This is a genomic window from Streptomyces sp. CA-251387, from assembly GCF_050936625.1.
GTDB lineage: Bacteria > Actinomycetota > Actinomycetes > Streptomycetales > Streptomycetaceae > Streptomyces.
In genome coordinates this window covers 2,278,843-2,334,489 of the sequence record NZ_JBNJMJ010000001.1, presented here as the reverse complement: position 1 = coordinate 2,334,489, position 55,647 = coordinate 2,278,843, and the positions used below count along the sequence as shown (strand labels likewise).

At 71.5% G+C, this 55,647-nt stretch carries 54 protein-coding genes and 1 pseudogene (2 of these 55 cut by a window edge); 30 read left to right on the top strand and 25 right to left on the bottom strand.

Annotated elements, in window-relative coordinates; genetic code table 11:
* On the bottom strand, positions 1-731 hold the 5' end (the start) of the coding sequence (locus tag ACQEV2_RS10390; RefSeq protein WP_433038902.1) for an FdhF/YdeP family oxidoreductase. 1,549 nt of this gene lie to the left of the window's left edge; 731 of the gene's 2,280 nt are visible here — the first part of the coding sequence; its start codon is at positions 729-731; its stop codon lies beyond the left edge, outside the window.
* Positions 732-914: 183 nt separating this feature from the next.
* Here ACQEV2_RS10390 and polA point away from each other — a divergent pair, with 183 nt between their 5' ends.
* A complete protein-coding gene (gene polA / locus ACQEV2_RS10385) occupies positions 915-3,641 on the top strand; it encodes a DNA polymerase I (RefSeq protein WP_433038900.1) in 2,727 nt (908 codons plus the stop codon).
* Between the two features lie 338 nt (positions 3,642-3,979).
* Positions 3,980-4,390: a hypothetical protein gene (locus tag ACQEV2_RS10380; RefSeq protein WP_433038898.1), complete on the top strand. Its 411-nt coding sequence runs from the start codon at positions 3,980-3,982 to the stop codon at positions 4,388-4,390.
* Here ACQEV2_RS10380 and ACQEV2_RS10375 read toward each other — a convergent pair.
* Positions 4,287-5,165 carry a DUF4184 family protein gene (locus tag ACQEV2_RS10375; protein ID WP_433038896.1) on the bottom strand — a complete coding sequence of 293 codons (879 nt, stop codon included), beginning with the start codon at positions 5,163-5,165 and terminating at the stop codon, positions 4,287-4,289. The two genes, ACQEV2_RS10380 and ACQEV2_RS10375, sit on opposite strands and share 104 nt — an antisense overlap.
* Before the next feature lie 367 nt (positions 5,166-5,532).
* Between ACQEV2_RS10375 and ACQEV2_RS10370 the strand changes: the two genes are divergently transcribed.
* From ACQEV2_RS10370 to ACQEV2_RS10360, 3 genes are all read left to right on the top strand, one after another.
* Positions 5,533-7,269: a lytic transglycosylase domain-containing protein gene (locus tag ACQEV2_RS10370; protein WP_433038894.1), complete on the top strand. Its 1,737-nt coding sequence runs from the start codon at positions 5,533-5,535 to the stop codon at positions 7,267-7,269.
* Positions 7,270-7,421: 152 nt separating this feature from the next.
* The gene (locus ACQEV2_RS10365) at positions 7,422-7,556 is read left to right on the top strand and encodes an SPW_0924 family protein (protein ID WP_433038892.1); all 135 of its coding nucleotides are present in this window, start codon (positions 7,422-7,424) and stop codon (positions 7,554-7,556) included.
* Between the two features lie 31 nt (positions 7,557-7,587).
* Positions 7,588-8,580, top strand: coding sequence for a DUF3068 domain-containing protein (locus tag ACQEV2_RS10360; RefSeq protein ID WP_433038890.1), 993 nt, complete (start codon positions 7,588-7,590; stop codon positions 8,578-8,580).
* Here the strand turns inward: ACQEV2_RS10360 and hrpB are convergent.
* The gene (gene hrpB, locus ACQEV2_RS10355; protein ID WP_433038888.1) at positions 8,570-11,080 is read right to left on the bottom strand and encodes an ATP-dependent helicase HrpB; all 2,511 of its coding nucleotides are present in this window, start codon (positions 11,078-11,080) and stop codon (positions 8,570-8,572) included. The two genes, ACQEV2_RS10360 and hrpB, sit on opposite strands and share 11 nt — an antisense overlap.
* A gap of 4 nt (positions 11,081-11,084) precedes the next feature.
* Entirely contained in the window at positions 11,085-11,945 is an 861-nt protein-coding gene (locus ACQEV2_RS10350; RefSeq protein ID WP_433038886.1) for a class I SAM-dependent methyltransferase, read from the bottom strand.
* 317 nt (positions 11,946-12,262) lie between these two features.
* On the opposite strand from ACQEV2_RS10350, the gene rpsA reads away from it, so the two are divergent.
* The 4 genes from rpsA (at position 12,263) to ACQEV2_RS10330 (ending at position 16,061) form a co-directional block, all read left to right on the top strand.
* Positions 12,263-13,759, top strand: a complete 1,497-nt coding sequence (rpsA, locus tag ACQEV2_RS10345; protein WP_398821374.1) for a 30S ribosomal protein S1 — start codon at positions 12,263-12,265, stop codon at positions 13,757-13,759.
* 240 nt (positions 13,760-13,999) lie between these two features.
* Positions 14,000-14,938: a PAC2 family protein gene (locus ACQEV2_RS10340; RefSeq protein ID WP_433038884.1), complete on the top strand. Its 939-nt coding sequence runs from the start codon at positions 14,000-14,002 to the stop codon at positions 14,936-14,938.
* Between the two features lie 56 nt (positions 14,939-14,994).
* Positions 14,995-15,630, top strand: coding sequence for a dephospho-CoA kinase (gene coaE, locus ACQEV2_RS10335; RefSeq protein ID WP_433038882.1), 636 nt, complete (start codon positions 14,995-14,997; stop codon positions 15,628-15,630).
* A 50-nt stretch (positions 15,631-15,680) separates the two neighbouring features.
* Complete coding sequence (locus ACQEV2_RS10330; RefSeq protein WP_433038880.1) at positions 15,681-16,061, top strand: tetratricopeptide repeat protein; 381 nt, start codon at positions 15,681-15,683, stop codon at positions 16,059-16,061.
* A 145-nt stretch (positions 16,062-16,206) separates the two neighbouring features.
* Here ACQEV2_RS10330 and ACQEV2_RS10325 read toward each other — a convergent pair whose 3' ends face one another.
* Entirely contained in the window at positions 16,207-16,500 is a 294-nt protein-coding gene (locus ACQEV2_RS10325; RefSeq protein ID WP_433038878.1) for a DUF6343 family protein, read from the bottom strand.
* 55 nt (positions 16,501-16,555) lie between these two features.
* Here ACQEV2_RS10325 and ACQEV2_RS10320 point away from each other — a divergent pair, with 55 nt between their 5' ends.
* Together ACQEV2_RS10320 and ACQEV2_RS10315 are read left to right on the top strand one after the other, a co-directional pair.
* A complete protein-coding gene (locus tag ACQEV2_RS10320) occupies positions 16,556-17,488 on the top strand; it encodes an acyltransferase domain-containing protein (RefSeq protein WP_433038876.1) in 933 nt (310 codons plus the stop codon).
* A 66-nt stretch (positions 17,489-17,554) separates the two neighbouring features.
* On the top strand, positions 17,555-18,001 hold the full coding sequence (locus ACQEV2_RS10315) for a DoxX family protein (protein ID WP_433038874.1): 447 nt from the start codon (positions 17,555-17,557) through the stop codon (positions 17,999-18,001).
* A 106-nt stretch (positions 18,002-18,107) separates the two neighbouring features.
* Here the strand turns inward: ACQEV2_RS10315 and ACQEV2_RS10310 are convergent, their stop codons facing one another.
* The gene (locus tag ACQEV2_RS10310) at positions 18,108-18,638 is read right to left on the bottom strand and encodes an RNA-binding S4 domain-containing protein (protein ID WP_433038872.1); all 531 of its coding nucleotides are present in this window, start codon (positions 18,636-18,638) and stop codon (positions 18,108-18,110) included.
* A gap of 121 nt (positions 18,639-18,759) precedes the next feature.
* On the opposite strand from ACQEV2_RS10310, the gene ACQEV2_RS10305 reads away from it, so the two are divergent.
* On the top strand, positions 18,760-19,500 hold the full coding sequence (locus ACQEV2_RS10305) for a uracil-DNA glycosylase (RefSeq protein ID WP_433038870.1): 741 nt from the start codon (positions 18,760-18,762) through the stop codon (positions 19,498-19,500).
* 37 nt (positions 19,501-19,537) lie between these two features.
* On the top strand, positions 19,538-20,203 hold the full coding sequence (locus tag ACQEV2_RS10300; RefSeq protein WP_433038868.1) for a maltokinase N-terminal cap-like domain-containing protein: 666 nt from the start codon (positions 19,538-19,540) through the stop codon (positions 20,201-20,203).
* A 27-nt stretch (positions 20,204-20,230) separates the two neighbouring features.
* On the opposite strand, the gene ACQEV2_RS10295 is transcribed toward ACQEV2_RS10300, so the two are convergent.
* Entirely contained in the window at positions 20,231-20,905 is a 675-nt protein-coding gene (locus ACQEV2_RS10295; protein ID WP_433038866.1) for a GntR family transcriptional regulator, read from the bottom strand.
* 150 nt (positions 20,906-21,055) lie between these two features.
* Here ACQEV2_RS10295 and ACQEV2_RS10290 point away from each other — a divergent pair, with 150 nt between their 5' ends.
* Together ACQEV2_RS10290 and ACQEV2_RS10285 are read left to right on the top strand one after the other, a co-directional pair.
* On the top strand, positions 21,056-22,564 hold the full coding sequence (locus ACQEV2_RS10290; RefSeq protein ID WP_433038864.1) for an NCS1 family nucleobase:cation symporter-1: 1,509 nt from the start codon (positions 21,056-21,058) through the stop codon (positions 22,562-22,564).
* Between the two features lie 5 nt (positions 22,565-22,569).
* On the top strand, positions 22,570-23,292 hold the full coding sequence (locus ACQEV2_RS10285; RefSeq protein WP_433038862.1) for an aspartate/glutamate racemase family protein: 723 nt from the start codon (positions 22,570-22,572) through the stop codon (positions 23,290-23,292).
* A gap of 145 nt (positions 23,293-23,437) precedes the next feature.
* Here ACQEV2_RS10285 and ACQEV2_RS10280 read toward each other — a convergent pair.
* The 4 genes and pseudogenes from ACQEV2_RS10280 to ACQEV2_RS10265 form a co-directional block, all read right to left on the bottom strand.
* Positions 23,438-23,881: pseudogene (locus ACQEV2_RS10280) on the bottom strand (N-acetyltransferase family protein); the annotation flags it as partial.
* A complete protein-coding gene (locus tag ACQEV2_RS10275) occupies positions 23,878-24,294 on the bottom strand; it encodes a RidA family protein (protein WP_433038860.1) in 417 nt (138 codons plus the stop codon). The gene ACQEV2_RS10275 and the pseudogene ACQEV2_RS10280, both read right to left, overlap by 4 nt.
* Positions 24,295-24,358: 64 nt before the next feature.
* Positions 24,359-24,619 carry a hypothetical protein gene (locus ACQEV2_RS10270; protein WP_433038858.1) on the bottom strand — a complete coding sequence of 87 codons (261 nt, stop codon included), beginning with the start codon at positions 24,617-24,619 and terminating at the stop codon, positions 24,359-24,361.
* Between the two features lie 65 nt (positions 24,620-24,684).
* Positions 24,685-25,257: a hypothetical protein gene (locus ACQEV2_RS10265; RefSeq protein WP_433038856.1), complete on the bottom strand. Its 573-nt coding sequence runs from the start codon at positions 25,255-25,257 to the stop codon at positions 24,685-24,687.
* Between the two features lie 376 nt (positions 25,258-25,633).
* Between ACQEV2_RS10265 and ACQEV2_RS10260 the strand changes: the two genes are divergently transcribed.
* Positions 25,634-26,494 (top strand): thermonuclease family protein, encoded by an 861-nt coding sequence (locus ACQEV2_RS10260; protein WP_433038854.1) that lies wholly within the window; start codon positions 25,634-25,636, stop codon positions 26,492-26,494.
* Between the two features lie 183 nt (positions 26,495-26,677).
* Entirely contained in the window at positions 26,678-28,555 is a 1,878-nt protein-coding gene (locus tag ACQEV2_RS10255) for an FUSC family protein (protein WP_433038852.1), read from the top strand.
* A 40-nt stretch (positions 28,556-28,595) separates the two neighbouring features.
* Here ACQEV2_RS10255 and ACQEV2_RS10250 read toward each other — a convergent pair whose 3' ends face one another.
* Positions 28,596-29,579, bottom strand: a complete 984-nt coding sequence (locus tag ACQEV2_RS10250) for an endonuclease/exonuclease/phosphatase family protein (protein WP_433038850.1) — start codon at positions 29,577-29,579, stop codon at positions 28,596-28,598.
* Positions 29,580-29,716: 137 nt separating this feature from the next.
* Between ACQEV2_RS10250 and ACQEV2_RS10245 the strand changes: the two genes are divergently transcribed.
* The 5 genes from ACQEV2_RS10245 to ACQEV2_RS10225 all read left to right on the top strand — a co-directional run bounded on the left by ACQEV2_RS10245 (position 29,717) and on the right by ACQEV2_RS10225 (position 33,734).
* A complete protein-coding gene (locus ACQEV2_RS10245; RefSeq protein WP_433038848.1) occupies positions 29,717-31,069 on the top strand; it encodes an amidohydrolase in 1,353 nt (450 codons plus the stop codon).
* A 118-nt stretch (positions 31,070-31,187) separates the two neighbouring features.
* Entirely contained in the window at positions 31,188-31,403 is a 216-nt protein-coding gene (locus ACQEV2_RS10240) for a hypothetical protein (RefSeq protein WP_433038846.1), read from the top strand.
* Between the two features lie 23 nt (positions 31,404-31,426).
* Entirely contained in the window at positions 31,427-32,626 is a 1,200-nt protein-coding gene (locus ACQEV2_RS10235) for a cytochrome P450 family protein (protein WP_433038844.1), read from the top strand.
* A 78-nt stretch (positions 32,627-32,704) separates the two neighbouring features.
* A complete protein-coding gene (locus tag ACQEV2_RS10230) occupies positions 32,705-33,394 on the top strand; it encodes a DUF899 domain-containing protein (protein WP_433038842.1) in 690 nt (229 codons plus the stop codon).
* A gap of 154 nt (positions 33,395-33,548) precedes the next feature.
* Positions 33,549-33,734, top strand: coding sequence for a hypothetical protein (locus tag ACQEV2_RS10225; protein ID WP_433038840.1), 186 nt, complete (start codon positions 33,549-33,551; stop codon positions 33,732-33,734).
* A 71-nt stretch (positions 33,735-33,805) separates the two neighbouring features.
* On the opposite strand, the gene ACQEV2_RS10220 is transcribed toward ACQEV2_RS10225, so the two are convergent.
* The 3 genes from ACQEV2_RS10220 to ACQEV2_RS10210 all read right to left on the bottom strand — a co-directional run bounded on the left by ACQEV2_RS10220 (position 33,806) and on the right by ACQEV2_RS10210 (position 37,134).
* Positions 33,806-35,668 (bottom strand): ABC transporter ATP-binding protein, encoded by a 1,863-nt coding sequence (locus ACQEV2_RS10220; protein WP_433054330.1) that lies wholly within the window; start codon positions 35,666-35,668, stop codon positions 33,806-33,808.
* A gap of 390 nt (positions 35,669-36,058) precedes the next feature.
* Positions 36,059-36,493: a hypothetical protein gene (locus ACQEV2_RS10215; protein WP_433038838.1), complete on the bottom strand. Its 435-nt coding sequence runs from the start codon at positions 36,491-36,493 to the stop codon at positions 36,059-36,061.
* The gene (locus ACQEV2_RS10210) at positions 36,484-37,134 is read right to left on the bottom strand and encodes an ATP-binding protein (protein ID WP_433038836.1); all 651 of its coding nucleotides are present in this window, start codon (positions 37,132-37,134) and stop codon (positions 36,484-36,486) included. Before ACQEV2_RS10210 ends, ACQEV2_RS10215 begins: the two co-directional genes overlap by 10 nt.
* A gap of 314 nt (positions 37,135-37,448) precedes the next feature.
* On the opposite strand from ACQEV2_RS10210, the gene ACQEV2_RS10205 reads away from it, so the two are divergent.
* The 3 genes from ACQEV2_RS10205 (at position 37,449) to ACQEV2_RS10195 (ending at position 39,493) form a co-directional block, all read left to right on the top strand.
* Complete coding sequence (locus ACQEV2_RS10205; RefSeq protein WP_433038834.1) at positions 37,449-38,309, top strand: helix-turn-helix domain-containing protein; 861 nt, start codon at positions 37,449-37,451, stop codon at positions 38,307-38,309.
* Entirely contained in the window at positions 38,310-38,564 is a 255-nt protein-coding gene (locus tag ACQEV2_RS10200; RefSeq protein WP_433038832.1) for a DUF397 domain-containing protein, read from the top strand.
* 110 nt (positions 38,565-38,674) lie between these two features.
* Positions 38,675-39,493 carry an SAM-dependent methyltransferase gene (locus tag ACQEV2_RS10195; RefSeq protein WP_433038830.1) on the top strand — a complete coding sequence of 273 codons (819 nt, stop codon included), beginning with the start codon at positions 38,675-38,677 and terminating at the stop codon, positions 39,491-39,493.
* 72 nt (positions 39,494-39,565) lie between these two features.
* On the opposite strand, the gene ACQEV2_RS10190 is transcribed toward ACQEV2_RS10195, so the two are convergent.
* From ACQEV2_RS10190 to ACQEV2_RS10175, 4 genes are all read right to left on the bottom strand, one after another.
* The gene (locus tag ACQEV2_RS10190; RefSeq protein ID WP_433038828.1) at positions 39,566-40,270 is read right to left on the bottom strand and encodes a protein-tyrosine phosphatase family protein; all 705 of its coding nucleotides are present in this window, start codon (positions 40,268-40,270) and stop codon (positions 39,566-39,568) included.
* A gap of 131 nt (positions 40,271-40,401) precedes the next feature.
* On the bottom strand, positions 40,402-41,325 hold the full coding sequence (locus ACQEV2_RS10185) for a hypothetical protein (protein WP_433038826.1): 924 nt from the start codon (positions 41,323-41,325) through the stop codon (positions 40,402-40,404).
* Complete coding sequence (locus ACQEV2_RS10180) at positions 41,322-43,982, bottom strand: PEP/pyruvate-binding domain-containing protein (protein WP_433038824.1); 2,661 nt, start codon at positions 43,980-43,982, stop codon at positions 41,322-41,324. Before ACQEV2_RS10180 ends, ACQEV2_RS10185 begins: the two co-directional genes overlap by 4 nt.
* Positions 43,983-44,458: 476 nt before the next feature.
* Positions 44,459-45,994 carry a PLP-dependent aminotransferase family protein gene (locus ACQEV2_RS10175; RefSeq protein ID WP_433038822.1) on the bottom strand — a complete coding sequence of 512 codons (1,536 nt, stop codon included), beginning with the start codon at positions 45,992-45,994 and terminating at the stop codon, positions 44,459-44,461.
* Between the two features lie 47 nt (positions 45,995-46,041).
* Here ACQEV2_RS10175 and ACQEV2_RS10170 point away from each other — a divergent pair, with 47 nt between their 5' ends.
* Positions 46,042-46,596: a carboxymuconolactone decarboxylase family protein gene (locus ACQEV2_RS10170; protein ID WP_433038820.1), complete on the top strand. Its 555-nt coding sequence runs from the start codon at positions 46,042-46,044 to the stop codon at positions 46,594-46,596.
* A gap of 99 nt (positions 46,597-46,695) precedes the next feature.
* On the opposite strand, the gene ACQEV2_RS10165 is transcribed toward ACQEV2_RS10170, so the two are convergent.
* The 3 genes from ACQEV2_RS10165 to ACQEV2_RS10155 form a co-directional block, all read right to left on the bottom strand.
* Positions 46,696-48,183, bottom strand: a complete 1,488-nt coding sequence (locus ACQEV2_RS10165) for a glutamate synthase subunit beta (protein ID WP_433038819.1) — start codon at positions 48,181-48,183, stop codon at positions 46,696-46,698.
* Between the two features lie 260 nt (positions 48,184-48,443).
* Positions 48,444-48,923: a DUF1772 domain-containing protein gene (locus ACQEV2_RS10160; protein WP_433038817.1), complete on the bottom strand. Its 480-nt coding sequence runs from the start codon at positions 48,921-48,923 to the stop codon at positions 48,444-48,446.
* Between the two features lie 252 nt (positions 48,924-49,175).
* Positions 49,176-49,871, bottom strand: a complete 696-nt coding sequence (locus tag ACQEV2_RS10155; RefSeq protein ID WP_433038815.1) for a DUF2293 domain-containing protein — start codon at positions 49,869-49,871, stop codon at positions 49,176-49,178.
* Between the two features lie 278 nt (positions 49,872-50,149).
* Between ACQEV2_RS10155 and ACQEV2_RS10150 the strand changes: the two genes are divergently transcribed.
* The 3 genes from ACQEV2_RS10150 (at position 50,150) to ACQEV2_RS10140 (ending at position 51,825) form a co-directional block, all read left to right on the top strand.
* On the top strand, positions 50,150-50,791 hold the full coding sequence (locus tag ACQEV2_RS10150; protein WP_433038813.1) for a uridine kinase: 642 nt from the start codon (positions 50,150-50,152) through the stop codon (positions 50,789-50,791).
* Between the two features lie 47 nt (positions 50,792-50,838).
* Complete coding sequence (locus ACQEV2_RS10145) at positions 50,839-51,252, top strand: PPOX class F420-dependent oxidoreductase (protein ID WP_433038811.1); 414 nt, start codon at positions 50,839-50,841, stop codon at positions 51,250-51,252.
* 135 nt (positions 51,253-51,387) lie between these two features.
* A complete protein-coding gene (locus tag ACQEV2_RS10140; protein WP_433038809.1) occupies positions 51,388-51,825 on the top strand; it encodes a CBS domain-containing protein in 438 nt (145 codons plus the stop codon).
* 90 nt (positions 51,826-51,915) lie between these two features.
* Here ACQEV2_RS10140 and ACQEV2_RS10135 read toward each other — a convergent pair whose 3' ends face one another.
* Positions 51,916-53,043: a magnesium and cobalt transport protein CorA gene (locus ACQEV2_RS10135; protein WP_433038807.1), complete on the bottom strand. Its 1,128-nt coding sequence runs from the start codon at positions 53,041-53,043 to the stop codon at positions 51,916-51,918.
* Positions 53,044-53,304: 261 nt separating this feature from the next.
* On the opposite strand from ACQEV2_RS10135, the gene ACQEV2_RS10130 reads away from it, so the two are divergent.
* Positions 53,305-54,099 (top strand): methyltransferase, encoded by a 795-nt coding sequence (locus tag ACQEV2_RS10130; RefSeq protein ID WP_433038805.1) that lies wholly within the window; start codon positions 53,305-53,307, stop codon positions 54,097-54,099.
* An 8-nt stretch (positions 54,100-54,107) separates the two neighbouring features.
* On the opposite strand, the gene ACQEV2_RS10125 is transcribed toward ACQEV2_RS10130, so the two are convergent.
* Positions 54,108-55,202 (bottom strand): carbohydrate kinase family protein, encoded by a 1,095-nt coding sequence (locus ACQEV2_RS10125; RefSeq protein WP_433038803.1) that lies wholly within the window; start codon positions 55,200-55,202, stop codon positions 54,108-54,110.
* A gap of 7 nt (positions 55,203-55,209) precedes the next feature.
* A protein-coding gene (locus tag ACQEV2_RS10120) for a pseudouridine-5'-phosphate glycosidase (RefSeq protein WP_433038801.1) crosses the window boundary here: on the bottom strand, positions 55,210-55,647 show its end. The gene runs 471 nt beyond the window's last position; only the last 438 of its 909 coding nucleotides appear in the window; the start codon falls outside the window, past its right edge — the gene reads right to left on this strand; the stop codon is at positions 55,210-55,212.

Below are 55,647 nucleotides of genomic sequence, written 5' to 3'. Positions count from 1 at the left end.
TTCTCCAGGGCGGAGAGCATGCGCGGGTGGTTCGTGCCGGGGTTCTGCCCGGCGACGATGATCAGGTCCGCCTTGTAGAGGTCCTCCAGCAGGACGCTGCCCTTGCCGATGCCGATGGTCTCGTTCAGAGCCGACCCGGACGACTCGTGGCACATGTTCGAGCAGTCCGGCAGGTTGTTGGTGCCCAGTTCGCGCGCGAAGAGCTGGTAGAGGAACGCGGCCTCGTTGCTGGTGCGCCCGGAGGTGTAGAAGACTGCCTCGTCGGGAGAGCCGAGGGCGGTGATCTCCTCGGCGACGATGTCGAAGGCGCGCTCCCAGGTGACCGGCTCGTAGTGCGAGCCCCCTTCGGGGAGGTACATGGGGTGGGTGAGCCGCCCCTGCTGCCCCAGCCAGTAGCCGCTGCGGGTCGCGAGGTCGGCGACGGAATGCGCGTCGAAGAACTCGGGGGTGACCCGGCGCAGGGTCGCCTCCTCGGCCACCGCCTTCGCGCCGTTCTCACAGAACTCCGCCTTGTGCCGGTGGTCCGGCTCCGGCCACGCGCACCCCGGGCAGTCGAAGCCGTCCTTCTGGTTCACCCGCAGCAACGTCAGCGCGGTGCGCTTCACGCCCATCTGCTGCTGGGCGATGCGCAAGGTGTGCCCGATGGCCGGCAGCCCCGCAGCCGCGTGCTTCGGCTCGGCGACCTGCGGCGCGTCCTGAACCGGATCACCCTTGGGCGGCTTGGTGGCCATCGCGCACTCCTCTTTGTGTACACGTGTGAGGTACATCTCCGATCCTCGCACGCGGGACGGACAACGAGGGGGGCGGGCCGGGGAGGGGGGATCGACCCGCCCGGCAGGGTGCCCGGCGGTGCCGGACCGTCCGGAACCCCCGATGGGGACCGACTGTCAGTGGGGCGTGGCAGGATCGGGGGCGTGGCAGAGACAGCATCGAAGCAGACCGACACCAACCCCGGCGGCAGCCGGCCCCGCCTGATGCTCATGGACGGGCACTCGCTGGCGTACCGCGCCTTCTTCGCGCTGCCCGCGGAGAACTTCACGACGGCGACGGGCCAGCCGACGAACGCGATCTACGGCTTCGCGTCGATGCTCGCCAACACGCTGCGTGACGAGGCGCCCACCCACTTCGCCGTGGCCTTCGACGTGTCCCGCAAGACGTGGCGCTCCGAGGAGTTCACGGAGTACAAGGCGAACCGCTCCAAGACCCCGGACGAGTTCAAGGGCCAGGTCGAGCTGATCGGCGAGCTGCTCGACGCGATGCACGTCTCGCGGTTCGCGATCGACGGCTTCGAGGCCGACGACGTGATCGCCACCCTCGCCACCCAGGCCGAGGCCGACGGCTTCGAGGTGCTGATCGTCACCGGCGACCGCGACTCCTTCCAGCTGGTCAGCGAGCACACCACGGTGCTGTACCCGACGAAGGGCGTCTCCGAGCTGACCCGGTTCACCCCGGAGAAGGTCTTCGAGAAGTACGGATTGACCCCCGCCCAGTACCCCGACTTCGCGGCCCTGCGCGGCGACCCCTCCGACAACCTGCCGGGCATCCCGGGCGTCGGCGAGAAGACGGCCGCGAAGTGGATCAACCAGTTCGGATCCTTCGCGCAGCTGGTCGAGCGCGTCGACGAGGTCAAGGGCAAGGCCGGCCAGAACCTCCGCGACCACCTGGAGGCAGTCAAGCTCAACCGCCGGCTGACCGAGCTCGAGCGCAACGTCGAGCTGCCCAAGACCGTCGCCGACGTCGCGCGCGTGCCGTACGACCGCAAGGCCGTCGCGATGATCCTGGACACCCTGGAGATCCGTAACCCCTCCCTGCGTGAGCGGCTCTTCGGCGTCGACCCCGGGGCCGAGGAGGCCGAGGCCACCCCGATCTCGACCGACGGCGTGGAGCTGGACGGCTCGGTGCTCGGCACCGGCGAGCTGGCCCCCTGGCTCGCCGAGCACGGCGGCGAACTCCTCGGTGTCGCCACGGTCGACGCCTGGGCGCTGGGCACCGGCTCGGTCGCCGAGGTCGCGCTCGCCGCGGCCGGGGGAGCGGCGGCCTGGTTCGACCCGTCACAGCTGGACGAGGCCGACGAGAAGGCGTTCGCGGCCTGGCTGTCGGAGGCCGACAAGCCCAAGGTCTTCCACAACGCCAAGGGCGCGATGCGGGTCTTCGCCGAGCACGGCTGGAGCATCGAAGGCGTGCGCATGGACACCGCGCTCGCCGCCTACCTGGTCAAGCCGGGCCGCCGCTCCTTCGACCTGGACGCGCTGTCCCTGGAGTACCTCCACCGCGAGCTGGCCCCGGCCGCCGCGGCCGACGGCCAGCTGGCCTTCGGCACGGACGACGGCGCCGAGGCCGAGGCGCTGATGATCCAGGCGCGTGCGGTCCTCGACCTGGGCGAGGCCTTCGAGAGCCGCCTTGAGGAGGTCGGCGCCGCCGATCTCCTCCGCGACATGGAGCTGCCGACCTCCGCCCTGCTGGCCCGGATGGAGCGGCACGGCATCGCGGCCGACCGGGCCCACCTGGAGGCCATGGAGCAGATGTTCGCGGGCGCCGTGCAGCAGGCCGTGAAGGAGGCGCACGCGGCGGCCGGGCACGAGTTCAACCTGGGCTCGCCCAAGCAGCTCCAGGAGGTCCTCTTCGGCGAACTCGCCCTGCCCAAGACGAAGAAGACGAAGACGGGCTACACCACGGACGCCGACGCCCTGGCCTGGCTCGCCACTCAGACCGACAACGAACTGCCGGTCATCATGCTCCGCCACCGCGAACAGGCGAAGCTGCGCGTCACCGTCGAGGGCCTGATCAAGACGATCGCGACGGACGGCCGTATCCACACGACCTTCAACCAGACGGTCGCGGCGACGGGCCGCCTGTCCTCCACGGACCCGAACCTGCAGAACATCCCGGTCCGCACGGACGAGGGCAGGGCGATCCGCCGGGGCTTCGTGGTCGGCGAGGGATTCGAGTCCCTGATGACCGCCGACTACAGCCAGATCGAACTGCGCGTGATGGCCCACCTGTCCGAGGACGAGGGCCTGATCGAGGCGTTCACCTCGGGCGAGGACCTGCACACCACGGCCGCCTCGCAGGTGTTCGCGGTGGAACCCGCCGCGGTGGACGCCGAGATGCGCCGCAAGATCAAGGCGATGTCCTACGGCCTCGCCTACGGCCTGTCGGCCTTCGGCCTCTCCCAGCAGCTGAACATCGACGCGGGCGAGGCCCGCGCCCTGATGGACGCCTACTTCGAGCGCTTCGGCGGCGTACGGGACTATCTGCGCCGCGCCGTCGACGAGGCTCGGGCGACGGGCTACACGGCGACCCTCTTCGGCCGCCGCCGCTACCTCCCCGACCTCAACAGCGACAACCGCCAGCGCCGCGAGGCGGCCGAGCGCATGGCCCTCAACGCCCCCATCCAGGGCACGGCGGCGGACATCGTCAAGATCGCCATGCTCAAGGTCGACCAGGCCCTGCGCGAGGCGAACCTCACCTCCCGCATGCTCCTCCAGGTCCACGACGAAATCGTCCTGGAAATCGCCCCCGGCGAACGCGAGGCCGCGGAGGAACTGGTCCGCCGAGAAATGTCCAACGCCGTCCACCTCAGGGTTCCCCTGGGCGTCTCGGTGGGCCTGGGCCCGGACTGGGAATCGGCCGCGCATTAGCAACTCCAGCGGCTGGGCCGTTTGGGAGCTGAGTGCCGAGTTTGCCTTTGGCCAACCCGGCACTCAGCGGAGGCCTGACAGGTGGGTGCCAGGCAGGCGCGGGGGAACTGCAGTTCCCTCAGGGGCGCCGGGAACTGCGCGACCAGCCCCAGATGCCCCGCAGTCCCAAAACCACAGCAACCAGGCAGACGCTCGGGCACTCAGCCCCCACCACCCGCAGCCCCGAAAACCACCCACCGGCACATGCAGGGGCCCCGGCCCCACCCACGGAGGGCCCGTCACTCGCTCGGCCCCCGCAAAAGCGCCCCCGACACCCCTTGCCCGTAAGGATGGCGGGCATGGGTATACGCACGCTCCATCCCGGGACAGCCCCGGCACAGGCGAACGTGAGCACCGAAGACGCCCTCTCCACAGCGCCGCCCTCGGTCCCGCCCTTCGCCGAAGGCGCCGGCACCGCCCGCCTCCCCGCCGATCTGATGAGCACCCTGCAGCACACGGCGAGAACCCTCCGGCACCGCCTCGCCCACCGGGCGCACGGCTTGGCCGAACTCACCCGCGGCTATCTGGCCCTCGCCCTCACCGCGCTCCCACGACCCCGCCCCGTGCGCACCGTCACCGTGTTCGCCGTCGGCGCCACGGGCCCCGTCACCGAGCCGCGGGCCGGCTCGACTCCCGACCGGCTCCAGCCCCACCCGCATCCGCATCCGAATCCGCACCATCGGAGCCCCGGACCGGACGCCACACCCTGACCCCCACGGCATACAGCAGCAGCCCCAGCACGAGCCCCGCGCCCGCCCCGAAGCACAGCGTCGGAATCAGCTCCCAGTACTCGGCGGTCGACCCCCAGTACGCCCACCACCGCGAGGCCCGCTGCACAGCCGCCACGGCAGCGAGCCCGCCGATCACCGCCAGCGCCCACCACCGGTCCCGTACCGAAAGCACCGGAACCCCCACCGGCGCGGCCGCGGGGGCCCGCCGTAGCGCCACGGCCACGAACGCGGCGATGACGACCGCCGCCACCGCCGAACCGCCGTACTGCAGATACCAGTACAGCGGCGACCCGGCGATCTCCTCGCCCAGTACGGGAAACACCCGCATCCCCCAGCGGTCGAGATGCGTGAACGCGTCCCACACGACATGCGTCAGCGCCCCGAGCGCGGCCGAGACGTACCACCGCATCGCGAGCGACGGCCGTACACGCGCGCGTGGCGCCCCGCAGCGCAGCAGCGTGGCCACCCGCGCCTGGCGCCGCAGCGGCAGCAGCGCCACCAGGGGTTCGCGCAGCAGGAGCCACAGGCCCACCAGAGCCCAGGCGATGACCACGTCGACGGTGAACACGCCCGCGAACGAGTGCGTGACATCGCCGAACTCCATCGCCCCGGACAGGACACTCGCCGCGTAATAGGTCATGTCGGGAGCGAAGGAACCCGCCACCAGGGCGGCCGGTACCAGGGCGCCCCGGCCGGTTCCGTCGGTGCGTACGGCGGGCAGTACGGCCGCCGCATGGCTCAGCGTGAACGGCAAAAGGGCTCCTTGCGCGGGGTGTTGACGGGACCGGTGGCGCCGGTCGTCGGCCAAGCCAGGGACGAAGCCGGCACGGAAGCCGGTACGCAAGCCAGTATGAGGGACGTCGGACAGGCGGATCGCACACGGCCAACTGGTAAAAATCGGGCACCAACGGGTGCCGGTGCAAAGGAAGTTGTCGTAGGGTCGCCTGGGTCACCGCGCCGCGGCGCGCGGTCGGACAAGCGAACCACGCGAACAGCGCATGAAAATGCGCCGCGGGGGCAACTGTCGCGGCGAGTCGATCGTCACAACAGGGGCGGGCTCATCGTGCCGAGCCCGGCAGACAGAGACGGGCGCTCGGGCGTCCACGGGAGGGGTTCACTCTATGGCGGCGCAATTCGGCAGGCTGCGCAAGGGGGCGGTGAACACCACGGTGGCCGCGGTCGTGGTCGCGGCACTGGCCGCGTCCCAGGCTCCGGGAGTGACGACCGACGACGCCGGCAGAAGGGTCACCACCGGAACCCAGCCCTCACCGGACACGCCCGCCGAGGACAGCGCGACCGGCAACTCGCCGTACTACACGGACCTGCCTCCGCTCAACAGCCCCAGCCCCTCGCCCACGGCCGACGGCCCCGTCAACCCGGGCGCCGGCGAGGCGGGCATCCCCGCGACCGTGCTCGACGCCTACAAGAAGGCCGAGGCCGCGCTCCGGGAGGCCAAGCCCGGCTGCAACCTGCCCTGGGAACTCCTCGCCGCCATCGGCAAGGTCGAGTCCGGTCAGGCCCGCGGGGGACGCGTCGACGCGAACGGCAACACGCTCTCCCCGATCCTCGGCCCGCAGCTCAACGGCAACGGCTTCGCGAGCATCAGCGACACCGACGGCGGCGCCTACGACGGCGACAGCGCGTACGACCGTGCCGTCGGCCCCATGCAGTTCATCCCGTCCACCTGGGCGTGGGCCGGCCGCGACGGCAACGGCGACGGCGAGAAGAACCCCAACAACATCTACGACGCCGCGCTCGCCGCCGCCCACTACCTGTGCCGCTACGGCTGGGACCTGTCCACCCAGGGCGACCTCGACCGCGCGATCCTCAGCTACAACAACTCGCAGGACTACCTCAACCTCGTCCTGTCGTGGCTGGAGTACTACCGCAAGGGCACCCACGAGATCCCCGACGGCACCGGCACCCTCCCGTCCGGCCGCAGCGACGACAACGCCGGGGCCAGTCCCTCGCCGTCGCCCACCCCGCCCAAGACGCCGACGACGCCCAGCAGCCCCGCCAAGCCCGGCGGCAACGGCGGCGGCTCCACGAGCCCCAAGCCGACTCCGCCCACCACGACCCCGCCGAGCACCACCCCTCCGACCCCCACCGACACGGTGCACCACCTGGAGGACGCGGGCACGGCGAAGCTCACCGCGATGGCGGGCGACACCTTCACCGAGAAAATCAGTGCCCGCGCCGAGACCAGGGCCGGCAAGGGCGTCGCCAAGGTCCGGATCCGCTTCACGATCATCGGCGCCACCGACGCCGCCTTCAGCGCCGGCGAGAAGTACGCCACCGCCCTCACCAACAGCGCCGGCGAGGCAGTGGCGCCGGCGCTCAAGGCGGGGGAGAACACGGGCGAGTTCGTCGTCCGCGCCACCGTCGTCGGCCGTACGATCACCGGCCTCGACTACACGGCCACGGTCACCGAGCGCGCCGCCGACACCCTGACCCGCACCAGCGACACCGCGCTGACCTGCACCCCGGGCGGCGAGTTCGCCGACCAGGTCGAGGTCAAGGCGACCTACAGGGGCGCCGTCGCGGACAAGGTCGCGGCCACCGCCACCCTCATCAAGTCGGCGGACGACCCGACCGAGAACGACAAGGGCCCCTACTTCAAGGACGCCGACGGCAAGGCCGTACGCACCCTGACCGGCCTGACGACGGACGCCGACGGCTTGCTCAAGCTGCCGAAGCTGTACGCCGACGACACCACCGGCACGTTCCTGCTCCGCATCAACACCGCGGGCGGCGCCACGCTGACCGTGGAGCTGAAGGTGGCGGCGGCCGAGACGTCGCCCAGCCCGACCCCGTCGGAGTCGACGTCCGGGTCGGCATCGCCGAGCCCGACCGTGTAGGCACCGCACGACCCGACGCGGGGCGCCCTTCCGCCGGCCACGGCGGACCGGGCGCCCTTCGTTGTGTGTGCAACGTGTTCTCATCTCGCCCGCCCGTTGCTACGGTGCCCGAACCTGACGATGTATCAGCTCCGGGGTTCCGGGAGGCCCGTATGCGCGCCCTGATCGCCGCCGCGACCGGTCTCGCCGTCGCGCTCGCCCTGGTGTTCACCCTCACCGCGCTCGGCAGCCCGGCGGGCGGGACATCCCCCAAGCCGCTGCTGACGACCGTGCCCGCACACCCCTGACCGCGTCCGCCCGTCCGGGAGGGAGGCCGAGATGCGCCGCAAGGCCAGTCTGATCCTGCTCGCCCTCGCCGTGTTCTTCGCGGCCCTGTCCCCGCTGCTGCGCTGGTACGCCTTCCCGCGCCTGGCCAAGATCCCGGCGAACCAGTACCAGGACATGGTCCTGGAGGCGAAGGACGCGACCCTTCTCGACTACGGCACGATGAAGGCCCGCAAGGTCCCCAAGGTCACCATCGTGCAGACGCTGAAGGGCAACGTCGAAGCCTCGGAGAAGATCGAGGAGACGGCGGGGAAGGACGTGGTGGTCTGGGACGGCCTGTCGTACGTCGTCGGCCCCGACGGCAAGATGGTCTCCAGGATCCCCGAGCGCTACATCTTCGACGCCCACACCCAGGACCCCGTGCACGCCACCGGCGAGACGGTCGACGGCGACCCGGTGAAGCGGGAGGGCATCGAGTTCAAGTGGCCGTTCCTGACGGAGAAACGGGACTACGAGTACTTCGACGCCCAGACCCGCACCAGCGCGCCCATCCACTACAAGGGCACGCAGGACTTCCGCGGCGTCGAGGTCTACTACTTCGAGCAGACCATCCCCTGGACCAAGGTGAAGTTCCCCAAGGCGATGCCCGTCAAGGGCATCACCCCGGAGTCGGTGGCCAGGACCGGCACCACCCGCTGGTACACGACCGTCCGCAAGTTCTGGGTCGAACCCCTCACCGGAGCGCCCGTCTACGGCGAGGAGATCCACAAGGAGGAACTGCGCGGCGGCACCCTGCTCGGCGACCGGGACAAGGTGACGGCGTTCGCGGGCCACGTGAAGATGCGCGAGGACTACATCGATCACACGGTCGACCTCGTCAAGTCCAACCGCACCCTGGTCCTGCTGATGACGTCGTATCTGCCGTGGGGCTTCCTGGCCCTCGGGCTGCTGCTCCTGACACTGTCCCTCTACCTGGAGGCACGCGGCCGCCGCCCGGGCGACCCCAGTCCGGCCCAGGACACCGAACCGGAACCGGTCACCGCCTGAGCCGGGCGTTGGTGTGCCGGGTCGGCTCAGCGTTGGCGGGGTCCTCGGGCCACGGATGCTTGGGATAACGGCCGCGCAGCTCCGCCCGTACGCCCTTGTAGCCGTCCTTCCAGAAGGAGGCGAGGTCGGCGGTGACGGCGGCGGGGCGCCCGGCGGGGGAGAGCAGATGGACGAGGAGCGGCACCCCGGCGACCGAGGGCGACTCGTGCAGCCCGAACATCTCCTGCAACTTCACGGCGAGGACGGGCTGTTCGGGGTTGCCGTAGTCGATCCGGATCCTGGACCCACTCGGTACGGCGATCCGCTCCGGGGCGAGCTCGTCCAGCCGCCCGGCCTCTCCCGAGGCCCAGGGGAGCAGCCGGGCGAGCGCCTCCCCGGCATCGATCCGCGCGAGGTCCGCCCGCCGCCGGGCCCGGCTCAGCTCGGGCTCCAGCCACTCGTCCACGCGCGCGTGCAGCGCGTCGTCGGACACGTCGGGCCAGGGCTCACCGAGGTGGAGGCGCAGAAAGGCGAGCCGCTGCCGCAGGGCGACGGCGTCGGGGGACCAGCGCAACAGGCCGAGGCCTTCGTGCCGTAGCCCTTCGAGGAGTGCGTCGCGTACGAGACCGGCGTCAACGTCCCTGAGCGCCCGCACCGCCAGCTCGACGGCCCCCAGCCGTTCGACCCGCCGCGCGACCACGTCCCCGTCGGCCCAGTGGACCTCGTCCCGCTCCTCCAGGAGTGCGCCGGCCGCCTGCCGTGCGATCTCCTCGTCCACGACGGCCCCGAGCTGCACGCGCGCGTGCCCCTTTCCCACCGGCCGATCGGCTGCGGCGACAGCGATCCAGGGCGCACCGCACAGGGCGCTCCCTTCGGCCGCCTCGGCCCGCGTGCCCGACACCATGAGATACGACCCGCCGTCGGCCTTGGCGACACGCTCAGGGAAGGCAAGCGCGGCAACTAGCCCGACCAGGTGGTCCTCACCGATGCCCGCACGGTCGGCTCGCGCGTCGCCGACGACGGCCCGCAGCCGCCGCACCTCCGCCCGCCACCGCCTCGCGTAGGCGTCACCCCCACGCCGAGCGGCCCGCAACGCACCGGCGAGGTCATCCCCGTACTCCCGCGGCGCTTCCTCACTCAGCAGCGCGACAACCTCCGCGGCCAGGTCGACCCCGACCAACGGAGCCGAGTCCATCAGCGCCCGCCCCAACCGAGGGTGCAACCCCAGCCGAGCCAACCGCACCCCTCGCTCCGTCGCCCGCCCGACCGAGTCCACCGCGCCGACTCCAGCGAGAGCGTCCCGCGCCGCCGCCATCGCCCCGGCCGGCGGCGGATCCAGCAAGGCGAGCCCGGCGGCCTCCGGATCGCCCCAGCACGCCGCCTGCAGCGCGAACGCCGTCAGGTCGGCCACCTTGATCTCCGGCGCCGGGAAGCGCGGCAGACGCGCGTCCTCGGCCTCCGCCCAGCACCGGTACACCGCACCCGGCGCCTCACGCCCGGCCCGCCCCGCCCGCTGCCGCCCCGCCGCCTGCGAGGCCCGTACGGTGGTCAGGGCGCTCAGCCCGCGCGCGTGGTCGACGCGGGGCTCCCGCGCCAGCCCCGAGTCGACGACCACCCGCACCCCGGGAACCGTCAGCGACGACTCGGCCACGGCCGTCGCCAGCACCACCCGACGCCGCTCACCACCGGCCAGCACCGCGTCCTGCACGGCGGCCGGCGCCCGCCCGTGCACCTGGAGCACCTCGACATCACCGAGGTCCGCCAGATCCCCCAGCTGCCCGGCCACCCGCGCGATCTCGCCCACGCCGGGCAGGAAACACAGCACGTCCCCGGCCCGCTCGGCCAGCGCCCGCCGCACCACCGCCGCCACGTGCGTCAGCAGCGCCGGGTCGACACGCATACCGTGCGGCGGCCGTACGGGACGTGCCGGCGGCGCCCACACGACCTCCACGGGGTGCGACACGCCCGCCGCCTCGACCACCGGCGCGTCACCCAGCAGCCGGGCCCACCCCTCGGCGTCGGTCGTCGCGGACGCGGCCACCAGCCGCAGCTCCGGCCGCAGCGTCTCCCGGACGTCCCACAGGAACGCGGCCACCGTGTCCGCGTCCAGATGCCGCTCGTGGCACTCGTCGAGCACCACCACGTCGACGCCCGTCAGCTCTTGGTCGCGCTGCAGGCGCTGCAGCAGCACACCGGTCGTGACGACCTCCACGCGCGCGTGCCGCCCGACGACCCGCTCTCCGCGCACCGTGTAGCCGACGCTCTCGCCGACCTTCTCGCCCAGCAGCCAGGCCATCCGCCGCGCGGCGGCACGGGCGGCGATACGGCGCGGCTCGGCGACGACCACGCGACGCGCGGGCCCGTTCCCGAGCAGCCCGGCCAGCTCCAGCGGCACCAGCGTCGTCTTGCCGGTGCCGGGCGGCGCCACCAGGACGGCGGTACCCCGCCCGTCCAGGGCGTCGTTCAGACCGGGCAGGGCACTGCGTACGGGCAGCGCGTCCAGGGCGTCGTAACGGATCACGCTCTCAGTCTCGTACGCACACGAAGATCGCCGTCCCCGGGATCAGGTTCCCGCGCAAGGGCGACCAGCCACCCCACTCCGAGGTGTTCCAGACCGGCCACTCCGGCTCCACCAGGTCCACCAGCCGCAGGCCCGCCGCCACGACGTCCCGCACCCGGTCGCCGATCGTCCGGTGGTGCTCGACGTAGACCGCACGGCCCTCGTCGTCCTGCTCGACATACGGCGTGCGGTCGAAGTACGAGGCCGAGACGGACAGGCCCTCCGGACCCGGCTCGTCCGGGAACGCCCAGCGGATCGGATGCGTCACCGAGAAGACGAACCGCCCGCCCGGCCGCAGCACCCGCCGCACCTCCCGCAGCACCAGCACCGGGTCGGCGACGAACGGCAGCGCGCCGTACGCCGAGCAGGCCAGGTCGAAGGAGGCGTCGGCGAAGGGGAGGGTGCCGGCGTCCGCACAGATCAGAGGGAACGATCCGCCGATGCGCAGGGCGTGCTGCAGCTGGCGGTGGGAGATGTCCAGGGCGACCGGGTGGGCGCCCTGGGCGGCCAGCCAGCGCGAGCACTGGGCGGCGCCGGCGCCGATCTCCAGCACGTGCCTGCCCTTGAGGTCCTCCGGCGGGCCGAGCAGCTCGGCCTCGACCTCGTCCAGGCCCTCGGGGCCCCACACGAAACGGTCGTCGCCGAGGAACGTGCCGTGCTCGACCTGGTACTCGTCCGCGTTGCGGTCCCACCAGCCCCGGTTGGCCCGGGAGCTCTCCACGACACCGGCGTCACGTCGGGTGGCTTCGGGTTCGAACGCTTCGGGCTCTTGGATGATCGGCTCCCTCGTCGTACTCTTCCGTCCAGCTCTTCCCGGAGGTGCCACGAAAGGGACGTCATCGCGTCTGCGTGGCCTCGGAAGACAGGACTTGTGCCGGGTATGCGGCGATCCGCCCCGCGTGGGCGGCTTCGCGCATTGACCATGTCCGGCTGCCCCCGTATGCTACAAGTTGCGCTGCGGGCCTGCGCACCTCAGACGTAGCAGGCTGCGCTCGCATCTGTTGTATGTCCCCTCGGTTGTCGAGGCGCCACCAGGATTTTCATGGGGCGCTTCCTTGGCTGTCCGGCTTCTGCAGAGCGAAACGGGCTCCCGGCGTAAGCAGTACCTACGACTTCAATGTCCGTACCGGAGCCCTTTCCCACATGACGAGCAGCACCGAGACCACCGCCACCACCCCGCAGGTAGCGGTCAACGACATCGGTAACGAGGAAGCCTTCCTCGCCGCGATCGACGAGACGATCAAGTACTTCAACGACGGCGACATCGTCGACGGCGTCATCGTGAAGGTCGACCGGGACGAGGTCCTGCTCGACATCGGTTACAAGACCGAAGGCGTTATCCCGAGCCGCGAGCTCTCGATCAAGCACGACGTCGACCCCAACGAGGTCGTCGCCGTCGGTGACGAGATCGAAGCCCTTGTTCTCCAGAAGGAGGACAAGGAAGGCCGCCTGATCCTCTCGAAGAAGCGCGCCCAGTACGAGCGTGCCTGGGGCACCATCGAGAAGATCAAGGAAGAGGACGGGATCGTCACCGGTACCGTCATCGAGGTCGTCAAGGGTGGTCTCATCCTCGACATCGGCCTCCGTGGCTTCCTCCCGGCCTCCCTGGTCGAGATGCGCCGCGTTCGCGACCTCCAGCCCTACGTGGGCAAGGAGCTCGAGGCCAAGATCATCGAGCTGGACAAGAACCGCAACAACGTGGTCCTGTCCCGCCGTGCCTGGCTGGAGCAGACCCAGTCCGAGGTCCGCCAGACGTTCCTCACGACCCTCCAGAAGGGTCAGGTCCGTTCCGGCGTCGTCTCCTCGATCGTCAACTTCGGTGCCTTCGTGGACCTGGGTGGCGTCGACGGTCTGGTCCACGTCTCCGAGCTCTCCTGGAAGCACATCGACCACCCCTCCGAGGTTGTCGAGGTCGGCCAGGAAGTCACCGTCGAGGTTCTCGACGTCGACATGGACCGCGAGCGTGTCTCCCTGTCGCTGAAGGCGACCCAGGAAGACCCGTGGCAGCAGTTCGCCCGCACCCACCAGATCGGCCAGGTCGTGCCCGGCAAGGTCACGAAGCTGGTTCCGTTCGGTGCGTTCGTCCGCGTGGACGAGGGCATCGAGGGTCTGGTCCACATCTCCGAGCTGGCCGAGCGCCACGTGGAGATCCCGGAGCAGGTCGTCCAGGTCAACGACGAGATCTTCGTCAAGGTCATCGACATCGACCTCGAGCGCCGTCGCATCAGCCTCTCGCTGAAGCAGGCCAACGAGTCCTTCGGTGCCGACCCGGCCTCGGTCGAGTTCGACCCGACCCTGTACGGCATGGCCGCGTCCTACGACGACCAGGGCAACTACATCTACCCCGAGGGCTTCGACCCGGAGACCAACGACTGGCTGCCGGGCTACGAGAAGCAGCGCGAGGAGTGGGAGCGCCAGTACGCCGAGGCGCAGGCCCGCTTCGAGCAGCACCAGCAGCAGGTCATCAAGTCCCGCGAGGCGGACGCTGCGGCTGCCGCCGAGGGTGGCGACGCCGCGGGTGCGGCTCCGGCCGCGGGTGGCGGTTCGTACTCCTCCGAGGGTGCGGACACCTCCGGTGCGCTGGCCTCGGACGAGGCGCTGGCCGCGCTTCGCGAGAAGCTGGCCGGTGGCCAGAGCTGAACGCTGGCTCGCTGAGGCTTAGCAGCTGACTGAGGGGCCGTACCTTTCGAGGTGCGGTCCCTTCAGTTTTTCGGGGGTGCTGGCCGTCCTTCGAGTGCAGCCCGAATGTGGCTGGTCGCGCAGTTGCCCGCGCCCCTAGGTTGGATGCCCATCCCGGCAAGATCATGTGAGCCCCTTCTTCGGGAATGCCCACGCCCGTAAGGGCGTTGTCACTTATGGACACAAGGAGGGGCGGTCACAGTGCTTGATCCGCAGGGTTTGTACGCATGGGAGCCGAAGGGCCTGGCTGTCGTCGACATGGCGCTCGCCCAGGAGTCGGCCGGCCTTGTCATGCTCTACCACTTCGACGGATACATCGACGCGGGCGAGACCGGCGACCAGATCGTCGACCGGATCCTCGACTCGCTGCCCCACCAGGTCGTCGCCCGGTTCGACCACGACCGGCTGGTGGACTACCGGGCCCGGCGCCCGCTGCTGACCTTCAAGCGCGACCGCTGGAGCGACTACGAGGACCCCGCCATCGAGGTGCGGCTCGTACAGGACGCGACCGGGGCGCCGTTCCTGCTGCTGTCCGGGCCCGAGCCGGACGTGGAGTGGGAGCGCTTCGCCGCGGCCGTGAAGGAGATCGTCGAGCGGCTCGGCGTACGGCTGTCGGTGAACTTCCACGGCATCCCCATGGGCGTCCCGCACACCCGCCCGGTCGGCCTCACCCCGCACGGCAACCGCACCGACCTCGTCCCGGGCCACCGCAGCCCCTTCGACGAGGCGCAGGTGCCCGGCAGTGCCGAGTCGCTGGTCGAGTACCGGCTGATGGAGGCCGGGCACGACGTCCTGGGCGTCGCCGCGCACGTCCCGCACTACATCGCCCGCTCGCCGTACCCGGACGCGGCCCTGACCGTCCTGGAGGCCGTCACGGCGGCGACCGGGCTGGTCCTGCCCGGCATCGCGCACTCCCTGCGCACCGACGCCCACCGTACGCAGAACGAGATCGACCGCCAGATCCGCGAGGGCGACGAGGAGCTCACCAACCTCGTCGAGGGCCTGGAGCACCAGTACGACGCCATCGCCGGCGCCGAGACCCGGGGCAACATGCTCGCCGAGCCGGTGGACATCCCGTCCGCGGACGAGATCGGGCGCGAGTTCGAGCGGTTCCTGGCGGAGCGGGAAGGCGACAGCTGAGGGCCGACCGGGCCTGCCGGGTGTTGATGTCAGTGGCAGGCCCTAAGCTGCGGCTCATGTTGAAGGTGGGCCTGACCGGCGGCATCGGTGCCGGTAAGAGCGAGGTGTCGCGGCTGCTCGTGGAGCACGGGGCCGTGTTGATCGACGCGGACCGGATCGCGCGCGAGGTCGTCGCGCCCGGTACGCCAGGTCTTGCCGCCGTCGTCGAGGCGTTCGGGGAGGACGTGCTCGCCGAGGACGGCAGCCTGGACCGGCCCAAGCTGGGCTCGATCGTCTTCGCCGACCCCGGTCGGCTCGCCGTACTGAACTCGATCGTGCACCCCCTCGTCGGTGCCCGCTCCCGTGAGCTCGAAGAGGCCGCCGCCAGGGACGCGGTTGTCGTCCACGACGTCCCGCTCCTCACGGAGAACGGCCTGGCGCCGCTGTACGACGTGGTGGTCGTGGTCGACGCCAGCCCCGAGACCCAGCTCGACCGGCTCGTCCGGCTGCGCGGCATGACCGAGGCGGACGCACGCGCGCGGATGGCCGCGCAGGCGACGCGGGAGAAGCGCCGGGAGATCGCGGACATCGTCATCGACAACGACGTACCGCTGGAGGCGCTTCAGCGGCGCGTGAAGGACGTGTGGGAGGAGCTCGTGCGCCGGGCGCACGGGGAACAGGGGAGCCCACAGCCCCGGTCGCCCCAGGAATAGCGGCACGTCGTTCGCGCGTTGAACCGCTCCAGTGAGGGAAGGACTTTGCCGTGCCCGAGACCAGCGGTTCGACCGGACGTACTCCGGAGACGCATGTCATCGACTTCCGCGCCGCCGAGCAGCTGCTCGCCGCGCGGGACCCGCGGGGTGCGGTGAAGCTGCTCGACGGGGTCATCGCCGCGCATCCCGAGAACACCGCGGCCCGGCTGCTGCGTGCCCGTGCTTTCTTCGCCGCCGCCCAACTGCGGCCCGCCGAGCTGGAGTTCACCATCGTCCTGGAGCGCGAGCCGGACAACGCCTTCGTGCATTTCGCGCTCGCCCGGACCTATCAGCGCCAGGGGCGGCACGACCAGGCCAAGCGCCACTTCCGGCTGGCGGCCGCGCTCGATCCGAACCCGGAGTACGTCAAGGCGGCACGGTTCGACGCGTGAGCGCTCCGCGGGGAGTGCCGCCATCGGCCGTCTAGTGTCTGCGGGACCGTCGTGGCTGGTCGCGCCCCCGCGGCGGAGCCGCATATGGATACAGTCCCGCGCCCCTTCAGGGCGCGGCCGAACCGCAGCCGACTTCGCTGGCCGCTCAATGATGGCGGTTCGGCGGTGGTGGCCGGTACGGGCGGTTCTCGGGCGGGCGGTACGGGGGTATGTCGCGGCCCGGCTGGTAGTGCGGGCCCTGGCGGATGTGCCTGAGGACCATGGCCAGGTCGATCGTGATCACCAGCCACAACACCCCGCAGGCCACCGCCCAGCCGGGGCGGCCCGCGAGCGCGAACGCGACGGTGCCGAAGACCGCCCAGACCACGCCCCACACGCACAGCCAGAAACGGGCACGCAGTGCACTGCGCGCTGTCGTAGGCTCACTGCCCGTACGCATCGGAATCACCACTTTCTCTTGAAACGTACTCCTCGTACTCCTCGCAGGGGGCTCCGTGCTGCCGGACACCGATGACCTGGCCGAAGTGCTGCTCGACCTCGGAGTACCCCACGAGGACGTCAACGACCTCGTCCGGATGGGCCGACGGGTGACGGACGACCCGGAGCTGCGGCAGTTCCTGGAGCGGTCCGTCGACGAGCTCGTCCGGGGGATGGGCGAGGTCGGCGGCCCCGTCGACCTGCCCGACCTCGACTGGGCCACGGGTGCCCTGCAACGCTGCTTCCCCGTGTACGTGTTCGTCGCGGCGCTGCCCGCCACGCGTGCGTACCACCGCGAGCGCGGCATCCCGGCCGACGTCACCCGGCGCACCCTCGCCGATCTCGGGCGGAACATGGCCGTGTACCGCAGGCGGTACGGCCGGGCGGGAGTGCAGGCCCCCTGGTGGCTGATCCATCATTTCCGCGGCGAGCTCTACCAGCTGGGGCGGCTGCAGTTCGAGCGGGCGCGGCTCGGGCAGCGGACCGGGGCGGGGCTCAGGGCGGCCGGGCTCGACGCCGGTCCGGGCTCGCCCTGTCTGAACCTGCACATACCCGACTTCCATGGGCCGCTGTCCCCGGCCGCCGTCGACCGGGCCCTGGCGCTGGCCCGGGACTTCTTCCCACGGCACTTTCCCGAGGAGCGGTACCAGGTGGTGACCTGTCACTCCTGGCTGCTCGACGCGCAGCTGAGGAAGTACCTTCCCGGGGACTCCAACATCGTCCGGTTCCAGGAACGTTTCCGCGCCGCCCGCGCGGAGACGGAGCCTGCCGACACCGAGCCGGTCCAATTCGTGTTCGGCGACCCGGAGTTGCCCCTCGAGAGCCTGCCGCGCCGCACGGCCGTGGAGCGGGCCGTCGGGGACCACTTGCGGGCCGGCGGCCACTGGTACATCGGGCACGGGTGGCTGCCGTTCGAGAGGAGCGGAGGAAAGTCCTTCGTACGGCGATGAGTTCCCGGCCGAGCCCCGGTCTACCTCTGTGACAGCACCACGGACCGCTTCACACAGGAGACCCCCATGTCCGAGACCACCGCTCCCGTCACCTCCGGCACCGTCATCGCCGAGTCCGCGACCCCGCGCGGCCGCCGGGCCCGCATCGCCCTGCGCGGCCTGCAGATTCTGCTCGCCCTCTTCTACGCGATCGCGAGCGCGCTGCCCAAGCTGATCGCGCACCCGACGGCCGCCGAGGGCTTCGACGAGCTCGGCTGGGGCAGCGCCGGGATGTACACCATCGGCGCACTCGAACTGGCCGGCGCCGTCGCGCTGTTGATCCCGGTGCTGCAGTCGGTGGCGGCGATGGCGCTGAGTGCGCTGATGGTGGGTGCGTTCGTGGTCACGATCACTGCCTTCGGCGGCGAGAACGCGGCGACACCGCTCATCCTGATCGTGCCGCTCGCCCTGATCGCCTGGGCGCGGCGGAGCTCCAATGCGGATCTCCTGCGGCTGGTGCGCCGGCGCGCATGACCCGACGGTGGCGGTGGCGGTGGCGTCCGGCCCGGGCCTTCTCGGCCTGCCGGACGCCATCGTCGTATGTCATTATCCGCGCGGTATGCCATTGACCGCGGATATGTCATTGTCCGCGCGGCCGTCCCGCGCCGCCGCCCATGAGGCCACGCAGCCGTTCCAGCTCGCGGCGGTCCCGCTTGGTCGGGCGGCCCGTGCCGCGGTCGCGGATGCCGGCCGGGGCGACGGCCTCGCGCGGCGGGGGAGGGGGCGAGTTGTCGACGTAGCACTGGACGGCCACCGGTGCGCCCACCCGCTTGCGGATGAGCCGCTTGACGATGACGATCCGCTCCCGGTTCTCCTGCCGCAGCCGCACCTCGTCGCCTATGCGCAAGGCGTGGGAGGGCTTCACGTTGTGGCCGTTCACGCGCACGTGCCCGCCCTTGCAGGCGGTGGCCCCCATGGAGCGGGTCTTGACCAGGCGTACGGCCCAGATCCAGCTGTCGATCCGCACGGTCTCGCCGTTCTGCGGACCGGCGGCCTCGGCGGCGGCCAGGGCGGCGGCGATCTTCGGGTCGACGGCCTGCTCGGCCTTCCCCGCGTCCGGTGATCCTCCGGCCGTGCTGCCGGTCTTCTCCTCGTCGTCCTCGGAAGCCATGCCTCGACCTTAGTCCCCGTACGGAGAGCTTGGCCGCGGTCTTTCCGCCCGGAGAACTCGGCCGCCGTACAGAACCGGGACGGCTTTACGGTGGAGCTCGGGGCGGCTTTACGGTGGAACTGTGGACGCCCTCGCTGATCTCGACCGCCGGATCGCGGGCTGCCGGGCCTGTCCGCGGCTGGTCGCCTGGCGTGAGGAGGTGGCCCGCACCAGGCGTGCCGCCTTCGCCGACCAGACGTACTGGGGCCGACCGGTCCCGGGCTTCGGCCCGCCCGACGCCCGGCTGCTGATCGTCGGGCTCGCGCCTGCCGCGCACGGGGGCAACCGCACCGGCCGGATGTTCACCGGCGACCGTTCCGGGGACGTGCTGTACCAGGCGCTGTACGACGTGGGACTCGCCTCGCAGCCCACGTCGGTCGCCGTGGACGACGGCCTGAAGCTGTACGGCGTCCGCGTGACGGCCCCCGTGCACTGTGCCCCGCCCGCCAACAAGCCCACCCCGGGCGAACGGGAGACGTGCCGGTCCTGGCTCGTGCAGGAGCTGAGGCTGCTGCGGCCGACGCTGCGGGCGGTCGTCGTCCTGGGCGCCTTCGGCTGGCAGGCGACCCTGCCCGCGCTGGGGGAGGCGGGGTGGCGGGTGCCCCGGCCGCGGCCGGCGTTCGCGCATGGGGCACGGGTCACGCTCGATGGCCTCGAAGGTCATGAGGGCGTCGAAGGTCACGGCGGCCTTGAAGGTCACGGCGGCCTCGCACTCTTCGGGTGCTTCCACGTCAGCCAGCGCAACACCTTCACCGGCAGGCTCACGCCCGCGATGCTGCGGGAGGTGCTGGGCGCGGCGGCGGGGGCGGCCGGGCTGAAATGAGGGGACGGGGCGGTCGTACGGAGGTTACGGTGCCCCGATGGCGATCATTCACCGCACCACTCTCAAGCCCACCAAGCTGGAACTGCTCACCTCCTGGCTGCCCACCCGCCCCTGGTACCGGGGAGGCACCGGCGAACCCGAGTTGGTGAAGGCAGGCGGCTTCCGGCTGGACGACCCGGAGGGCGAGGTGGGGATCGAGTTCATGGTGGTCACCGATGCCTCCGGAGCCGCTCCCACCGCCTACTTGGTGCCGCTCACCTATCGCGGCGCCCCGCTCGACGACGCGGAGCACGCTCTGGTCGGCACCATGGAGCACGGCGTGCTGGGCCAGCGCTGGGTTTACGACGGGTGCCACGACCCGGTGCTGGTCGCCCAGTTGGCCGCTCTGATCGAGGGCCGGGCCCAGGCTCAGGCCCAGAGCCTCAGCGACACACCCGACCGAGAGGTCGGCCGTTCGTACACCGGCGAAGGCGCCATCCCCTCGGACTTCACCGCCCCGGTCACCGACGACCAGGAGGGCACCGAACTGCGTGCACCGGGCGGTGCGACCCTCCGCCTGCACCGGGTCCTGAGGCCCGCCCCCGACGGCTCGCCCGTCCCACCGCCGGGAGCGACGGGCCATGTCACGGGCGCGTGGGACATGCCCGACGGCACCCGCGCCCAGGCCCTGTTCGCCGCCTTGCACACGACCCCCGGGTCCTGACGGCCCTCCCTCGGTCATCTTCCACGGCTACGGCAGGTCCTCCGCCGCGGCCTCCCCGAACAACTGCCGTACTGTGGAGCGGTAGTTGGTCTGCACGTGCGCGAGGGCGTGCGCACGGGCCCGGGCGGGGTCGCCGGATGCGATCGCCTCGTACAACTCCCGGTGCTCGACGAGCAGTTGGGGCCACTCCTCATTGCGTCGGGTCATCCAGCGCAGGCGGCCCGCGACCGGTTCCAGGGCCTCGATCAGCAGGCTGTTGCCGGCCATGGCCACGATGCGGTCGTGCAGGCGGCTGTTGACGTCCGTGATCACTTCGGCGTCCCCTGCCTCGGTGGCGGTGGCCGCCTGGTCGAGGAGCTGTTCGGCCTCGGCCAGTTCCTCCGGCGTCGCACGGGACGCGGCGAGCCCTGCCGCGTACACCTCCAACGCCTCGCGCAGTTCGAAGAGCTCCTTGACGTCGGTCGGGGTAAGCCGCCGTACGACCGTACGGCGTGGCGTCTCGAAGAGGACGAACCCCTCGGCGACCAGCGCACGGATCGCCTCGCGGACCGGGACGCGGGAGACTCCGAAGCGGTCGGCCAGTTCGCGCTCGACGAGCCGGTCGCCCGGGCGGAGGCGGCCCGCGATGATCTCCTGCCGCAGGGTGGCCAGGACGCGCTCGCGGATCGCGCCCAGGGGTTCGATCTTCGTCGTGGAGCTCATGGGGTCATCTTCGCCGACCCCGGGCCTGTTTTACGAAGCCTTAACGAGAGCGACATCGGTCAGAACTGTTGACGGCGGGACTATGTCCGCTGTTTGGTATACCAAATGCCCTCCACAAGAAGTCCCCCGTCCCCGGCTCTTGGAGGCCCCGTGTCCCTCGCCGACCGTGCCGAAGTCACCGGCACACCAGCGTTCGTCCCCGATCCGCGGCTCACCAACGAAGACCTCGCGCCCGCGGGCAAGCGCAACTGGAAGGTCTTCGACCTCTTCGCCATGTGGATGTCCGACGTCCACAACCTCGGCAACTACACCTTCGCCGCCGGTCTGCTGGTCCTGGGCATGAACGTGTGGCAGGTCTTCACGTCCCTGCTCGTCGGCTTCGTGCTGATCTACATCGGCATGAACTGGATGGGGAGGATCGGCCAGCGCCACGGCGTCCCGTTCCCCGTCGTCAGCCGCATCAGCTTCGGCGTCTGGGGCGCCAACATCCCGGCGCTGATCAGGGCCGTGATCGCCATCATGTGGTATGGCATCCAGACGTATCTGGCCTCCGTCGCGGTCAATGTGATGCTGCTGGCGGCGTGGCCGGGCCTGGAGTCGTGGACGCACAGCTCCTTCCTGGGGCTGGACGCGCTCGGCTGGGTCTCCTTCCTCGCGCTGTGGTTGATCCAGGCGCTGATCATCAGCCAGGGCATGGAGTCGGTGCGCAAGTTCCAGGACTTCTGCGGCCCGGCGATCTGGCTGGTGATGATCGCGCTGGCGGTGTGGATCCTCGCCAAGGCCGGCTGGACGATCTCGCTCACGACCACCCCCCACCCGGTGTCCGTCGGTGAGCAGTGGCGGCAGTGGTTCGGCGCGATCGGCCTGATCCTCGCCACGTACGGCACGCTGATGCTCAACTTCTGCGACTTCTCGCGCTTCGCACCCGACTACCCGACCGTCCGGAAGGGCAACTTCTGGGGCCTGCCCATCAACTCGACGGCGTTCGTGGTCGTCTCCGTGATCGTCACGGCCGGTTCGCTGGAGGTGTTCGGCGAGGCCATCACGGACCCGGCGGAGCTGGTCGCCAAGGTCGGCAACACCTGGGTCCTGGTCGTGGCGGCCCTGACCTTCGCCATCGCCACCATGGGCGTCAACATCGTCGCCAACTTCGTCTCACCGGCGTACGACCTGGCCAACGTCTGGCCGCAGAAGATCACCTTCAAGGTCGGCGGCATGATCAGCACGGTGGCGGCGCTGGTAGTGACCCCCTGGAACCTCTTCTCCAACCCGACCGTCGTCAACTACTTCCTGGGCGGCCTCGGCGCCTTCCTCGGCCCGCTGTTCGGCGTGATCATGGTCGACTACTACCTGGTCAAGCGCGGCCGCGTGGATGTGAACGAGCTTTTCTCCGCCGCGCCCGGCTCCCGCTACTACTACCGCAAGGGCGTCAACCCCAAGGCGCTGTGGGCGTTCCTGCCGGCGGCGGGCGTCGCGGCGGTGCTGGCGCTGGTGAAGACGTTCAGCGATGTGGCGCCGTACTCGTGGTTCATCGGGACGGCTATGGCGGCGGGGCTGTATCTGGTGCTGTGCCGCGGTGAGCGCGCGGAGTCCGCTGCCGAGGCCGCCACCGAGCCCGCCGCTGAGTCGGCCACCGAGCCCGTGACGCGGGAGGTCTGAAGGACGTGCGGATCGTCGTCACCAACTGCAACACCACGCAGGAGATGACCGAGGAGATCGTACGAGGTGCCCGGGCCGCCGCAGGCCCGGGCACCACCGTGCTCGGGCTGACGCCGCAATGGGGGCCGGAGTCGGCGGAGGGCTGGCTGGACAGTTACCTGTCGGCGGCTGCCGTGATGGACGCGCTGCGGACGTACGAGGGCCCTGAGTACGACGCGGTCGTCATGGCCGGCTTCGGCGAGCACGGGCGCGAGGGCGTGCGGGAGCTGGTGGACGTGCCGGTCGTCGACATCACGGAGGCGGCGGCGCATCTGGCCTGTCTGCTGGGGCGGCGGTACGGGGTCGTCACCACGCTGGAGCGGTCGTGCGGGCAGATCGAGGACAGCCTGGAGCTGTCCGGGGTGGGGCGCAACTGCGTCGCCGTGATCGGTACCGGGCTCGGAGTGCTGGAGCTAGAGGACGGCGAGCGCGCGGAAGCCGCCTTTCTGACGGCCGCCGAACGGGCGCGGGACGCCGGCGCCGAGGTCCTGGTGCTGGGGTGTGCCGGGATGACCGGGTTGCAGCGGGCGGCGGGGGAGAAGCTGGGGGTTCCGGTGGTCGACGGGGTGGGGGCGGCGGTGAAGCTGGCGGAGTCGCTGGTGGGTCTGGGGCTGACGACGAGCCGGGTCGGGAGCTATGCGGAGCCGTTGCCGAAGCGGCGGACATGGGGGCGGCCGCCTCAGGGGTGAAGGGGGCCTCGCCGCCTCAGGGCTGGACGGGGGCCTCGGCGCCATCGTGAACGGGAGCCTTGCTGCCACCGTGAATGGGAACGTTGCCGCCACCGTGAACGGGAGCCTTGCCGCCACCGTGAACGGAAGCTTTGCCGTCACCCGTACGCCAGACGTACCGCACGTCCGGCTCGCGCTCTTCGTTCCCGCTGCCGTCCGTGTACTCGACGGCGACGAAGCCGTGCCGCTCGTAGAAACGGTGGGCGGGCTTGTTGACCTGGAAGGTCCACAGGCTCAGCCCGTCCGGACGGAGCCGCTTCGCGAGGTCGACGAACCGGTCGCCGATGCCGCGGCCGCGCCAGTCGGGGTCGAGGTAGAGCTGGGAGAGCTGGTCGTCGTCGAGCACCAGCACGCCGACTATGCGGTCGGCGGCCTCGGCCACCCAGGTCTCCTGCCAGGGCACCACGACGTCCCGGAAATACGCCCGTACCTCGTCATCGGTGTGCGGCCGGACGACCGCCGGCAGGGCGGCGGCGAACGACCGCAGCCAGACGTCGGCGGCGGCAGCGGAGTCTGTGGCGGTGGCGCGGCGGAGAGCGACGGAGATCATGACTGCGCCGCCTCCTCCGGTACGACGGCCGTGGCGGTGATCTCCACCAGCTGCCCGCGGTATCCGAGGCACGCCACTCCGATCAGCGTCGACGAGTGGGGCCCTGCGCTGAGCCCGGAAGCCTCGACGACCTCCCATACGGCCGACAGCACCGCGGTGTCACTGCTCACGACGTACACGTCGGTCGACAGGACGTGCGCCAAGTCGCTTCCGACAGCGCGCAGTTGCTCCTCGAGGTTGGCGATCACCTGCTGCGCCTGCCGCACGGGGTCTCCCTCACCGACAAGGCTTCCGTCCGCGTCCAGGGGCACGGAACCGGCGAGGAAAGCGACCTTCGTGCCGGCCTCGACGACGGAGGCGTGGGAGTAGGTGGGGGGCGGGAAGAGGGCGGGGGAGGTGACGCGGCGGATCATGCGGGCTCCTGAGCGGCAGGCCGTTACGTCGGCACGGCGGCGCGGTCGGCGGTCAATCTGCCGATCATGGGGGCCCGCACTGCCCCTCGCATCCGAATTTTCCGCGCCGGTCACACCGCCGGAAGCCCTCTGACCGGAAGCCGTCTGACCGGAAGCTGCTCGACACGGTGAACGACTCCGGGTCGACGCACTCGCCGAGGGCGCCCTCGGCGAGTGAGGCGAGGTCCCAGAGCCCGAACCGGCGGCCCTCGCCGAAGGTGACGGGACACAACTCGGGGAGCGCCGCGAGACGTTCGTGCACGCGGGCGACTTGATCAGCCTTCATGCGCCCGGAGCGTAGGGACACGGCCGTGCGTCGACCGTGCGTCTGTGGATCTTCTTCCGGATATGTCATCCCGGCCATGGACGGCGCTGCTGTTCACGCAGCCGACGTTCGCACTCCTGTGCAAGGTTCGGGTACGCCTCGGAGATGGCCGCATAGATCCGGCGCTGCAGCAGTTTCATGGCTGCCGCGCGTCCGGTGCGTTCGTACAGCTCGTCGACGATCCTGTCGTAGCGGGTCAGCCGATGGCGTAGGTAGTCGACCTTCCATCGGTCGAGCACGCCGGGCTCGGTACTTTCGACCGTGGCGGGCTCGGCGACATGCCTCCAGCGCCACAACGCCCGCTCCTCGTCCCGGACGTTGCGGTGCTCGACCGCCAGTACCACGAGCCTGTCCGGGGCCAGCCGCGGCACCTCGATGGGCTCCGCCGCGATTCGCGCCAGCACCTCCCGCCGCCTGCGCACAACGGCAGCCCGCGCGGCAGCGGACCGCCGCGCGGCGGCCGCCGAAGCGGTCCGGAACTCCTCGCTTCCCTCGGCGGCTTCTACGCGCTCGATGCTGTAGAGGTGGGTGTGCCGGGCGGAGTGGAAGTGCGGGTTGGCGCGCAGCAGATCGGGTTCGCCGAGTAGTTGGCGCACCATGCCGGGGGTCCATCCACGGGCTCGTAGGCCCGCGGCGGAGAGGTGCGTGCGGGGTGGCTGTGGCTGCTCGTGGCTCTGGCTATGGTTCTGGCTCTCCTTCTCTGGACTCTTCTCATGCGTCGTCATCAATGCTTCCCCCGTCGTCGTAACGCTGAGTGACGACTTCCTTGATAACGCGCGGCACTGACAACACGAGGCGGAGTGGCCGGACGCGGACGCGATGAGGGCCGAACTGCTCGGCGGCTCCCGCGCCGCCCGAGCACTGGTACGGCACCGCCCGAGCCGCCCTTACCTACACCAAGGCCATTGGGGCCTTGCAAAAGGTATGAATCGGGCAAAGAATTCGTCTTGTTCTCTCCCTCCCCTGGAGGGCTCCATGCGCCTCAAGCACCCCTTGGTCACCGTGGTCGCGCTTCTGTTGGGCCTCCTGCTGGCCCTCGGCGCCATCGGCTCGCTCGCCGGAGAAGATCGGAAGCCCGCCTCCTCCGAGAAGGTGCCCGCCGACGTCCCGACGAGCGAGCAGCCGTCGACCCGCTCACCCGCGGCAACGACGACACAGACGCCCGCCGAGCCCCGCGGCGCCAGTCAGCCGGCCACCGAACCCGCTGCGAAGGCGCCGGACAGGAAACCGCCCGTCGTGAAGGTGGTGCGCATCATCGACGGCGACACCATCGACGTGCGCGGCGACGGCCGCATCGTGCCGAAGGACGCCGTCGTCCGCGTGCGTCTGCTGGAGATCGACACTCCGGAGCGGGGCGACTGCTTCGCCGGCGCCGCCACCGCCCGAACCAAGGCACTTCTGCCGCCGGGCAGCAGCGCACGCATCGAACGCGACGCCGACCTGACCGACCGCTACGACCGCTATCTGCTCTACGTCTGGAACGCCAAGGGCGTCTTCGTCAACGAGTCCCTCGTCCGCAGCGGCCACGCCGAGGCGGTCCTCTACCCGCCCAACGACAAGCACTGGCCCAAGATCTCCCGTGCCGAGGACACCGCCCGCCGAACGGGAGCCGGCCTGTGGACCGCCTGCATCGCCGACACACCGCAGCAGCCCATGGCACCGGACACCCCAGAGCCCGCGGCCCCGGACGCCGCCAACCCCGGCCTGCCCGCCGGGCCTCCCGCCGGTGTCCCCGACGTGGACTGCTCGGATCTGTCCGGCCCGGTGTGGGTCGGCGCGAACGACCCCCACCGGCTCGACAGCGACGGTGACGGCATCGGCTGCGACAGCAACTGAGCGACGCGTTCGGGCCCTGTACGGCACTTGCGTTCATAAAGAACGTGGCCTTTCCGAGCATCGTCACATCCCCGAAACCTCCACGCCCCATCAACCCCAAGACCTCGCCCTACCGTGGACACCACAGCCCGGCCACCGTCGCCCGAAGGCACACCCCCGCCTCACACAGACGACAGGAGCCTTGTGTCCCGCCCCGCCGCACCGAGTGTCACCCTTCCGCCCTGGCTCGCTCACACTCTCCGCGCTCAGCGTGGGCCCGTGCCCTGGAACGCGGTCGTGCGGGGAGCTCTGTCCGCGGGGCCCCTCCTGCTCGCCGCGGTCCTCGCCGGCCACACCACTCTCGGCGTCGTAGCCGCCATAGCCGCCATGCTCGCCGGTATCAACGACCGCCCCGGCAGTCGTCGTGTCTCTGTCAAGCGGCTCGGGGTGCCCGCGCTGGCGGGGGCGGTGGGGATGTTCGTCGGGACGTATGCGGGAGAACAGGTCGGAGCCGTTCCGCTCACCCTCGTCCTCACCGGGCTCGGGCTCTTCGCCGGAGGCATCAGTGCCGTCGGACCGGTCGCCTCCGCTTCCGGTACGCAGCTCCTCGTCGCCGCCGCCGTCGGGGCCGGGATGCCATTGCCCGAGAGCGGGTGGCTGCGGGCGCTCGCCTACCTCGCGGGGGCGGCGTGGCTGCTCGCGTTGCGGCTCGTGCTGCCCACGCCCGGCTCCCTCGCCGGGGACTTCCGGTTCGACGGGGAGCGGGATGCCGTAGCGGGGGTGTACGACGCCGTCGCCGAGTTGCTCGATGCCGTGGGGACCGACCGCGCCACCGCTCGCCGTGCCGCGCTGACCGCCGCCCTCGATCACGCGCAGGACGCCCTCGCCGGGCCCCGGCTGCGGCGGTACGCCTCCTCGTCCGCCGAGCGGCGGCTGCATGCCCAGTACGCGGCCGCCCTTCCCCTCGCCGAGGCCGCGACCGCGCTCGCCTGGGCCGGGGAACCAGTGCCGGTCCGGGCCTCGGAAGGCCCCCGCCGCCTCGCCGCCGCCGTGCGGGGCAGCACGCACACCGGCCCGCTCCCCGCGCCCTCCCGTTCCGCGCCCGCCCTGCGCGCCCTCGACGACGCCCTGCTGCGAGCCGCCGAGGCCTTCGACCGGGGCCGGGGCGACAGCGACGACCTGCACACCCGGCGCCGTACGGGCAAGGATCTCGTGCGTGCCGTGTTCGGGGTCGGCGGGCGGGAGTACGGGCTCCGGGTCGCCCTCTGCTTCGGGGCCAGCGCCGCCATCGCGCAGGCCCTGCACCACGCCCAGTGGTACGGGCAGCACGAGCACTGGTACTGGCTCCCGGCCACCGCCGTCTTCCTCGTCAAGCCCGATCTCGGGCCCCTCGCGTCCCGGGTGCTGTGCCGGGCCGCGGGCACCGTGCTGGGCGCCCTTCTCTTCGCCGGGTTCGCGGCCGTGCTGCCCCGGCCGGAAGGGCTCATCGCGCTCGTGGCGGTCAGCGGCGCCCTCATCCCCGTCGCCACGCGGCACTTCGCCGCCCAGACCGCCGTGGTGACGGTCCTCGTGCTCGCCCTGGTCATGGTGGGCGGCGAGCCGCAGGCCTCCGCCGGCCGGATCGGGGAGACCCTGCTGGCCTGCGCGATCGTGCTCGTCGTCGGGCATCTGCCGATGCCCGGGCAGCGGGGTGGGGGCGTGCGGGCCCGGCTCACGGCGGCAGGCCGGGCCGCGCATGCCTACCTCGCCCATGTGCTGAGCGAGTCCGACGACCGCGCCGCCCGCTGGACCCTGCGCCGCGAGGCCTATCGGGCGCTCGCCGAGGCCCGTACCGCCATCGCCGTCGCCTCCGCCGAACTGCCCGCGCTCGCCCGGCACACGGAGGGCGCCGACGAGGTGGCCGCCCTGCTCGAACGGCTCGTCGACACCACCACCGCGTGCGCCGTGCACCTCGACGACACGGGACGGCTCACGCCCCGGCACACCGAGCGGCTCGCCGAACTGCTGGATGAGCTCCACGCGCGCGGGGAGCGGGCCGGAGTACGGGTCCCCGACGTCCCTCCGGTGCGCCTCGCCGGCTGACGCCGCCCGCCCCGTCGCCCTCGCCCCCCGTTCCGTCCCGTCAGTCCACCCGTATCCACACCGGCGCATGGTCCGACCCCGGCGTTCCGACCCGGTCCGTCGGGTCCTCGCCGACGGACGGCAGTTCCAGGGGCTCCTCCTGCAGGTCGGGCAGGCCCGTGCCCGCCGCGGTGAGGCGGCGCACCAGCCGGTGGCTCGCCAGGACGTGGTCGATCAGCTCGGCGCGCCCGAAGCTGACACGGGAGAAGCGCCGCTTGGGGCGGATGCGCGGGGCCACGTTCCACAGCCGGAGCGGATCGCCCAAGTCGGGCTTGAGGAAGGCGCGTTCCCTGTCGAGCTCGGAGCCGGGAGGGCCGAGCAGCATCTGCGTGGTCGCGGCGTTCGCCACGTCGTTCATGTCGCCGAGGACCGCCACGTCCCGCTCGCGTCCGTCGCCGTCGAGGAGTTCGTCCGCGAGGGCGCGCAGGGTCGTCGCCTCAGCGGCCCGCCGGTAGAGGGCGTAGGCGCCGAAGCGGGCCCGTTCGCCCTCGTCGTGCGGGTGGAAGCGCCTCTTGTCGCCGTTGCCCGGGTAGGTCAGCAGCTTCGACTTCAGATGGGCGACGGCCACCCGCAGCGGACCGCCGCCGGCGTCCAGCTCCACCGCGAGGAAACCGCGGCTGGTCTCCCGGTCGTGCTCGCCGGGCTGCAGGCCGTCGTCGCTCTGCACGGGGCGCAGCCTGTCCGCGAACATCCGCGTGTCCCGCAGCACGCGCATCGGCGTACGGCTGATGAAGCCGACGCGGATGCCCCGGCCGTCCCGGTGCCGGGACAGCGCGGTGTGCCACTCCCCGCCCACGGCCTCGACCAGGTCGGCGAGCGCCTCCTCCTGCTTGACCTCCTGGACGCCCAGCAGCATCGGGTCGAGCGCGGTGATCACGGAGGCGAGGGCCTCCACTTTCGCCTCGTACTCGGCCTGGGTCTTCGGGGCGCCCTGCTCGTCGCCCGGCAGCATCAGATTCTCGAGATTCCACGTACCGAGGAGCATGTCGGGCCCCTTCCAGAAGCCGTACGACGGGCTGTGGTGAGGCCCAGCGTGCACGTGCCCGCGTCGCCGGGACAGAGCGGCGACGGGATGCGCGGTTCACCCCCTCCGAGGGCATGACCGCGCCGTACGGTGCGTGTATGACGCCTTCTCCCGCCGGTCTCATCATCACCCGATGCACGGTTCTCACGCACGACGATCATGAGCGGATCGGGTTCGCCGAGGACGCCGCGATCGTCGTGCGGGACGGGGTCGTCGAAGCGGTGATCGGCAGTGCGGAGGCCGAGGACCTGCCCGCGGCCGAGCGCATCGACGCGCGCGGCCAGGTCGCCCTGCCCGGCCTGATCAACTGCCATACGCACGCCCCGATGGTCGCCCTGCGCGGTGTCGCCGAGGACCTGCCCACCGAGGAGTGGTTCAACGACGTCGTCTGGCCCGTCGAGTCCAACCTCACCGAGAAGGACGTTGAGTTGGGGGCCCGGCTCGCCTGCGCCGAGATGATCCGCGGCGGGGTCACCTGCTTCGCCGACCACTACTTCTCGATGGATGCCGTAGCCGCCGTCGTCGCGGAGTGCGGGATGCGGGCGCACCTCGGGGAGGCCTACTTCTCCTCCCAGGGCACGCAAGGGCGGGAGCGGTCACTGGAGTTCGCGCTACGGCATCGCGGTGGCGCCGGCGGCCGTATCACCACCGCCCTCGCCCCGCACGCCCCCTACACCGTCGACGACGCCGACCTCACCGCCACCGCCGCACTCGCCCGCGAGCACGGCCTCCCCGTCCACCTCCACGCCTCCGAGAACCGCGACCAGGCCGACACCAGCCTCGCCCGCCACGGCGTCACGCCCATCGAGGTCCTGCAGCGCACCGGCCTCCTCGACACGGACGTCCTCATCGCCCATGGCACCGGCATCCTCGACCGCGACCTGCCCGTCCTCCAGAACGCGGTGGGACGCGTCGCCGTCGCGACCTCGCCCCGCGGCTACCTCAAGTTCGCCTGGCCCACCACCACACCCGTACGCGCCCTGCACGACCTCGGCATCCCCGTCGGCCTCGCCACGGACGGCGCCGCCTCCAACAACTCCCTCGACGTATGGGAGTCGATGGCCCTCACCGCCCTCATCCAGAAGTCGAGCACCGGCGACCCGCGCTGGCTGACGTCCCGTCAAGCCCTGCATCACGCCACCCTGCAGAGCGCCCGCGCCGTCGGCCTGGGCGACGTCGTCGGCAGCATCGCCCCGGGCCGACGCGCCGACATCATCCTGGTCGACCTCACCGGCCCGCACACCCAGCCCGTCCACGACCTCCCCGCCACCCTCGTCCACAGCGCCCGCTCCTCCGACGTCCGCACGACGATCGTCGACGGGCGGGTGCTGATGCGCGACAGGGAGCTGCTGACGATCGATGTGCCCGCCGTGGTGCGGGAGTTGGGTGAGCGCCTGCCGGCCTTGTTGGACCGGAGTCACGGCAAGCGGATCCAGGATTACAAGACCTGAAATCCGGCCTCGCAGAAGCGTTTTGCCGCCAACCAGCGGTAGTTGATCGGTAGCCCAAGGTGGTTTCGCGCTACACAGGAAAGCCGGAACGCACCTGTCTGACGGGAGGGCTGGCCGGGTGGAGCTGACGATCAACGTGGCGGTACTGCTCGCTGTCATCATCGTCGTGCGACTGCGCCGGCGCACGCAGGCGCGGAGCCGGAACGACGAGAAGCTGACGGTGGCCATCGTGCTGGTGTTCGGCATCCTTGTCGCGCCGACCGCCTTCGGACAGGGAGTCGTGGACGTGGTCGGCCAACTCGCCCAGGGCGTAACGCAGTCGGGCAGCCCGTGATCTTCGGCACTAGGCTGATCCGCATGGACCCCGCCGACGGCCTCCTCAACGATCCCCACGACGTGTACCGGCGCCTGCGCGACACCGCGCCGGTGCACCGCATCGCCGGCACCGACGGCAACCCCGCGTGGGTCGTCACCCGGTACCAGGACGTACGCGAGGCCCTGACCGACCCGCGGCTGTCCGTGGACAAGAGGCATGCGAAGGAGGGCAACTACCAGGGTCTGTCCCTGCCGCCCGCCCTCGATGCCAACCTCCTCAACATGGAGGCGCCCGACCACACCCGCATCCGCCGGCTGGTCGTCCGGGCCTTCACCCCGCGCCGGGTCGAACAGCTCCGCGTGCCCATCCGTGAGACCGCCGACCGCCTGCTCGACGCCCTCGGCCGGCACGGCACCACCGATCTGATCGCCTCCTATGCGGCGCCCCTCCCCATCACCGTCATCTGCGACCTCCTGGGTGTCCCGGACCGGCACCGGCGTGACTTCCGGGTGTGGACCGACACACTCCTGGCCCCCGACCCGACCCGCCCGCAGGACGCCAAGGGAGCGGTGGCGGCGATGCTCGGCTTCTTCGGCGAACTCCTCGCGGACAAGCGGAAGGAGCCCGCCGACGACCTGCTCTCGGACCTGATCGCGGTCCGGGACGAGGGCGACCGGTTGAGCGAGGACGAGCTGATGTCCCTCGCCTTCCTCATCCTTTTCGCCGGATACGAGAACACCGTGCAGCTCATCGGGAACGCGGTGCTGGCGCTGCTCCGACACCCCGAGCAGCTCGCCGCCCTGCGCGAGCGTCCCGCGCGACTCCCGGCCGCCGTGGAGGAGTTCAGCCGCTACGAGGGCCCCGCCCTGCTCGCCATCCGCCGCTTCCCCACGGAGGATGTCACCATCGGCGGCGTCACCGTCCCCGCCGGCGAGACCGTCCTGCTGTCCCTGGCCGCCGCCAACCGCGACCCCGCCCGCTTCCCCGACCCCGACCGCCTCGACCTCTCCCGCGACGCCTCCGGACATCTCGCCCTCGGCCACGGCATCCACTACTGCCTCGGCGCACCCCTGGCCCGCGCCGAGACCGAGATCGCCCTGGCCGCCCTCCTGGAGCGGTTCCCCGAACTCGCTCTCGCGGACACGGACATCCGGTGGCGCCGCTCGCTGCGCGCGCGTGGCCTTCTCTCGTTGCCGGTGTCGTACTCCGAGAAGCCCTCCTGCTCCGAGAAAATCTCCTGAAATTCTCCTCGCCGGCGATGAGTTCCGTCCCTCCCACCGGTCACCACCCCGAACGGACCGTCGCACAGGAGGGGGCCCATGTCGCTTCCGGAGATCGTCTCGCGCGAGCAGTGGCGCGCGGCACGCGAGGAACTGCTGGTCAAGGAGAAGGCGGCCACGCGCGCGCGTGACGCCCTCAACGCCGAACGGCGCAGACTGCCCATGGTCGAGATCGAGGAGGAGTACGTCTTCGAGGGCGGCGACGGCAAGGCCACGCTGCTCGACCTCTTCGAGGGGCGGCATCAACTCGTCGTCTACCACTTCATGTTCGCCCCCGAATGGGACGCCGGCTGCCGCAGCTGCTCCGGGTTCCTGGACCAGATCGGGCACTTGACGCACCTGAAGGCACGCGGCACGACGCTGGTCGCCGTCTCCAGGGCGCCGTACCCGAAGATCCTGCCGTTCAAGGCGCGCATGGGCTGGACGGTGCCGTGGTACTCGTCGTACGGCAGTGACTTCAACCACGCCTTCGAGGCGACCTTGGAGCACGAGGGTGAGCTGGTGGAGCGGCCCGGCGTCAGCTGTTTCCTGCGGGACCGGGAGCGGGTCTTCCACACCTACTCGACCTACGAGCGCGGCCTCGACGGGCTGGGCTCGACCACCAGCTTCCTGGACCTCACCGCGCTGGGCCGGCAGGAGGAGTGGGAGGAGCCCAAGGGGCGCGCGTCGGCTCTTGGGGCGCCTGCGGGCAGTGAGCGCATCCGCTATCACGATGAGTACGAAGATTGACACAAGCAGTAAGCATTGATCATCGAGAGTGAGCGGATGCTCACACATCGCGGTGAACGAGTGTCAACTACGTCTCAGTCCCGTCACCGGGCGAGGCGTTTCACCCCCGGCAGGCGTTAACTCCTACAAGTACAACGCTTACTGGAGGTGCGAGATGGTGAACGGGCGAACAGTGCTCGAACGCTTTCCCGCGGGCGGGCCGCGGGGATCGTGGCCGGCGGAGGAGTTCGCGCACGCGCGGCGGATGGAAGGTCTGCCCGCGGAGGTCGTCATGGACCTCGCGACGGACGCGTTCCTGGTGATCGTCCGCGGCGAGGTCACGGCTGACGCCGCCGCGTGAGACGAGAGCGGCCCGGCGTCCGGTCGGGCCCTCGTGCTGACGGCCCGCCTCAAGGGCGGGCCTCTTGCTGATCAGCCCGCCTTCGGAGCGGGCACCCGTGCGGTGAACTGCTCCGCCTGGAGCGAGTACAGCTCCGCGTAGACCCCGCCGGTGGCCAGCAGCTCGTCCGGTGTCCCGGACTCCACGAGCCTGCCCTGGTCGAGGACGTGCACCAGATCGGCATGGCGTACGGACGCCAGTCGGTGGGTGATGAGGACGACCGTCTGGCCGGCGGAGGCCAGGGCGCGGATCTTCTCGAAGACCTCCAGCTCGGCCCGTGCGTCCAGGGCGGCCGTCGGCTCGTCCACGATCAGGATGCGGCCGCGCCGGTAAGCGGCCCGGGCGATCCCGAGCCGCTGCCACTGCCCGCCGGACAGCTCGTGCCCGCCGCTGAACTGCCGGGCCAGCAGGGTGTCCAGACCGCGCGGCAGATCGGCCACCACCTCCTCGGCCCCGGCCTCGGCGAGCGAGGCGGCCAGGCGCTCCTCGGTGAGCGGCGCCGACGAACGGCCGACGGCGACATTGACCCTGGCCGTGAACGGCCAGCGCTTGAAGTCCTGCGCCACCATCGCGATGCGCTCGGCGAGCTGGTGCCGGTCGGCGGTCGCCGCGTCCACGCCGTCCCAGAGGATGCGGCCGCGGTCCGGCGTGTAGAGGCCCGCCAGCAGCTTCACCAGAGTGGTCTTCCCGGAGCCGTTCTCGCCGACCAGGGCGACGATCCGGCCGAGCGGGAGGGTGAGCGTGACGTCGTCGAGGGCGGGGCGGGAGGACTCGCCGGGGTAGGAGAAGCTGACGTTCTCGAAGCGGATCTCCTCGGGGTCGTCGGGCAACTGGGCCCCACCGACCGGAATCGCCCGCTCGGCCGCCTCGACGTACAGCCGCTGCAGATCGCCCACGAAGAGGGCCTCCTCGTGCAGAGCGTTGACCTCCAGGACCAGACTGTCGAGGCTCGACGAGCCGGTGCGGATGGCGATCACGGCCGTACCCGCCACGGAGAGCGCCATGGCGCCGGCGAGCAGCAGCCCGCCCAGCGTGGCGTACGTCGCGACGGTCGCGAGGCCCGTCCACACCGCCGCGATGAGCCCCGTACGCGCCGCGAGCCGGGCCAGCCGGGCCTGTTCCGCCTCCGCCGTCTCCGACATGGCCCGGTAGTGACGCAGCAGGAAGGGCCCGACACCATGGACGCGGATCTCGGGCGCGGCGGCGGGCTCGGTCAGCAGCCCGCTGATCAGATGGCCGGCGCGGGAGTGCTGCACCCAGGTGTGGAACGACTCGTAGCGGCGCCGGGCGTTGGTCAGGGCGCTCCAGGCGCTGGGCAGGGTCATGGTGGCGAGCAGGGGGAGCAGGGCGGGGTGCAGCACGGTGAGCACGCCCGCGGCGGCGATGAGCGAGATGGCCGCGTTCACGACACGAGTGCTGTACGAGATCATGCGGCGGGCGGACGATGCGCCGTACTGGGCGGTGTCCAGCAGCTTGTGGAAGGCGTGGTCCTCGATCGCGGCGAGCTCCACGGCCGCCGCGCGCTCGAGATACAGCTCGGTCGCCACTCGCTCCACCTTGGGCTCCAGACGCCCGGTGGCGTACGTCGATGCCGCCCGCAGCAGCGTCGAGACCACCATCACGGCGGCCATGGTGGCGAGCGCGGGAACGGCGCCGCGTAACCGCTCCTCCAGCGCCCCGCCTCCCATGATCCGCCCCAGCACACTGTTGACGGCGAGCAGCCCCACCGCCTGCGCCAGTCCCCGGACCACCTCGGCGCCCAGCACGGTCCGCGCGGCACGCCGATCGGCCTGCCAGGCCAGCCGGAAGCTGGACGACAACAGCGACGGCAACCGCGTCACCATGGCCCGGAAGCCCAGCTCCAGAAAGGCGTCCCGGTGCTGATTCCACCCCATGTCGTACCGCAAGGCCCCGCCGAACAACAGCCGCTCCGATTCGGACACCTCGGCCGCGACCTCACCAGAACGACGCTTCTTCCCCACCACTCGGCCTCCCCCGACCGTCACTCGTGACGGAGGGCCACTATGGCGGGGTGGGCGGGTTCGGGGGAGGGCGCGAGTGAGGGGTGGGGGTGCGCGCGGGCGTACGCCGCGACTCGCTGACGCGGGGCGGGGGCGCCGTGGGGCTTCAGGGTCTTCGGCGGGTGCGGGTTGTGGGGGGTTGCTCGCGCAGTTCCCCGCGCCCCTCAGGGCGATGCCGGTCTACATCTTTCACGGGGTCGAAGGGGCGGAGCCCCTTCAGGATGGGACGGGTAGGGGCGGCGGGGGGAGAAAGACGAGGCAGCCTCACGCACTGAGCTGTCTGGACCACGTCGGAGTAGTCCCCATAACCCTGCACAGGGCCAAGTACAGCGGAATCGGCGGCGTATACGGCACCGTCCCATCCGGCCGATGGATCAGACGCGGAGTGTCCAGAACAAGGGCCCCCGTCGTGTACCGCACGGACGCCGGCCAGTGCAACGCATAGTCGGAGTCGGACGGCACGATCCACCACCAGTGCGACTCGTCGGCGTAGACACACCCCACGCGAGGCAGCCGAGGCAGAACGAGAGGCCCGAAGCGGGCGGGAACCGCGACCGCGTCGCAGCCCAGAGGAACCGTCATCCCGTCGGGGACGGGCAGCCGCCGAGGCACGTCAGCGGTGCGCAGACCACGACGGAGCCGGACCAGCGTGTCCAGGCTCAGCACCTGGCCCCCGCCGGAGCCACGGCTCACAGCCATCCGGCCCCCGCCCCCATGCCGTACCACCCCTGCGCCTCGTCCTCGTCACCGGAACCCCCGGACGGCCCCGGCTTGGGCCGGGACCCCCATCCGAGGTCGTCGCACGGCTCGGTGCCCTGGTGAGAACCGCCGCGGGAGGCCCCCCGGAACGCGGCCCCACGCGGCAGATCCACCCAGATCACCAGCCCGGACCCCTGCTCATGAACTCCCCACGCATGGCAGAGGGCGTCGATGAGGAGCAGTCCCCTCCCGTGCTCCTCCTCGGGCCGCGCCGCCAACGGGTGCGGCTCACCCGGAGCGCACCCCTCGTCACGCACGGCTATACGCACCAGCTCGGCGCCGTCGTGCAGCTCGCACACGATGTGCTCGCTGGCGGTGTGCACGATCGCGTTGGTGACCAGCTCGGACACGACGAGAGCCGCCGTGTCGCAGGTGTCCTCGCACACCGACCAGCCGCCCAGCCGAGCCCTGGTCAGGCGTCTGGCCTGCGCGGGAGAACCCGGATGCGCGGCCAGTTCGAAGCGGAACCGGCGCTCGGCGGCGGCGCCCCGCTGGGGCCCTACTGCCGGGGCGGCACCGAGGTCGTGGGGGACCGCGGCGGCGTCTGTTCCTAAGGGCGGGGACGGAATCACGCTTGCCACTATCGCCCCGTCGCGAACACTTGGCAAGAGTCACTCTGAAAATTGCAGAGTGCTGTGTGACTCTCTGGAAGGCCGTGGCACACTGCTCGCAACAGCATGTCGAACGGCGCCAGTTGGGATCACCGAAGATCCACCCGCGATCTTCGAATAGGTCTTCGAATGGCGCCGTCGGTCTGTCAGGGTTCAGTTGGCCCGTCAGGGTTCGGTTGGTCCCTCAAGGTTCGGTTGGTCGGTCAAGGTTCAGTTGGCCTGCCAGGGTTCAGTCGGTTGGCCAGGATTCAGTCGTCTGTCGGGATTCATCGTGGAGGTGGAGCGTGAGCGAGCCGCGGTCCGCGCCGACGGTCGGTCAGGTCGTTCTCGGTCGGCGCCTGCTGGACCTGCGGGAACGCGCCGGACTCAAACGCGAGGAGGCGGCCCGTATCCTCCGCGTCGCCCCCGCCACGGTCCGCCGTATGGAGACGGCCGAGGTCACACTCAAGATCCCGTACCTCCAACTGCTCCTGAAGGCCTACGGCATCGCGGACGACGAGGCCGACGCCTTCGTGCAACTGGCCGAGGAGGCCAACAAGCCCGGCTGGTGGCAGCGGTTCCACGACATCCTGCCCGGCTGGTTCTCGATGTACGTCAGCCTGGAGGGCGCGGCCGCGCTCATCCGGTCGTACGAACCCCACTTCGTGCCCGGCCTGTTGCAGACCGAGGACTACGCGCGCGGAGTGTTGCGGTCGGGCGCCATCGGCCAGACCAGCCCGGACGACATCGAGCGTCATGTCGCCTTGCGCATGCAACGCCAGCAACTGCTCACCCGTGACGACGCGCCCCGGCTGTGGGTGGTGATGGACGAGACCGTGCTGCGCCGCCGCGTCGGCGGCCCGGAGGTGATGCGTGCCCAGATCGACAGGCTGCTCGAGGCCACGAAGCTGCCCAACGTGACGCTGCAGGTGGTCCCGTTCGCGAACGGACCGCACCCCGGCACGTACGGGCCCTTCGCGCTGTTCCGATTCGCCATGCCGGAGCTTCCGGACATGGTCTACATCGAGTACCTGACCGGCGCCGTCTACCTCGACGCGCGCGTCGAGGTGGCGACCCATCTCGAGGTCATGGACCGCATGGCGGCGCAGGCCGCCACGGCACATCGCACGAAGGAGATCCTCCGGGGTCTCCGCAAGGAGCTGTGAATGGATCGCATCAAGCCGCGCATACGCGTCTACAACGGCATGCCCGCGCGGGACTTGGGCAGCGAGGGCTGGCACAAGCCGTGGAGCGGCGGCAACGGCGGCAGCTGCCTGGAGGCGATGAAGCTCGCCGACGGCCGAATCGCCGTCCGTCAGTCGACCGACCCGGACGGTCCGGCCCTGATCTACACCCCGGACGAAATGACGGCGTTCATCGAGGGCGCCAAGGCGGGGGAGGCGGACTTCCTGCTGTCCTGACCCGGCGCCGTGTCCGGGCATGTTGTTCAGCCACTTCTTCTCCCGTCGCTTCTTCTGCCGGCACTTCCCTTGTTTGGTACTGAGTTGATCATCGACCACCGCAGACCCTTATGGAGTTCGTCATGACCGGGCGGAACCGTTTCGTGGAGATCGACACCAGCAAGCCGCATCCCGCGCGCATGTACGACTGGTATCTCGGCGGCAAGGACAACTACCCGGTCGACGAGGCCATGGGGCAGCAGATGCTCGCCCTCGACCCGCGCGTCCCGGTGATGGCGCGGGTCAACCGCGCGTTCATGCACCGCGCCACCCGCTGGCTCGCCCAGCAGGGCGTCCGCCAATTCCTGGACATCGGCACCGGCATCCCGACCGAGCCGAACCTCCACCAGGTCGCCCAGGAGATCGCGCCGGACGCGCGCGTCGTCTACTGCGACAACGACCCCATCGTGCTCGCGCACGCGGCGGCCCTGCTGCGCGGCGCCGAGGAGGGGACGACGGAGTACCTCCAGGCCGACGTGCGCGACCCCGACGCCATCCTCGAAGGCGCCAAGCGCGTCCTGGACTTCGGCGAGCCGGTGGCCCTGTCCCTCGTCGCGCTGCTGCACTTCGTGTCCGACGAGGACGGTGCGCACGACCTGGTCGACCGGCTGCTGTCCGAACTCCCCTCCGGCAGCTACTTGGTGGTCTCCCATGCCACCGCGGACTTCACCCCCGAGGAGTCCAAGGCGGCGACCGAGAAGCTCAAGGCGGCCGGCGTCACGCTGGCCCTGCGCTCCCGCGAGGAGTTCACCCGCTTCTTCGCGGGCCTCGAACTCGTCGAGCCAGGCGTGGAAGTGCCCCACCGCTGGCATCCCGAGCTCGGTGAGCCGGTACCCGGGCAGGACGATGGGGTCATTCCCGGGTACGGGGCGGTGGGGCGCAAGCCGTAGCGCGGCACAGTGCTGAGGCTCCCAAGTGGCAGAGGCCGTAGGGCTCGTTGCCCTACGGCCTCACAAGTGGCCTCACAGGTACGACATGAGGCGCCGCGGTGCGTCCACCAGCCGGCTGACGACCACCACCGGCAGCGGAGGCTGCTCGGCCTTGGCGGGGCTGAGGTTGAGCCCGTAGTAGATCTGCTCCAGCGACGGCGGTCCGACCGCGAGGTTGCGCCGGACGGCCTGCGACGGCGACTCCTCGCCGGTCTTCACGAGGTACGCCGCGACCATCGCGCCCGTACGGCCGACACCCGCGCCGCAGTGCACGAACACCGGGCCGGACGACGAGGAGACGGCGTCGATGAAGCGCTGCACCTGCTGCGGCGACGGCGTCTGTCCGTCGCGGATCGGCAGGCGTACGACGTTCAGCCCGGCCTTGCCCGGTTCGGCCAGCTGGGCCGCGCTCATGTCCTCGGCGCGCAGGTCGACGACGGTGGTGATGCCCATGCCCGCCAGTGCCCGGTAACCGGCGGGGGAGGGGGCGGAACCGCGCCACAGCCGCCCGTCGGTGTCGACGGGCTGGAAGTGGTTCACGCCCTGGACGGAGCGTGTTCCGGCGGGTGCCGGGGTCTCCTCGCGGGCCCAGTACGAGGCCCCCAGGATGCTGCCTGCGCCGACTGCCCAGAGAACGATGTAACCGATCACGATGCCGAGGAGGATCCGCAGTGCACGCCGGGAGAGCGGGCGCTTGCGGAGGGCGGGGCGGGGCAGCGTTGCGGTGAGAACAGCCATGGGCGACCTGGGGGACTAGGGGACGAGAACGCCTTGGAAGGGTACCCCCGGGTCTGTGATCAATAGGGTGCTACGTCTGATTCTGTGCGCTATGTCTCATTTGCCGGGCACGGTCGCTCACTCCCACCCGCTCACCGTGAGTCGTCGCCCGACTCCACATCGGAGACGCCGACCACCGTGAGATGGGCGCGGTCCAACGTCGCGTCCTCCAGGCAGCCGCGCAGCCGCATGACGTCGTGATCGGTGAGCGCCGGCCGCACGACCCCGGCGTACATGCCGTTCCCGAGATCGCCGAGGGAGGCATTGCGCAGGGGTGCGGCCGTGGAGTGGCGGCAGCTCTCCCAGATCTGGTGAGCGGCCAGCGCCTTCCCGTCGGACGACACGTCCGGCTCCCGCAGATCGATCTGGACGAGCACCGAGGTCGCCTCGTGCTCGTTGGCCTCCCCGGCCCTGGTCTGGGTGAGGTCGGCGAGACCCACGACCAGCGCGGCGAGCAGGGCGACGCTGAAGACCGCGACCGTCGTCACGCGCGCGGTACGGCCACGGGACGCCCCGGCGCCGAGCTCCGGCAGGTCGTCCAGGTCGCCGGGTGCCGCCGGAGCGGGCGCGGCGAGGACGGCCAGCCGCCCGGCCAGACGGCGCTCGGCGGGTCTGGCCGTGGCCGACGCGACCTTCTGCACCACCCAGGCGAGCCCGGACAGCACCACTCCGGCGACCATGAGGACCGGGACGAAGACGTACGCCCGGTCCGCCGAGTCGTCCAGCCAGCGGAACCGTGTCTCCTCGCGTGTCACGGCCGGCTCCCGCAGCCGCGTCAGCACGTCCTCCTGGCGGGCGTCCAACTCCCGCTGCCGCCGGTCGGTGTCCCGCAGCCGCTCCTCGATCCGGTTCAGCCGCCCCAGCGTCACCAGGCCCAGCAACATCACCTCGACGACCAGCAGCAACACCCCGCAGATCATCGCCCGCTGCCACTGCCAGCGGTACAGATAGACGACGAGGTAGGTGCCCGCGCCGGCGGCGGCCAGCGCTCCGAAGACGTACGCGATCTTCCTCATGACGCGTCCCCCAGTCGTACGTCACCGGCGGTCCCGTCGACGGTGAGCCGGGAACCGGGCGGGAAGCGGCGTACGGCGTCGGAGGCGCCGACCACCGCGGGGAGCCCGAACTCCCTCGCCAGGACGGCCAGATGGGACAAGGGGCTGCCGGTCTGGGCGACCAGGCCGGTCAGGCCGGGCAGCAGTGGGGCGAGCGCGGGGTCCAGGGTGCGCACGACCAGGACGGCGTCCGCCGGCCGGGGCCCCGCCCCGTCCCATACGGTCCCGACGACGCGCCCCGCGGACACGCCCCGCACGCCGTCGCCCCGGCCCGCCGCGCGCTCGGCGACGACGACCTGACCGTCCGCGAGCCGGAAGGTGTCGGGCAGCGGCGGCGACTCGGCCTGCGGCACGCGCGCGTGGAGGTCGCCGGGCAGGGCCCCGCCGTCCAGCACGGCGACCAGCTCCGCCCACCGCAACAGCCCGACGCGCTCCACGCCGACCCCCAGCCGCCGCGCCATGTCCCGCACGAGCCGCACCTGCAGCTCCTGCACCCAGCGGATACGGAGGCGGAGGGCTTCGCGGGGTGGGAGGGGGGTGAGGCGTGCGGTTGGAGTGGCGGGTGTGATCAGGGGGTGCGCGCTGGTCGGGCCGGTCGGCTTGGGGGCCGTCGTTTGCGGGTGCGGGTGCGGGTGCGGGTGCGGGTTCGGGGTCGGGTGCGGATCGGTCGGGAGTGCGTGCCGGGGCGCGGTGACCGGGGGCGTGTGCGGGGTGGCGGCGTCTGGGGGGCGGGTGGCCTGCGCGGCGCCGGTGTACGGGGTGGCGTATGCGGCGACGGGCATGTTGGCCGGGGTGGCTCGCCGAGCCGGTTCGAGGGCCGGCGGACGCGGGGAGGGCGGGTGGCTGCGGTGGCCGTTGCCCATGGATGCCGCTTGTGTGGGCCAGGTCGGTGGCGCTGCGGGGCGGGTGGTGCCGTTGGTGGGCGGGTGTGTCGTCGGCCGTCCGGGTTCGGTGTCTTCCCGGTCCGGGGCGGTCGTGCGCTGCGGCTGTCCGTGCTGCTCTGCCGTCGCAGCCGGGCGGGGAGCCGTCGTGGTCGTCGGTGGGGGCGTCGCCGTAGCGCCCGGCAGTCGTCCGTGGCCGCGCAGGCTCGGGGCGGTGAGGGCCAGGATCACGGGGTCCATGGCGACGATCCGGTCGTCGGGCACGCCCCGCGCGCGGGCCTCGGCCAAGGCGGCCAGGGCCGTGCCGGCCGCGGTGCCGCTCTTGGGCGGTTCGTCGAGGAGGGCCCCGGCGAGGGCCTCCTGGGCGTGCAGGGAGACCAGGACTCGGCGGGTCCAGCGGAGCTCCGCGGCCAGGGCGGCGCCGGAGAGCCCGCCGGGCGACGGGATCTCGGCGAGGCGGCGGTCGACGTCGGCGACGAGATCGGCCGCCAGCCCGGGCAGGGAGGACGCGAGGCGGCCCACCCGCCACGCGGCGGCGAGCCGGCGCGCGCCGGGCGCCGGGTTGAGCCACGCGAGCCGGCGGTGCCGCGGCGGCACGGCGCCGAGGAGGCGCAGGTCGGCGGCGGCGCGTCCGGCGACCGTCGTGACCACGGGCACCGACTTCAGCAGCCGGCGCGGCGCAGTGCCCCCGATGTCGAGTGCGGCGGCGAGCCCACGGGCCATCGGCGCCACCCACAGGTCCTCCTCCAGCGGTCCCAACTGCTCCGGCAGCGTCTCCGCCACAGGGCCGGGCCCGAGCAGCCGCGCCCCGCGGGCCGGCCGCGCCGCCATCGCCGTGATCGGCCGGCTCTGGAACAGCCACAGCTGCCCGTCCGCGTCGAACCCGAACTCCACGTCCTGCGGCCCGCCGAAGACCCGCCGGACCCGCCGCGCGAGCCGCGCCAGCCGGAACAACTCGGCCCGCGTCAGCAGCGAGCCGCCCTCCGCGGACGCGGCGTGCGGGTTCCCGGAGGCAAAGGCCTGCGGACCCCTCGAACCCCTCGGGGACCTCCTCCGCGGGTCCCCTGAGCCCTCCGCCGCCCTCGGCTCGCCCGAACTCTCCGTCCGCAGCAGCCGTCCGTGCTCGCTCAGCCAGTAGTCGGTACCGGCCCGCGCCCCGCTGACCAGGCTGTCCGGTCCGCCGCGCACCGCGCTGACCAGCAGCCGGTCGGCCCGCCCCTCGACCGGGTCGGCGCCGAACATCACCCCGCCGACCCGTGCCGTGAGCATGGGCTGCACCAGCACCGCCATCGGCGCCGTGGACCCGTCGGACCGGTGCGCCGAGTCGAGCACGGTCTGTACGGCCGTACGGAAGGCCCGCCAGCCGCGCACGTCGAGCACCGAGGCGAACTGGCCCGCCAGCGAGGACTCCTCGGTGTCCTCCTGCGGCGAGGAGGACCGTACGACCAGCGGGCGGGCACCGCCGTCGGAGAGCTTGTCCCAAGCGCGCCGCAGGGCCACCGTGTCGCCGCTCGCCCGGTGCGGGATCACGAACCCGGGCAGTACGGGCAGTCCGGCGCGGGCCGCCCGGGCGAGGTTCGCGGCCTTGGACCCTATGAGCTGGGGGATAGCGGCGCCGGGCTGGTCGAGCGGGACGACGGCCGGGCCGTACGCCTCGACCTGTCCGGGGGCGACGTCGCCCCGGTTCTCTTCCCCGTCGCGGGCAGCTTCTCCATGACGTTCATCGAGCGTCGTCATCGAACACCCTCCAGGACCGACCGCCAACAGGGGGGACGCGCGGGGGTGGCCCTGCGCCTGACGACGGAACGAAGGATGGGGGCGAGCCGCTACCGACCCGGTCCCGGGTGCGACGACGGCACGCCTCCTGCTCCGATGATCCCACTCCTGTTCGGATACATGTAGCCCAGAAGCCACTTTTCGGACACATGGGAGAACAAATCGGAATGCGGCGGTATGCCGGGACGGGACGACTCGGCCGGCGGAAGCAGTACTCGGCTCCTTCCCGGGCAGGAGACGGCACGGGCGGGCTCCTTCGCAGGCAGGAGCACGGTGCGGTCGGGGTCTGGGGTCCGGTTGTGGCTTGGAGCGCGGTGCACCCGCGGTCTGGGGTCGTCTTGCGGGCAGGAGCGGTGCGGCGGGGCCTGGCCCGGGCGCCTCTTGCGCGCAGGGGAGCGGTGCGGGCGGGCCTGGCCCGGGGCCCGGGGCCGCGCGACTCACCCGCCGCCCGGTCTCCCTCCCTGCCCCGGTTCGCCGCCTGGCGGCAGCACCCCGCACAGCGCCTCCAGCGTCGCGCCGTACGCATGCTCCGCCGGCGTCGCGAAGCCGACGACGAGGCCCTCGCGGACGGGCATGTCCGTCTCCGTGGCCTCCGGGTGCCGGAACTCGGCGAGGCCGTCCAGCGCGATGCCCTGCCAGGTGGCAGCCTTGACGGCGGACCGCTCGGTGCCGGGCGGCAGCCGCAGCACGGCGTGCAGTCCGGCGGCGACACCGGTGACCTCGATGTGGGGCGCGTGCTCGGCGAGCGCCGCGACGAGGCGGTCACGGCGGCTCCGGTACCGCTGCCGCATACGCCGTACATGACGGTCGTACGCCCCGGAGGCGATGAGGTCGGCGAGGCTCAGCTGATCGAGGACGCTCGCCCACGCCTCACGCTCGCCCTTGGCCGCGAGCACGTCGTCGACGTATCGCTCCGGCAGCACCATCCACCCCAGCCGCACCGCCGGCGACAGGCTCTTGCTGACCGAGCCGATGAAGATCACCCGCTCCGGGTCGAGGCCCTGGACGGCGCCGACGGGCTTGCGGTCGTAGCGGAACTCACCGTCGTAGTCGTCCTCCAGAACCACGCCCCCACGCGCGCGTGCCCAGTCGATCACGGCCGCGCGGCGCTCGGGGTGCAGCGGGCCGCCGGTCGGGAACTGGTGCGCGGGCGTCAGCAGCACGGCCCGCTCGCGTCCCAGCCGGTCGACGCGTGCGCCGTCCTCGTCCAGGGGGAGCGGTACGGTCCGTACGCCCCCTGCGGCGAGGAGTTCCCGGTGGAAGCCGAGCCCGTACGCCTCCACGGCCAGGGGCCCGCGCAGCACGCCGCGGCCCCCGCCCCTGTCCTGGCCGAACAGCAGCCGCAGGGCGTGCGCGAAGCCGGAGCAGATCACGATGCGGCCCGGCTCGGTGCGCACGCCACGCGCGCGTGCCAGGTACTCGGTGAGCGCCTCCCGCAGTTCGACGCGTCCGGCGGGATCACCGGGCCCGAAGACCTCGTTCGGCGCCTGCTGGAGGGCCCGCCGGTAGGAGGCCAGCCAGGCCGCGCGCGGGAACGCCGATGCGTCCGGGGTGCCCTGCCGCAGGTCGTGCCGAGGTCCACGCGCGCGTGGAGGTGCCTTACCGGGCACTCGCTCGGCATGTCTCAGCGGCTCGGCCCTCCCCCACTGCCTCACGAGCGTGGCCGGTACCCCCATGGCCACCCTCGTCCCGGAGCCCTGCCGTGCGGTGAGCCAGCCCTCGGCGACCAGCTCCGCGTAGGCGTCGGCCACCGTGTTGCGGGCGACCCCGAGGTCGGCGGCGAGCGAGCGGTACGGCGGCAGCCGGGTGCCGGGCGCGAGCCGCCCACTGCGCACCGCCTCGCGCAGCGCACGGGTCAACGCGGCCCGCCGCCCACCCGGTGCCGACGCCTCCGACGACCCTGACGTTTCGGAGAGGTCCAGGTACAGGTCGGCGCCGATCCGCTCCGCCGAATTGACCCATGATTTCGCCATGGAAATGCACCCTACAGCCGGTCTTTCGAGCCCGTAGCTTGGAGCACATGACGACGAACACGACTGCTGCGTACGGCACTTCCGGCATCGACTCGGCCACCGCCACCGCCACCGCTGCCGCCACCACCGCCATCGCCACGGCCGAGGCCGCGCGGACCCGCCTGGACTTCGCGAAGTCCGCCCCGAAGGTCTTCCGCGCCATCGTCGGCTTCGACGCCGCCGCCCGCGAGGGCCTGGACCCGGCGCTGGTCGAGCTGATCCAGATCCGCGCCTCGCACCTCAACCACTGCGCCTACTGCCTCCACATGCACACCAACGACGCCCGCAAGGCCGGTGAGAGCGAGGACCGGCTGCACATGGTCGCGGTCTGGCGCGAGGCCCGCCACTTCTTCACCGAGAAGGAACAGGCGGCCCTGGCCCTGACGGAGGCGGTGACCCTGGTGGCCGACGGCGGCGTCCCCGACGACGTCTACGCCCGGGCCGCAGCCCACTTCGACGAGCGGGAACTGGCCCACGTACTGGCCCTGATCCTCACGATCAACACGTGGAACAGGGTGGCGCTGGCGACGGGGAAGGTGGCGGGGACGGACGAGCGGCGGTAGGCCAGTAAGCCGGTAGGGGGACCACGGCGGCGCGGCTGGAGGTCCTCCACGCCCCTAAGGCAGTGGGCGAGGTGCCGAACTCGCCGCAACCACCGCCCCTCAAACAGTCATGGGCCGGTCGTACGGCGAGATCGGCGCCGGCAGCCGCGAACTCCCCGTCAGGTAGCGGTCGACGGCTGCCGCCACCGCCCGCCCTTCCGCGATCGCCCACACGATCAGCGACTGTCCGCGCGCCGCGTCACCCGCAGCGAACACGCCGGGGGCGTTCGTGGCGAACCCGGCGTCCCGTGCGATCGTGCCGCGAGGCTCCAGCTCCAGCCCCAGCTGGTCGATCAGGCCGTCCTCGCGGTCGGGCCCGGAGAAGCCGAGGGCGAGCAGTACGAGGTCGGCCGGCAGCGACCGCTCGGTGCCCGGCAGCGGGCGGCGCTGTGCGTCCACCTCGACCAGGTGCAGCGACCGTACCTGCCCGTCGGCGTCACCCGTGAAGCGGAGCGTGGACGCCGCGAACAGCCGGGCGTCCGCGTTCGCCGCGGGCGCCGTCTGAAGATCGCGTGCCTCCTCGTGCGCGGCCGACAGACGGTAGATCTTCGGGTACGTCGGCCAGGGCTCCGCGTCCTCGTCCCGTTCGGCGCCCGGTTGGGCGTAGATGTCCAACTGGGTCACGGACGCGGCACCCTCCCGTACGGCGGTGCCCAGACAGTCGGCCCCCGTGTCCCCACCGCCGACGATGACGACGTGCTTCCCGGCGGCGGACATCGGGGACGTCTCCAGGTCCCCCTCGCACACCCGGTTGGCCAGCGGCAGATACTCCATCGCCTGCTGGATACCGCTCAACTCCCGCCCAGGGACGGGCAGTTCCCGCCACGCCGTGGCCCCCGTGGCGATCACCACGGCGTCGTAACGCGACCGCAGTTCGGCGGCTCCGACGTCCCGCCCGACCGCCGTCGACGTACGGAACTTGGTCCCCTCGGCCCGCATCTGCTCGATCCGCCGCTCCAGATGGTGCTTCTCCATCTTGAACCCGGGGATCCCGTACCGCATCAGCCCACCGATCCGGTCGTCCTTCTCGTACACGGCGACCGTGTGCCCCGCCCGCGTCAGCTGCTGTGCCGCGGCGAGCCCGGTGGGACCCGACCCGATCACCGCGACCGTCCGCCCGGACAGCCGGTCCGGTGGGCGCGGCGGCGCGAAGCCCTCCTCCCAGGCCCGGTCGGCGATGGCGCACTCGACGTTCTTGATGGTGACGGCCGGCTGGTTGATCGCCAGCACACACCCCGCCTCGCACGGCGCCGGACACAACCGCCCCGTGAACTCGGGGAAATTGTTCGTCGCGTGCAGCCGGTCGGCTGCCGCCCGCCAGTCCTCCCGTGACACCAGGTCGTTCCACTCGGGGATCAGATTGCCCAGCGGACAGGCGTCGTGGCAGAAGGGTATGCCGCAGTCCATGCAGCGGTCGGCCTGCTTGCTGATGATCGGCAGCAGCGCCCCGGGGACGTACACCTCGTCCCAGTCCTTGACCCGCTCCTCGACGGGCCGGCGCGGCCAGTCCTGGCGGGGGGTGGTCATGAAACCCTTGGGATCGGCCATGGCCGTCTTCCTTGCGTGTGCGTGTGACGTGGGGGAGCCGTGCGTCATCGGGCGGCACTCTTCCGGCCACGATACGTCCCACCGGCGGTGTGCGCAGAGTGGGGGACAGCGCTTTCTTCGCGGTTTTTCCGTGGATTCTTCTTGGGCTCGCCCCATGCGGAGTGGGCAGGGGTGGGCCGATGTGGAGCGGGTCGGGTGGGCGGGCCATGGGGCCCATGCGGGGTGGGCCGGGATGGGGCGCGGAGCGGAGCCGGGGAGGGTCAGCTGAGGGCGAGGACGTACGACACCGTCGCGGCGGCCGAGGCGACCATCCGGACGTGGTTCCACGCCGTCCACTCGCGCACGTACGTCGGCCAGTAGGCGGCCGCCTCCGGGGTGCCCGCGTCGAGCTTGAGCAACGCTTCGTTGCGGGGCACGTTCGCCGCCATGGTCACCCCGAACGAGCCGAACAAATACAGCCCGCTCCCCAGCAGCAGCTCCACCGTCCCCTCGTCCGGCCAGAGCACGAACGTCACCACGGCGATCACCGCGCACAACACCGCCGACCCGACGAACACCAGCATGAACGCCGGCGTCAACGCCGTCACATTGATCGCCTGCATCGTGGCGACGCCCTGCGCCGGCGGCAGCGCGGCGAGCCCGCGCATCACGAAGGTCGAGAAGGCGCAGAAGACCCCGGCCACGAGACCGGTCCCGACCACACCGATCACGACCAGTACGAAGTACGGCCCGTCAATCATGTCAACGTCAACTCCCGCATCCAGCCGAGATCCTTCCCGGCCCGGCCCCATCTGTCACCTCAAGTGAAGTCGTGTACGAGAACGGTCACCATGGCTGAACGACGCCCACACATACGCGAGCGTCCAGCAGGGCGAAGGCCGGGCGCCGAGCCTTGAAGAACGGCACCGTGGGGTGGCCGGTTCACCCCCCGGTCCTGCTGTGCCCGTGCCCGTACCTGTGCCCGTGCCCGATGGCCGTCTCCCGCGCCAACGTCAGCCGACCCCCGACACCTCCGCCCGCCACGCCCGCAACGTCGTCTCCACCATCGCCGCGATCCGGCGCCGAGCCTCGTGCCGAGGCACCCCGCTCATCAGCAACTGGTCGTAGGGGGTGTCCAGATGGCGTACGGACGCCACGACCGCCGATGTCACCGCCCCCTCGGACAACGCCCGCCCCGCCGCACTGCGCCCCACCCGCCCACTGCCCCGCACCGACGCATGCGCGGCGATGTCCCGCGCCCGGTCCGCCGGACACCCCGGGAACAGCCGCCGTATCTCCGCCGCGAACGCCTCCGCGAACCGCACGTCCTCTCGCACCCGCCGCCGTGCGTCCCGTACCCGCCGCCGTCGCCGAGCCTCCGCGTCCGCCAGACACCGATGCTCGGCCCGGGCGAGCCCCGCCTCCTCGACGAGGACTCCCTGCCGCTCGTAACGGCTCTTGCGCCGGTTGAACCGGACGACCACCGCCGACAGCGCACTCTCCTCCCGCGACCGACGTGTCAACGCCGTGTCGCCGCGCGGCAGGAACACCAGATGTCCGAGATCGGCACAGTCGAGACACCGCGGCGCCCCGTCCTCCAGCACGAGCATCGGCAACGGCCCCGCATGACACTCCGCACAATGCCGCCGCTTGAGAGGCTGGATCACCAGAAGGCCGGTGCGGGGCGGGGGAGTTGCGAGGGACGCCATATCGGGTTCTTTCCCCGTGGGGCGGCTCTGGGGAACTACCCGCCTGGGACAGCGGACTGCCTGGCCGGGAGGAGCGAACAGCCCGATTCGGGCAGCGAACCGCCTGATAGGGACAGGGGACCGCCTGATCGGGTGGGTAAGCGGCCTGATCGGTCCAAGAGCGGGGCGAGCAGGGCCGCGAAGCGATCCGATGGACCTGGGACACCCGGCCCCCGCAGCCGCGCCGAAACCTGCCGACCGTAGAGCACCCCGGCATCCCGACCGCTCCCTGTCGCATCATGGGCCCTGTGCGACTCGAAGCGATCACCTGGGACCGGCTCGGCGACCTGCTGGCCGAGCGGCTGCTCGACCTGAAGCCGGCCGACGGCAGCCCCTGGCCGCGCATCGCCTTCGACGGTGCCCCGGCGGCCCACCCGGGAGACCTGGCCGAGCGGGTCGGCGAGGCGTTGCGCATACGCGGCCGTCCCTCGCTCGCCGTCGGCACGGAGGGCTTCCTGCGCCCCGCCTCGGTCCGGCTGGAGCACGGCCACCGGGACGTGGACGCCTATTACGACGGCTGGCTCGACACCGGCGCCCTGTGGCGCGAGGTCTTCGGTCCCCTCGAACCCGGCGGCGACGGCCGCGTCCTGCCGGATCTGTGGGACCCGGTCACCGACCGGGCCACCCGCAGTCCCTACGTCCAACTCCCGCCCGGCGGCTTCCTGTTGCTGCACGGCCCCCTCCTGCTGCGCCACTGGTTCCCCTTCGATCTGACCGTCCACGTCCTTCTCTCACCCGGTGCTCTGCGCCGCCGCACGCCCGAGGCCGAGCACTGGACCCTCCCCGCCTTCGAGCGCTACGAACACGAGACCGACCCGGCCGGCACGGCTGATGTCCTGGTGCGCGCCGACGACCCGCGGCACCCGGCGTGGAGAGGCTGATCCAATAACCCCTTCTCTATGCACGTGCATTTAATTACTCTGCTCCCATGACGACCTCCACGAGTGATCCGATCTCCTTCGACGACTCCGTCCGCTCCCTCCTCGACGGCAAGAACTTCGCCAGCGTGGCCACCCTTGGCCCCGACGGCGCCCCGCAGAACTCGGTGGTCTGGATCAAGCGCGAGGGCGACACCGTGCTCTTCTCCTCCGTCGACGCCCGCCAGAAGGTGCGCAACCTCCGGCGCGACCCCCGCATCAGCGTCTCGGTCTACGACCTCGCCAACCCCTACAGCTCGGTCGAGATCCGCGGCACCGCGGAGATACTCCCGGACGAGGCCAAGCGGCTCCCGTTCGAGCTCTCGCACAAGTACCTCGGCATCGACCCGCCCGCCGAGAAGGACGACGAGACCCGCGTGATCATCCGTGTCGTCCCGCGGAAAATCATGCGCTTCGCGGCCTGAGCGCCTCCCGCTGCCCGGTGGCCGTCGCCAGCCGGTTCCGGGTGCATGTGGCGGGCGGCGCGGCGAGAATGAAGGGCGCCGGGACTAGCGGTGCGTCCCGCACCGCGCCGGCCGTCCGGCATCGGGAGGTACTTCATGACCACTGCCGGAGACATCATGCACCGTGGTGCCCAGTGGATCCCGGCCCACGAGACCCTGGACCGCGCCGCCCAGTTGATGCGCGAGCTGGGCGTCGGAGCCCTGCCCATCAGCGACCAGAACGAACGGCTCTGCGGCATCCTCACCGACCGCGACATCGTCATCGGCTGCGTGGCCATGGGCCGCGACCCGAGCAAGGTCACCGCAGGCGAGATGGCCCAGGGCACCCCGCGCTGGATCGATGCGAACGCCGACATCAGTGACGTGCTCCGGGAGATGAAGGAGCATCAGATCCGCCGGCTCCCCGTCATCGACAACAAGCGCCTGGTCGGCATGATCAGCGAGGCCGATCTGGCCCAGCACCTGTCGGAGGCCCAGATCGGCCAGTGGGCCGAGAGCGTCTACGCCAGGACCGGGGCGCCGACGACGCACTGATCCGGCGAACGCCTCACCCTCGCCAGTGGTGATGTCCTCGTCCGGCCGACCGTGCCGGGCGGGGACGTACCGGAGTCTGCCGAAGCAAGCTCAGAGCCATCCGTTGCGCCGGAAGCCGCGGTACAACGCCAGGCACGCGGCGGATATCACCGCTATGACCAGCGGATAGCCGAACGTCCAGCGCAACTCCGGCATGTAGTCGAAGTTCATCCCGTACACCCCGCACACCATCGTCGGCACGGCCACGATCGCGGCCCAGGCCGTGATCTTCCGCATGTCCTCGTTCTGCGCGACGGTGACCTGTGCCAGGTGCGCCTGGAGGATCGAGTTCAGCAGTTCGTCGAAGGCGAAGATCTGCTCCTTGGCGCGCAGCAGATGGTCGGACACATCGCGGAAGTACGCCTGTATCTCCGGCTCCACCACCCGGATGGGCAGTGTGGCCAGGTCCTCCAGCGGGCGGCTCAGTGGGACCACGGCCCGCTTCAGCTCCAGGAGTTCCCGCTTCAGCTGGTAGATCCGCCCCGGGTCGACCCGCGCGCCGTTCTCCGCGAACACATCCGTTTCGACCGCGTCGATGTCCTCCTGCACCGAGTCCGTGACGTTCAGATAGTCGTCGACCACATGGTCCGCGATCGCGTGCAGCACCGCTGCCGGCCCCTTGGCGAGCTGCTCGGGGTCCGACTCCAGCTCCTCGCGCAACGGGCCCAGTGAGCCGTGCCGCCCGTGTCGCACCGTGATCACGAAGTCCCGGCCGACGAACACCATGATCTCGCCGGTGTTCACGACCTCGCTCGTCGCCGTGAGCTGCTCGTGCTCGACATAGCAGACCGTCTTGAACACCGCGAACAGCGTCTCGTCGTACCGCTCCAGCTTCGGCCGCTGATGCGCCTCGACGGCGTCCTCGACCGCCAGCGGATGCAGGGCGAACAACTCGGCGATGCCCGCGAACTCCTGGTCCGTCGGCTCGTGGAGGCCGAGCCAGACGAATCCGGCCCCGCGCTTGCGCACCCGCTGCACGACGTCGACCAGGTCACCGCTTTCCGGGACCCGTATCCCGTCCCGGTATGTCACGCAGTTCACGACCGAGGAGCCCAGCGGGGATCGGGCGGGATGGCTGAGGTCGACGCGGGGGTGCCGTCGAGTCAGCCTTGCCACCTTGCGGAGGCCGCCGACCTTTCCGAGGCCCGTGACCTTCCGCAGATTCCCTGCCATGGACATCTGGATCTCCTTGCGTGGATCCTCGCGCCGCATCTCTGCGCCCTGGCCCGCCAGTTTGCCAGTTGGGCGTGAGCGGCGGGTAAGCCTGTGGGAACAGCGGATTCCGCTTTGTTCCCGTCTGTGGATGAAGGGAGTTTGCCCATGTCGCCTCGTGGCATGGGTGCGAAAACTGGGGGAACGGAGGGGGGTCGTGTGGAATTCGCGACCTCCCGTCGAGCGTCGACCGCTACCGACAAAGAGAGCAAATGGGATGATCTCGGCATGATGCGAACCGACGGGTATCTCCTCGACAACCGGCAGGCCGAGGCAGGCGGGCACTGCGACGCCCTGGGACCTCTCTTCGACCCCACGACGTTCCGGCACCTCGAAGGGTTCGGCATCGGGCCCGGCTGGCACTGCTGGGAGGTGGGTGCCGGCGGCACTTCGGTGGTCTCCTGGCTGGCGAAGAAGGTCGGCCCGACCGGAAGGGTGGTCGCCACCGACCTCGATACCTCACGGCTCGCACCGGCCGCCCGCCCGCCGGTCGAGGTCCGCGTCCACGACGTGGGCGCCGAGGAGCCGCCGGGGGACGAGTTCGATGTGGTACACGCCCGGATGGTCCTCTCTCATGTACCGGACCGCGAGCGGGCGTTGCGGTCGATGATCAAGGCCCTGCGTCCCGGCGGCAGGCTCCTGGTCGAGGACACCGACCCCGCGCTGCAGCCCCTGCTCTGCCCCGACGAGCACGGCCCCGAACAGCAACTGGCGAATCGCCTCCGCGACGGCGTTCGCACCCTCCTGGCCGACCACGGTGCCGATCTCTCCTTCGGCCGCAGGCTGCCGCGCCTGCTCCGCGAGGCCGGGCTGTGCCGGGTGGCCGCCGACGCGTACTTCCCGGTCGCCTCGCCCGCCTGCGCCGATCTGGAGGCCGCCACCATCCGCGAGCTCCGCGACCAGCTCGTCACCGCGGGCCTTGCCACCGACCAGGACATCGACCGCCACCTTGCCGGCGTCTCCGCCGGCCGCATGGACCTGGCGGCGACCCCGATGATCTCTGCGTGGGGGCGCAAGGCATAGGCAAGGGGTCACACCGTCCGGGGCGGTCTCCCGCCCACCTGCTCCACCGCCAGTGCTCCCGCCCGGCACCCCTCCCGAGCCGCGTCCTCCGGTCCGGCGCCGGTGAGAAGGGCCGCGAGGAATGCACCGGTGAAGGCGTCGCCGGCACCCGTCGTATCCCTCGGGGTCGCCTGCACGGCGGGGACGTGGGCGCCCACGGTGCCCGACCGGGCGACCAGGGCGCCGTCCGCGCCCTGCTTCGCGACCACCAGCGGGACATGACGGCTCAACTTGGCCGCCGCGTCCGCCGCATCGGGCAGCCCCGTGAGCAAGCACGCCTCGTCACGGCTCGGCAGTAGGACGTCCACGCCGTCCACCAGCGCCAGAAAGCGGTCGACGCCCAGCTCCGTCAGGAACCCCGCCGACGCCGGATCCAGGCTCACCGGTACTCCACGCGCGCGTGCCGACTCCAGAGCCACTGCCACGAGCGCCCGGCTCGGCTCGGAGAACATCAGGTAGCCCGACAGATGCAGCCGGGCGACCCCGTCGAGCAGCGCGTCCGACCAGTCGCCGGGGCCGAGCCGCAGGGAGGCGCCGCTGTCGGTGAGGAACGTCCGCTCGGCGGCGGCGCCCTTGTCGACCAGGCAGATCACCGTCCCGGTCGGCGCCTGCGGATCCACGACGAGACGGGGCCGCACTCCGCACACGGTCAGCTCCCGCTCGTGCCACGCGGCCGTGTCCGCGCCCACCCTCCCCAGAAGCCGCACATCGGCACATCCCCAACGCGCGGCCCAGCAGGCCACGTTGGCGCCCGCACCGCCCGGCACCGTCCGGATGGCCGCGGCCGTGTCCGTCCCCGAGGCGAGCGGCCCCCGGTGCCGGGCGATGACGTCCGTCACCACGTCCCCGACGACCAGCAGCGCGCCGTCATGGGCGCCGCGGACGGCCGGTGCGCTCCCCGAGCCGTCAGGAGCTGTCCCGCCGCTGCCGGGTTTCCTCGCTGCCGCCTCATTCCCGGGTTCGCGGCCCGCCGCCTCGTTCTTCGGTCCGCGGCCCGCCGCCTCGCTCCCCGGTCCCCGGCCCGCCGCCTCGCTCCCGCCGCCGCGTGCCCCCGCCCCGGTCATGACCCGCTCACGCCCCGGCCCACGCTGCCGCGATCCGTCCCGCCAGCCGTACGTTGCCGCGCACCGCCGCAAGATTGGCGCTCAGCGAGGCACCGTCGGTGTGCCGTACCAGGTAGTCCAACAGGAACGGCGTGACCGCCTGACCGGTGATGCCCCGCTCCTCGCACGCGTGCAGCGCTTCGGCGAGCACACGCGTGTGCAGCTCCGGATCCAGCTGCTCCGCCTCCGGCACGGGATTGGCGACGATCAGAGCCGACTCGGGCCCGCCGAGCGCGTCCTGAGCGCGCATCACCTCGGCCACCTCCTGCGGCGACTGAAGCGTCCAGTCCACCGGGTGCCCCGAGTCGGACAGATAGAAGCCGGGGAAGCGTTCCGTGCGGTAGCCGGCCACCGCGACGCCCAGCGTCTCCAGCCGCTGCAGGGTCGCCGGGACATCCAGGATCGA

Bases quoted from the DNA above. Each gene is read 5' to 3' on its own strand.
- ACQEV2_RS10380 (WP_433038898.1), top strand. From the start codon at position 3,980: ATGGGTATACGCACGCTCCATCCCGGGACAGCCCCGGCACAGGCGAAC.
- ACQEV2_RS10370 (WP_433038894.1), top strand. From the start codon at position 5,533: ATGGCGGCGCAATTCGGCAGGCTGCGCAAGGGGGCGGTGAACACCACG.
- ACQEV2_RS10365 (WP_433038892.1), top strand. From the start codon at position 7,422: ATGCGCGCCCTGATCGCCGCCGCGACCGGTCTCGCCGTCGCGCTCGCC.
- ACQEV2_RS10360 (WP_433038890.1), top strand. From the start codon at position 7,588: ATGCGCCGCAAGGCCAGTCTGATCCTGCTCGCCCTCGCCGTGTTCTTC.
- rpsA (WP_398821374.1), top strand. From the start codon at position 12,263: ATGACGAGCAGCACCGAGACCACCGCCACCACCCCGCAGGTAGCGGTC.
- coaE (WP_433038882.1), top strand. From the start codon at position 14,995: ATGTTGAAGGTGGGCCTGACCGGCGGCATCGGTGCCGGTAAGAGCGAG.
- ACQEV2_RS10325 (WP_433038878.1), bottom strand. From the start codon at position 16,500: ATGCGTACGGGCAGTGAGCCTACGACAGCGCGCAGTGCACTGCGTGCC.
- ACQEV2_RS10315 (WP_433038874.1), top strand. From the start codon at position 17,555: ATGTCCGAGACCACCGCTCCCGTCACCTCCGGCACCGTCATCGCCGAG.
- ACQEV2_RS10310 (WP_433038872.1), bottom strand. From the start codon at position 18,638: ATGGCTTCCGAGGACGACGAGGAGAAGACCGGCAGCACGGCCGGAGGA.
- ACQEV2_RS10300 (WP_433038868.1), top strand. From the start codon at position 19,538: ATGGCGATCATTCACCGCACCACTCTCAAGCCCACCAAGCTGGAACTG.
- ACQEV2_RS10295 (WP_433038866.1), bottom strand. From the start codon at position 20,905: ATGAGCTCCACGACGAAGATCGAACCCCTGGGCGCGATCCGCGAGCGC.
- ACQEV2_RS10275 (WP_433038860.1), bottom strand. From the start codon at position 24,294: ATGATCCGCCGCGTCACCTCCCCCGCCCTCTTCCCGCCCCCCACCTAC.
- ACQEV2_RS10270 (WP_433038858.1), bottom strand. From the start codon at position 24,619: ATGAAGGCTGATCAAGTCGCCCGCGTGCACGAACGTCTCGCGGCGCTC.
- ACQEV2_RS10265 (WP_433038856.1), bottom strand. From the start codon at position 25,257: ATGGTGCGCCAACTACTCGGCGAACCCGATCTGCTGCGCGCCAACCCG.
- ACQEV2_RS10260 (WP_433038854.1), top strand. From the start codon at position 25,634: ATGCGCCTCAAGCACCCCTTGGTCACCGTGGTCGCGCTTCTGTTGGGC.
- ACQEV2_RS10250 (WP_433038850.1), bottom strand. From the start codon at position 29,579: ATGCTCCTCGGTACGTGGAATCTCGAGAATCTGATGCTGCCGGGCGAC.
- ACQEV2_RS10245 (WP_433038848.1), top strand. From the start codon at position 29,717: ATGACGCCTTCTCCCGCCGGTCTCATCATCACCCGATGCACGGTTCTC.
- ACQEV2_RS10235 (WP_433038844.1), top strand. From the start codon at position 31,427: ATGGACCCCGCCGACGGCCTCCTCAACGATCCCCACGACGTGTACCGG.
- ACQEV2_RS10230 (WP_433038842.1), top strand. From the start codon at position 32,705: ATGTCGCTTCCGGAGATCGTCTCGCGCGAGCAGTGGCGCGCGGCACGC.
- ACQEV2_RS10225 (WP_433038840.1), top strand. From the start codon at position 33,549: ATGGTGAACGGGCGAACAGTGCTCGAACGCTTTCCCGCGGGCGGGCCG.
- ACQEV2_RS10220 (WP_433054330.1), bottom strand. From the start codon at position 35,668: ATGGGGTGGAATCAGCACCGGGACGCCTTTCTGGAGCTGGGCTTCCGG.
- ACQEV2_RS10215 (WP_433038838.1), bottom strand. From the start codon at position 36,493: ATGGCTGTGAGCCGTGGCTCCGGCGGGGGCCAGGTGCTGAGCCTGGAC.
- ACQEV2_RS10200 (WP_433038832.1), top strand. From the start codon at position 38,310: ATGGATCGCATCAAGCCGCGCATACGCGTCTACAACGGCATGCCCGCG.
- ACQEV2_RS10195 (WP_433038830.1), top strand. From the start codon at position 38,675: ATGGAGTTCGTCATGACCGGGCGGAACCGTTTCGTGGAGATCGACACC.
- ACQEV2_RS10190 (WP_433038828.1), bottom strand. From the start codon at position 40,270: ATGGCTGTTCTCACCGCAACGCTGCCCCGCCCCGCCCTCCGCAAGCGC.
- ACQEV2_RS10185 (WP_433038826.1), bottom strand. From the start codon at position 41,325: ATGAGGAAGATCGCGTACGTCTTCGGAGCGCTGGCCGCCGCCGGCGCG.
- ACQEV2_RS10180 (WP_433038824.1), bottom strand. From the start codon at position 43,982: ATGACGACGCTCGATGAACGTCATGGAGAAGCTGCCCGCGACGGGGAA.
- ACQEV2_RS10175 (WP_433038822.1), bottom strand. From the start codon at position 45,994: ATGGCGAAATCATGGGTCAATTCGGCGGAGCGGATCGGCGCCGACCTG.
- ACQEV2_RS10170 (WP_433038820.1), top strand. From the start codon at position 46,042: ATGACGACGAACACGACTGCTGCGTACGGCACTTCCGGCATCGACTCG.
- ACQEV2_RS10165 (WP_433038819.1), bottom strand. From the start codon at position 48,183: ATGGCCGATCCCAAGGGTTTCATGACCACCCCCCGCCAGGACTGGCCG.
- ACQEV2_RS10160 (WP_433038817.1), bottom strand. From the start codon at position 48,923: ATGATTGACGGGCCGTACTTCGTACTGGTCGTGATCGGTGTGGTCGGG.
- ACQEV2_RS10155 (WP_433038815.1), bottom strand. From the start codon at position 49,871: ATGGCGTCCCTCGCAACTCCCCCGCCCCGCACCGGCCTTCTGGTGATC.
- ACQEV2_RS10150 (WP_433038813.1), top strand. From the start codon at position 50,150: ATGGGCCCTGTGCGACTCGAAGCGATCACCTGGGACCGGCTCGGCGAC.
- ACQEV2_RS10145 (WP_433038811.1), top strand. From the start codon at position 50,839: ATGACGACCTCCACGAGTGATCCGATCTCCTTCGACGACTCCGTCCGC.
- ACQEV2_RS10140 (WP_433038809.1), top strand. From the start codon at position 51,388: ATGACCACTGCCGGAGACATCATGCACCGTGGTGCCCAGTGGATCCCG.
- ACQEV2_RS10135 (WP_433038807.1), bottom strand. From the start codon at position 53,043: ATGTCCATGGCAGGGAATCTGCGGAAGGTCACGGGCCTCGGAAAGGTC.
- ACQEV2_RS10130 (WP_433038805.1), top strand. From the start codon at position 53,305: ATGATGCGAACCGACGGGTATCTCCTCGACAACCGGCAGGCCGAGGCA.
- ACQEV2_RS10125 (WP_433038803.1), bottom strand. From the start codon at position 55,202: ATGACCGGGGCGGGGGCACGCGGCGGCGGGAGCGAGGCGGCGGGCCGG.